Here is a 52741-nt window from a genome sequence, read left to right on the forward strand (position 1 = left end):
AGGATGTTGATTATTAACTTGATCAGCAACCAAAATTGGCTACGTAGCTCAGTTGGTTAGAGCACATCACTCATAATGATGGGGTCACAGGTTCGAATCCCGTCGTAGCCACCATTATCCTTTAAATAGGGTAATACAATGCGGAAGTGGCGAAATTGGTAGACGCACCAGATTTAGGTTCTGGCGCCGCAAGGTGTGAGAGTTCAAGTCTCTCCTTCCGCACCATTCTCTCAGTTGAGAGCAGCTTTGAAGAAAAGCAATCTGCAGGTCTATCGCCAAGCGGTAAGGCAGCGGCTTTTGATGCCGCCATTCCCTGGTTCGAATCCAGGTAGACCTGCCATTATTTAGGATGTTGATTATTAACTTGATCAGCAACCAAAATTGGCTACGTAGCTCAGTTGGTTAGAGCACATCACTCATAATGATGGGGTCACAGGTTCGAATCCCGTCGTAGCCACCATTATCCTTTAAATAGGGTAATACAATGCGGAAGTGGCGAAATTGGTAGACGCACCAGATTTAGGTTCTGGCGCCGCAAGGTGTGAGAGTTCAAGTCTCTCCTTCCGCACCATTCTCTCTYTAGAGAGATCTTCAAGTCAGGTTTACTTGATTTGAAACATAATCAGYAGCATCCGAATGCGGAAGTGGCGAAATTGGTAGACGCACCAGATTTAGGTTCTGGCGCCGCAAGGTGTGAGAGTTCAAGTCTCTCCTTCCGCACCATTCTGCTCTGATTAATTAAGTCTCGTAAGAGCATCTGCAGGTCTATCGCCAAGCGGTAAGGCAGCGGCTTTTGATGCCGCCATTCCCTGGTTCGAATCCAGGTAGACCTGCCATCATTACACTTTACGTTYTATCTTCAAYGATTAACGGAAAGTATGCGGAAGTGGCGAAATTGGTAGACGCACCAGATTTAGGTTCTGGCGCCGCAAGGTGTGAGAGTTCAAGTCTCTCCTTCCGCACCATTATTTAGAAACCCACCTTTTGGTGGGTTTTCTTTTATCTGTACTTTTTCATCTTGCCTCCCGACTTTGCCTTCTTCACAAAATGCTGGATCTTCTATTTTTTCCGTCAGCGACACCATCAGTACAAAAATAAACATCAAAAAACCGAAGGCGCAATCGCATTCGGTTTTCCAATCACAGTAAGTCAGTGGCTAGAGAATAGAGCATAAAGAGTCAAAGACTAATTTAGATTAGAATACGATCTGAATACTACAGCCCCATCGCATATTTGAGCACGTGCTTTTTCAGTGGCCCAGCTCGCTCAGCGAATGCTAATCCGGCGTTTCGTAGCAACTTGATCGGTAACAGAGAATTACTGAACGTGGTGTAGAAAAAATCCATCCCCGATTGCATCAACAAATTATCCGGCTTACGACGTCGTTCATAGCTGCGCAACACTGAAACTTGATCCCATTCTGTGCCGGCTTTTTCAATCTCATGGAGTAAGACATCCACATCTTTAAAACCCAAATTCACACCCTGACCAGCTAACGGGTTGATAGTGTGGGCAGCATCACCAAGTAAGACGACTCCCGCATTAAAATAGCGCTGGGCATGACGACGTGTCAGCGGGAAACTGCCATGACCGAGTACCTGAAATTCACCGAGTTCGTGAGGAAAATGAGCAATGATCTGCACTTTCAACTGGTCATCAGGCATAGCAGACAACTGCTTGATCCGCTGCGGGCTGTCATACCAGACCAGTGAAGCCTGATGACCAGGCAGAGGTAAAAATGAACGAGGGCCATGAGGAGTAAACATCTGCCAGGTAATATCCTGCTGGGGTAAAGCCGTCGCGACATTGATCAGCATACAATGCTGGCGATAATCCCATGCAGTGATCCCAATCCCCGCTTGCTGACGCACCTGAGAATTTGCGCCATCTGCACCAACCAGTAAACGTGCCGCAAGCTGACGGCCATCATCCAGCTTCACAATATGGCCCTCTTTTACCGCAACTGCCGACAACATTTTGCTTGGGCATAACAAAGTCAAATTCGGATACCATTCAAACTGTTGCCATAACGCTAACTGAATAACGCGGTTTTCGACAATATAGCCTAACCAGTCAATATTCATTTGCTCGGCACTAAAGCGAGTCCGGCATTCAGGATGATCCCAGGTCTCTAAACGCTTATAAGGACACAAGCGCATTGCGGTTATCCCCTCCCAGGCACCTAGGCGTTGCAGCAGCGCAACAGAGCTGGGAGATATAGCGGATACCCGTAAATCCATCGGCTGCGAAGCAGAATATGGCATCGGGGCAGCCCACTCTAATACCGCGACGTTCAACCCCTGCTGGGCCAGTCCTATCGCCGTTGCAGCCCCGACCATACCGCCACCCGCGACGACCACATCAAACTGCTCCATATCAGCTCCCATCTGTTATGCTCAAAATTTAAATGTTAATACCATTAAGACTGACAACCCGTTATCGCCGTCATCACTCTGATCTGTCATCATATCAAATTGTTGTGATTAATCATCGTCAGTTAACGATACCTAAGTGGTAAAGAAGAGCCCCATAGCCCATGTCGAGCCATCTGAAACGCATCATTACTATCTTATTGATTCTACTCTTGCTGATCCCGGTGCTACTGGTCGCTCTCGGTAAGATCATCGATCCGCCGATCTGGAGCTGGCAGATCTACCGCTGCTTATATCCCCCCGTTGATTACCCCTCTCGCACTGCTCATGATTGGGTGCCTCTGAATAAGATCTCAAAAAATATCCAACTTGCGGTGATAGCATCTGAAGATCAACATTTCGCCACTCATCACGGGATCGATATCAATACCGTGCTGACGCTATTAAAACAGACAGGCCGCCGCGGCCCCACCCGAGGCGGCAGCACTATCACCCAGCAAACAGCAAAAAACTTGTTTCTATTTCCATCTCATACCTTCATCCGCAAAGGGGCTGAATTGTATTTCGCCCTGTGGATGGAGTTGCTTTGGAGTAAAGCACGGATCCTTGAAGTCTATTTGAATATTATCGAATTCGGTCCCGGTATTTATGGTATAGAAGCCGCAAGCCAAACCTATTTTGGCATTCCGGCCAGTCGTCTTAATGCTCAGCAAGCCGCACAATTGGCTGCAGTGTTGCCCAATCCCTACCGCATGCAGCCTGCCCCTATGAGTACTTATGTCCGCCAACGCAGCCGATGGATCCGCCAGCAAATGCGCCAACTTGGGCAACAGTATCTCAACCAGCTATCCCATTAATGTGAAGCCACATAAAACCACATTTTATTCGGGGTGGTGAGGAACTAGTCAGGCACGGTTTAAAGCAGTACAATACGCGGCTTGCTACCACTGACGGCTAATAATCGGCCTGTTAGTTGAGTGAAGTAATGAAGAATGCAATGAATAAACACGACGAGTGAAGAGTTAGACATGGCGAAGAAACTGCTTATTAAAACCTGGGGCTGCCAGATGAACGAATACGATTCATCGAAAATGGCTGATCTTCTCAATGCAGCCAACGGCTTCGAGTTAACAGAAATCCCAGAAGAAGCAGACGTTCTGCTGCTGAACACCTGTTCGATCCGAGAAAAGGCACAAGAAAAAGTGTTCCACCAGCTCGGCCGCTGGAAAACACTGAAAGATAAAAAGCCGGATCTTGTGATTGGTGTCGGTGGCTGTGTGGCAACCCAAGAAGGTGATTCAATTCGTAAGCGTGCACCTTATGTGGATGTGATCTTTGGCCCACAAACGCTGCACCGCCTGCCACAGATGATCAAGCAATCTCAATCTAATGATGCGCCTGTCATGGATATCTCTTTCCCTGAAATCGAGAAATTCGATAACATGCCTGAACCGCGTGCGGAAGGAGCAACAGCGTTCGTTTCTATCATGGAAGGCTGCTCAAAATACTGTACTTACTGCGTGGTTCCTTACACCCGTGGTGAAGAAGTTAGCCGTCCTATTGATGATGTATTGTTTGAAATCGCTCAGCTGGCAGACCAAGGCGTCCGCGAAGTTAACCTGCTAGGGCAGAACGTTAACGCTTACCGTGGTCCAATGCACGATGGTGAAATTGCCACATTTGCTGAGCTACTGCGTTTAGTGGCTGCGATTGATGGTATTGACCGCATCCGTTATACCACCAGTCACCCAATTGAATTTACCGACGATATCATCGACGTTTATCAAGATACGCCTGAACTGGTTGATTACCTGCACCTACCTGTTCAAAGTGGCTCTGATCGTATTTTGACCATGATGAAGCGTCCACACACCGTGTTGGAATACAAATCAAAAATCCGTAAGCTACGTAAAGTACGCCCAAATATCACCATGAGCTCTGACTTTATTGTTGCGTTCCCAGGTGAAACGGATCAAGATTTCCAAGACACAATGAAACTGATCCGTGATATTGATTTCGATATCAGCTTCAGCTTCATCTTCTCTCCACGTCCAGGCACTCCTGCCGCTGATTATCCATGCGATATCCCTGAAAACGTGAAGAAAGAGCGCCTGTACGAACTGCAGCAGCAAGTCAACAGCCAAGCGATGCGTCATGCCCGTCAAATGCTAGGCACAGAACAACGCATTCTGGTTGAAGGCCCATCGAAGAAAAATATCATGGAATTGCGTGGCCGTACTGAGAACAACCGCATCGTCAACTTTGAAGGCTCTGCCGAGCTTATCGGTCAGTTTGTTGATGTGAAAATCACTGATGTTTTAACCAACTCACTGCGTGGTGAAATCGTGCGTACTGAAGCCGATATGAACCTTCGTGTAGCCTTGTCACCAAGTGAAGTAATGGAAAAAACACGCAAAGAAGATGAATTGGGTGTAGGCGTATATACTCCATAGTAAGACGCCCGTCTAAGCAACATTGGACGAGCCCTGAACCCAAGGCCACCCAATCATTTGGGTGGCTCTTATGAGAGGCAAATCTTGAGCAAAGTTATTACTATAGAATTCAATCTGGAACCCGTTGATAACCAGCGCCTTTCCAGCCTTTGTGGCCCTTTCGACGATAATATCAAACAACTAGAACGCCGTTTGGGTGTCGAAATTAACCACCGCAGCAGCAGTTTTAGCGTGGTGGGTCAACCTCATACGGCCAAAGCTGTCGCTAATATCATTACGACGTTATATGTTGACACTGCCCCGGTACGAAATAATATCCCAGATATCGAACCTGAGCATATTCACCTCGCAATTAAAGAATCCGGTGTACTGGAACAAACAATGGAGTCCAGTCTTCCTTACGGCAAAGAAGTGATCATCAAAACCAAAAAAGGGGTGATCAAACCACGTACGCCAAATCAGGCTCAGTACATAACCAATATGGTTCGTCATGACATCACCTTTGGTGTTGGCCCGGCAGGGACAGGGAAAACCTATTTAGCGGTTGCTGCTGCGGTTGATGCGCTTGAACGTCAAGAAATTCGCCGAATTCTACTGACTCGCCCGGCAGTTGAAGCCGGTGAAAAGCTGGGATTCTTACCGGGTGATCTTAGTCAGAAAGTCGACCCGTATCTTCGTCCGTTATATGACGCTTTATTTGAAATGCTGGGCTTTGAGCGCGTAGAAAAGCTGATCGAACGTAATGTTATTGAAGTCGCTCCCCTAGCCTACATGCGTGGCCGTACACTGAACGACGCATTTATTATTCTTGATGAAAGTCAGAATACCACGGTAGAACAGATGAAAATGTTCCTGACCCGTATTGGCTTTAACTCGCGCGCAGTGATCACGGGTGACGTTACCCAGATCGACTTACCTCGTGGAGCTCGCTCTGGCTTGCGTCACGCAATTGAAGTACTGTCAGACGTGGATGAGATCAGCTTTAACTTCTTCCAAGCCGACGATGTCGTGCGCCATCCCGTGGTCGCCCGTATTGTTCAGGCCTACGAAGTATGGGAAAACGAAGATCATAAACAACGAAAACTCATCGAGCAACGTCGACGCGATGAACAAGCAGCCAAAGTGGCTGCCATTGAACCGGAAAAAAGTAATTAATGGCAATGTATTTAGATCTCCAGATTGCAACAGACAATCAGGACGGTATGCCAAGTGAGGCAGAATTTCAGCAGTGGCTTGAGTCTGCCATTACCCTGTTTCAACCCAATGCTGAAGTCACCATTCGTTTGGTTGATGAGGCAGAAAGCCATGCACTCAACCTTGAATACCGCGGTAAGGATAAATCCACCAATGTACTGACCTTTCCCTTCGAAATGCCGGCAGGGATTGAGTTAGATTTGCTGGGTGATCTTGTTATCTGCCGACAGGTTGTCGAAAAAGAAGCAATAGAGCAGAATAAACCACTAAATGCCCATTGGGCACATATGGTTGTACATGGCAGTCTGCATCTGCTAGGTTATGACCACATTGAAGATGACGAAGCTGAAGAAATGGAAAGCTTGGAAACGGAAATCATGCAAAAGATGGGCTTTGCCGATCCGTATGCCGCCGAAAAGCAGTAACCTTTCGTCAATTTTGTTGTCGAAACGGTACGGTATCATCATTGAGTACCGTACCGATCCCGTGGCATAGCCACTTAACTGATAGAGATGAAATTCTTACAAGCAATGAACGAAGATAACTCACAAAATTCTGAAGGTCCGAGTAGAAAATCCTTCTTTGAACGTATTGGCCAGCTTTTCCAGGGCGAGCCACAGAACCGCGAAGAACTGGTCGAAGTGTTTCGTGATTCTGAAGAAAACGATTTGATCGACCACGACACCCGCGACATGCTCGAAGGGGTTCTGGAAATCGCCGAGATGCGGGTCAGAGACATCATGATCCCACGCTCACAGATGACAACCATCGAACGTTCTCAGAAGTTAGAAGATCTGATTGATTTAATTGTTGATGCCCAGCACTCTCGCTATCCTGTGATCAGTGACGACAAAGACCATGTCGAAGGGATCCTGCTTGCCAAGGATCTCCTGCGTTACCTCCAGCCAAATAGCGAACCATTCGATATGGACGAAGTACTGCGTCCTGCCGTGGTAGTTCCGGAAAGCAAGCGAGTTGACCGTCTGCTGAAAGAATTCCGCGAAGAGCGCTATCATATGGCTATTGTGGTCGATGAGTTCGGTGGGGTATCAGGTGTTATCACCATTGAAGATATTCTTGAGCAAATTGTCGGCGAAATCGAAGATGAATTCGATGACGAAGAAGAACAAGATATCCGTCAGTTAAGCAAACATACTTACGCGGTTAAAGCCCTTGCAACCATTGAAGATTTCAATGAGTTGTTCAAAACCCAATTCAGTGATGAAGAAGTCGATACCATCGGCGGACTCGTCATGACCGGGTTTGGCCATTTACCAGCACGTGGCGAAATCGTCGAATTGGACGGTTACGCGTTCAAAGTAACCTCTGCTGATAACCGTCGAGTGATCCAGTTGCAAGTGACCGTGCCTCACGAAGCACATCAACCGACCACTACACCATAACGAATGACAAAAAAATCACTAATGAAGTTGGGACAGCTATTGCTAGCTGTTCCAGCTGGTGCCTTAGCCACCCTCTCTTTCGCACCCTATAACTACTGGTATCTCGCACCAGTTTCCCTGTTCATCCTGTTTGCCCTGCTCCAACAACAATCGATTAAACGTTCTGGTTTAATTGGTTTCCTATGGGGACTGGGGTTATTTGGCTCAGGGATCAGCTGGGTGCATGTCAGTATCGCTAATTTTGGCGGCATGCCATGGCTAGCAGGCTGGTCTCTAGTTGCCCTGCTTATTGCTTATTTGGCGCTATACCCCGCGATATTTGGAGCCTTATTCAATAAATTTAATGTCGGCCGCCCTTTCCATCAGTTGATGCTTAGTGGCCCGGTATTGTGGCTGTTACTCGACTGGATCCGCGGTTGGCTGATGACAGGGTTCCCGTGGCTCTGGATGGGTTATAGCCAAATTGACAGTCCTTATTCAGGATTGGCCCCTATCTTTGGCGTAGAAGGGATCACTTTAGCGCTGGTACTCACCAGTGGTGCTTTGGTTGCGGCCTGTTATTACCGTAACTGGAGGCCCTTACTGGTTGTCGCACTAGTCTTCAGCCTCAGCCTGCTTGCCGATAATAAGCAGTGGGTGAAACCTAACCCTGACAAAGCGGTTGATGTGGCAATGATCCAAGGTAACGTGCCGCAAGAGATCAAGTGGCTGCCAAGCCAACGCTGGCCAACCCTGATGAAATATACCGATCTAACCCGGGAGAACTGGGGGGCGGATCTCATCATCTGGCCTGAAGCGGCAATACCAGCGTTGGAAACCCAGATCCCGGCCTTCCTCATGAATCTTGATGCCGCAGCCCGCAATAACCACAGTACGGTGATCACCGGGATCTTGGATCAAAATGAAAAAGGCGAGTTCTATAACAACATCCTGACCCTGGGTGTAAATGCGGTTGGTCCATACACGTATGACCATGCTGAGCGCTACAGTAAACACCATCTGCTGCCATTTGGTGAATTTGTACCATTTGGCGATCTACTGCGCCCTATTGCACCGCTGTTTAATTTGCCTATGTCATCCTTTAGCCGAGGTGGCTATGTACAGCCTAATCTGGAAGCCAATGGATACTCACTCGCACCAGCACTGTGCTACGAGGTTGCGTTTAGCGAGCAGGTCAGACGCAATGTGGATATCAATACCGACTTTCTCTTGACACTGTCAAACGACACTTGGTTTGGTAAGTCCATCGGGCCATTCCAGCACATGGAGATCGCCCAAATGCGCTCACTGGAGCTCGGGAAACCATTGTTGCGGGCAACTAACAGCGGCCTGACCGGCGTCGTCGATTACACAGGCAAAATCACTGCCCAGATCCCACAGTTCGAAACAGGTGTACTCCGGACTAAAGTCATCCCAACTGATGGCATGACCCCGTATGCTTCGCTTGGTAGCTGGCCGCTATACGTGTATGTCTTGTGGGCACTCACCCTGTCGTGGATTCTACATCGTCGTCAGGCAGGTCGCTTTCGCGATCAGCAACCAGAAATTGACTATCACAACTGACTCGTCATGCTGCACCACAAGCATATACAGCAAGTAAAATGATAACGAGGCGGGCATCATGCCCGCCTCGTTTACCTGATAGCGTTAAGCCGGAACGACTAAGGCGATAATGGCTTACGGGTAAATCGGGTATGTCCGCACTGTAAACAAGGGGAGATCGTCTTCACATGGGTGATCAGCTCCTCATGACCACATTTCTCACAGACAAGATTACCTAAGCCGATAATTTCACCCGCTTCATATACCCCGTGATGCTTAAGATCATCCATCACCTCTCGCCACTCGATCTGGGTTTTATCCGTAACCTCAGCTAAACCTTCCCAAATGGTCTCCTTCACTACCTGATAAAACGGACTTTCATTCAGGGGATCAGAACTTGCCTCCGCATTTTGACCAAATTCCTGCAGATCCCGTTTAACGTAGGCCGAAATCAACGCCAGCTCATCTTTGGTCATATCACTAGCAGCCTGACGGTACTGCTCGGTAATATCAGCCCAGTGTTTTAATTCATCAGGACTGTGCTTAAGGGTTTCTGTTACCTGTTCCAGTAACGATTCATACTGCTTCTTTTGCCTCGCCATAAGTCACCTCCTATCAGCCACTTCATCAGCATCGACGTGCTATAAGCGGTATTGAGGCCATGATCGACCAACTATTCCGCCCTGAAATGGTTTCAGCTATTGTTGACACCTTTACCTTTAGTTATTCTATGTCGATTATATTGACTGTGTTTGTACTTAACTCACAAAATCCCGGATGCCATCGATGCAAGAACAATATCGTCCACAGGACATTGAACAGAAAGTTCAGGAACATTGGGACAACAAAAAGACCTTTGTTGTAAGTGAAGACCCTAATAAAGAAAAATTCTACTGTCTCTCTATGTTCCCGTACCCAAGTGGTCGACTGCATATGGGCCACGTGCGTAACTACACCATCGGTGACGTGATTTCACGCTACCAGCGTCTACAAGGTAAAAACGTCATGCAACCAATCGGTTGGGATGCGTTTGGCCTACCTGCGGAAAATGCAGCAGTTAAAAACAATACTGCGCCTGCACCATGGACGTACGAAAACATCGAATACATGAAGAACCAGCTTAAACTGCTGGGCTTCGGCTACGATTGGAGCCGTGAATTTGCTACCTGTACCCCAGAATATTACCGTTGGGAACAAGAATTCTTCACTAAGCTGTACAGCAAAGGCCTCGTTTACAAGAAAACCTCTTCAGTAAACTGGTGTCCAAACGATCAGACCGTGCTGGCGAACGAGCAGGTTGAAGACGGTTGCTGCTGGCGTTGTGATACCCCAGTAGAGCAAAAAGAGATCCCGCAGTGGTTCATCAAAATCACCGAGTACGCACAAGAGCTACTTGATGATCTCGATCAGCTAGACGGTTGGCCTGAGATGGTGAAAACCATGCAGCGTAACTGGATTGGTCGCTCTGAAGGCGTTGAATTAACGTTTGCAGTTAAAGGTCAAAACGATCTAGAAGTGTACACCACCCGTCCAGATACCCTAATGGGTGTGACGTTTGTAAGCATTGCTGCTGGCCACCCATTGGCGGCTAAAGCTGCAGAAAACAATCCAGAGCTTGCAGCATTTATCGATGAATGCCGTAACACCAAAGTTGCCGAAGCTGAATTGGCAACAATGGAAAAGAAAGGCATGGATACAGGCCTGACGGCTATCCATCCACTTGATGGCCGCGAAGTTCCCGTATATATCGCTAACTTCGTACTGATGGACTACGGCACAGGTGCAGTAATGGCGGTACCGGCTCACGATCAACGTGATTACGAGTTCGCCACTAAGTACAACATCGACATCATGGCTGTTATCAAGCCTGAAGACGATAGCGAATTTGATATCTCTGAAGTGGCGTACACTGAAAAAGGTGTTCTATTCAATTCAGGTGAGTTTGACGGTCTAAACTTCCAACAAGCTTTCGACGCCATTGCTGCGAAGCTTGAAGCTGCAGGCAAAGGTAAGAAGACAGTTAATTTCCGTCTACGTGACTGGGGCGTTTCTCGTCAGCGTTACTGGGGTGCTCCAATCCCAATGGTAACCACTGAAGATGGTCAAGTTCACCCAGTAGCCGCCGATCAGCTACCTGTTATCCTCCCAGAAGACGTAGTGATGGATGGCGTAACCAGCCCTATCAAAGCGGATAAAGAGTGGGCTAAAACGACCTTTAACGGTGAACCAGCACTGCGTGAAACCGATACTTTTGACACCTTTATGGAATCGTCTTGGTACTACGCACGTTACTGTTCTCCACAGGCTGACGACATTCTAGACCCAGAAAAAGCGAACTACTGGCTACCAGTAGATCAGTATATCGGTGGTATCGAGCACGCTTGTATGCACCTGCTATACTCTCGCTTCTTCCACAAGCTACTACGTGACGCAGGCTACGTGACATCTGACGAACCGTTCAAGCAGCTACTGTGTCAAGGCATGGTATTGGCAGATGCGTTCTTCTACACCACCGATAAAGGCGGTAAAGAATGGGTTGCCCCAACTGATGTAACGGTTGAACGTGATGGCAAGGGCCGTATTGCAAAAGCAACGGATTCTGAAGGCCGAGATGTCACCCACTCAGGCATGATCAAAATGTCTAAGTCCAAGAACAACGGTATCGACCCGCAAGAAATGGTTGATAAATACGGTGCAGATACCGTTCGTTTGTTCATGATGTTTGCTTCACCTGCGGACATGACACTTGAGTGGCAAGAATCTGGCGTTGAAGGGGCTAATCGCTTCCTTAAACGTGTTTGGAAACTGGTTCGCGAGCATGCTGAAAAAGGTGCAGCCGAAGCGGTTGAAGCCGCAACACTAAGCAGCGAGCAGAAAGCCCTTCGTCGTGATATTCACAAGACCATTGCAAAAGTGAGCGATGATATTGGTCGTCGTCAGACATTCAATACCGCCATTGCCGCAATTATGGAACTGATGAATAAACTGGCTAAAGCGCCTCAGGAATCGGTACAAGATCGCGCCATTCTTGATGAAGCACTTACCGCTATTGTTTGCATGCTATACCCAATGACACCGCATATCTGTTTCGAAATGTGGCAAGCACTTGGCCATAGCGATATCGACCATGCAACTTGGCCTGTCGCGGATGAGAGCGCCATGGTTGAAGACGAGAAACTCATTGTCGTTCAGGTGAATGGTAAACTGCGTGCTAAACTGACAGTAGCCGCGGATGCAACCAAAGAGCAAGTAGAAGCTCTGGCGATGGCAGAAGATGGCGTCACTAAGTTCACGAACGATGTTACTATTCGTAAAGTGATCTATGTACCAGGTAAATTGCTGAACATTGTTGCTAACTAAAATAGTAACGAACTAAAGCCATTTCCTAGTGCCTAACCTGTGGCTCCTGATGGAGCCACAGTTTATCCGGCTCACACAACCCCCAAGCATACACCTGCGTCAGTCGGTCAGTTTTCACTTTTTTTTCATGGAGCAGACTCGGTGAAAGCTTTATTTTCCCTTAAAAGCACTATCCGAACCCTCTTCGTCGCAGTTTTGGCTCTCGCCACTGCTTCCTGCGGTTTCCACCTTCGCGGTAACTACATGCTACCCGATGATATAGCCAAACTTTCCCTGACCAGCTTTGACCCTTACGGTCCGCTGAAACGTCAGGTGGCATCCCAATTTAAGCTACACGGTATTGAAGAAGTTGCACCGTCAAGCACGGTACCTAACTTGAACCTGATCAGTGAGTCGACCAGTGAGCGAACCCTCTCGCTGTATCAAAATGCCCGTGCCGCCGAGTACGAGCTCACCTATACCGTCACTTACAGTATTGTGGTTCCGAACAAAGGTATCCAAACCTTTACAACCCGAGTTAACCGTACATTTCTTGATAACCCATTGACTGCACTTGCAAAATCAGTGGAACGCGACATGATTGAAAGTGAGATGCGCCAACAAGCTTCACGCCAAATCATGCGCCAACTTGCGCGCCTAACCGCCGTTTTCAACCAAATGGAAAAAGATAAACTGGAAGCAATGCTCAACGACAGTAGCAATGATAGCGAAACCAACCAGGTTAAATCAGCCCAATGAGGATTTACCCAGAACAACTGGCGCAGCAACTCACTAAAGGGCTGCGCTCAGTCTACTTATTATGTGGCAATGAACCATTACTCAAACTGGAATGTGGTGATCTGATCAAGCAAGCCGCGCAGAAAAATGGCTTTGATGAACATCACCGTTTTAGCATTGATGCACAGCTTGACTGGAATCTCATATTAGATTGCTGCCAGGCCATGAGCCTGTTCTCAGCTCGTCAAATCATTGAGTTAGAGTTACCTGAAAGTGCCCTCAATGCACAGCAGACAAAGTCGCTGCAGGAAGTGATTGATGTACTGCACCCTGATATTTTGCTGCTACTACAAGGCCCTCGCTTAAATAAAAAGCAAGAAAGTACAAAATGGTTCAAAGCACTGGATAGCCAAGGGCTATACATACCGTGCAATACACCGGAAGCAAAACAATTACCCCGATTTATACAAGGTCGTTGCCAGCAGCTTGGTCTGAGACCCGATCACGAATCAGTACAGATGCTAGCCCAATGGCATGAAGGTAACCTGTTAGCGCTGGCACAAAGCCTGCAAAAGCTGTTACTGCTCTACCCTGATGGCGATCTAACCATTGTCCGGCTTAATGAAGCTCTCAGTCGCCATAACCATTACACCCCATTTCAGCTACTTGATGCGGTGCTTGCGGGTCAAGCAAAACGAAGCCAGCGCGTACTGCGTGAACTTCATGGGGAGGGGATTGAAGCCGTGATCTTATTGCGGACCCTGCAGCGTGAGCTGACTCAGCTATATAAAATGCAAGAAATGGGGGCTAAGGGTACACCGCTTAACGTCATTTTCGAAAACTACCGGATTTGGCAAAGTCGGCGCGAAATATATATTGGCGCGATGCACCGACTACCGCAGGCAGTTCTCATCCGGTTGCTTCGGCAGTTGGCGCAATTAGAGATCCGGGTCAAAACGGATTTCGATTACCTGCCATGGAGTGATCTGTCAGCACTGTGTGCTCAAATGTGTGGCATTCATACGTATACTGGCGAAAAGCGATAAGCCAACGCCAATGCGCAGATTGATGCCATAAAGGGCAAGGTAAAGTTACAGTCAACTTGTCATAGACGAGGTTGAGCATGGTATACTGCGCCGCTATATTGTAGCCCGGCTAAGCAAGGCTACAAAAACACCACCAAATACAGAAATAAGGGGATCCTCTTGCAGGTTCAAGAACTACACGATTTTATTGTTGATAAAGTTGACGACATCAAAGCTCAGGACATCATCACACTGGACGTCCGCGGCAAGTCAAGCATCACTGACTTTATGGTTGTGTGTACTGGTACATCTAATCGCCACGTATCCTCGATTGCTGACCACGTTAACAAAGAATCGAAGCTCATTGATTTCCCACCATTTGGGATCAGTGGCGAAGAAGAAGGTGAATGGGTTATCGTTGATATGGGTAGTGTAATGCTGCATATCATGCAAGATAGTGCACGTAACCTGTACCAATTGGAGAAGCTCTGGGGCTAACCAACAATGAAGCTTCAACTGATTGCCGTTGGCACCAAGATGCCTAAATGGGTCGAAGAAGGCTATAAAGAATATAGTCGTCGCTTCCCGAAAGACATGCCGCTCGAGTTGGTAGAGATTACTGCGGGCAAACGTGGCAAGAATGCCGATATTGCTCGCATCTTGCAGAAAGAAGGTGAAGCAATGCTGGCCGCTGTCCCTAAGGGCAACCGGATTGTTACCCTCGATATCCCGGGAAAACGCTGGGATACCGAACAGTTGGCTGAACAGCTAGAAGCGTGGAAGCTAGATGCTCGCGACGTTTCCATTCTGATCGGCGGACCAGAAGGACTCTCTCCAGCCTGTAAGGCTGCCGCTGAACAAAGTTGGTCTCTGTCACCGCTTACCCTGCCGCACCCATTGGTGCGCGTCGTGATGGCTGAAAGTCTGTACCGGGCGTGGAGTATCACGGCCAACCATCCGTACCACAGGGAATAAACCACAATGAGACAAAAGCGAACGCAGATCCGCGATCACCGGGCTGAGTCGGCGCTATTTTTTCGCCGGGCTCTTGTCTCATTTATCGGTATCGTCATACTGGTCAGTATTCTGCTTACTAATCTGTATCATATCCAGATCCGTGAGCATGACGACTACCAAACTCGCTCAAACGATAACCGAATTAAAATCGTCCCTGTCGCACCAAACCGCGGTCTCATTTACGATCGTAATGGCGTATTACTAGCAGAAAATCAACCAGTCTACTCACTGGAAATCACCACTGAGAAAGTACCAGACCTCGACGAAACCTTTGCCCAATTAAAAAACCTGATGGGGATCACCGATGAGCAAATCGCCCGTTTTGAGCGTGAACGTCGTCGAACGCGCCGATTTAAATCAGTCCCATTGCTCAATCAGATGACAGAAGAACAAGTCGCCTTATTCTCCGTCAATCAACACCTCTATCCCGGCGTTGAGGTCAAAGCCTACCTCAAACGTTACTACCCTTATAGCGATGCACTGACTCATGTACTTGGTTATGTTGCCAAGATCAATGATCGCGACATTGATCGCCTCGAACGCGAAAATAAAATCAACAACTATAAAGCGACTCGAGATATCGGCAAATTGGGTGTCGAAAAATACTATGAAGATATCCTACACGGTACTTCAGGCTATCAAGAAGTTGAAGTCAACAGCCGAGGTCGGATCATCCGCACCTTAAAATATGTACCACCAATTCCAGGCCAAGATATCAAGCTGAATATCGATATCAATCTTCAGCTCTATATCCAATCCCTGCTCACCGAGCACAAAGTCGATCCCGTGACGGGCCAAGATGTTATCAAGCATAAACGTGGCTCAGTCGTTGTATTGGATCCCCGAGACTCATCCGTATTAGCGATGGTCTCCAGCCCAAGTTACGATCCGAACTTATTTGTTCACGGTATCTCCAGTAAGGAGTACCGCAAACTGCTTAATGATAAGAATCGCCCATTAGTCAACCGAGTAACACTGGGTATCTATCCGCCAGCGTCAACGGTTAAACCTATGATTACCGTGGCGGCGCTAACCGAAGGCGTGATCACCCCGCGGACAACCCGAAATGACCCGGGTTACTGGCGCATCCCTAATTCCAATAGCCGTCCTTTCCGTGACTGGCTACGTTGGGGCCATGGCAAGGTTGATATTCACAAGGCTATTGAGGAATCCGTCGATACTTTCTTCTACCAAATCGCTTATGACATGGGCATTGATCGTCTGTCAGCATGGATGAGCAAGTTTGGCTTTGGTGAATATACTGGCATTGATATCCATGAAGAAAGCAAAGCCAACATGCCAACCCGTGAATGGAAACAAGCTCGATTCCGTAAGCCATGGTATCAAGGAGATACCATTCCGGTTGGTATCGGTCAGGGGTACTGGACCGCGACACCGTTACAAATAGCCAAGGCCACTACGGTACTGGTTAATAATGGACGGGTACAGGCGCCACACCTACTCCGAGATACTATCGACAACAATATTGAAATACCGGCGAAATTTGACGATTTTCCACCGATTGATAATGTTGATCCTAAAAATTGGGCCATAGCCAAAGATGGCATGTACCGCGTACTCTTCGGTAAACGAGGAACTGCACGCAGAGCCTTCTACGGCGCTCAATATAAAGCAGGGGGCAAATCGGGCTCAGCTCAGGTATTCGGTCTGGCAGAAGATCAGGAATATAACGCTGATGAACTCGAAGAACACTTGCGTGACCATGCATTATTTACGGCGTTTGCGCCGTATGATAAACCCACGATCGTGGTATCCATGGTCTTAGAAAATGCCGGGGGAGGATCATCCAACGGAGGGCCGATTGCGCGTAAAATTTTTGACCATATGCTGCTAAAACCCGCTAATCCACATCCTGAGACTACAGTGAGCGATAAAAAAGTGACCGGGGCTTCCCGATGAGTGTGATCTCGACGACAGGGCATAAACGTACCCTCGGCGAGCGACTTCATCTCGACATCCCACTTTTACTCGGGCTCCTAACCCTGATGGGCTTTGCGCTGATGGTGATGTACAGTGCCAGCGGCCAAAACCTTCCTATGATGGAACGTCAAGCCGTTCGCATGTTGCTGTCTCTGGGGATAATGTTCTTTCTTGCTCAGATAGCCCCTCGTCACTACGAGGCTTGGGCCCCCTACTTATTTGGGGTCGGATTGCTACTGCTCCTTGGTGTACTGTTTTTTGGTGAGGTCTCTAAAGGTGCGCAGCGCTGGCTCAATCTGGGAGTTGTCCGTTTTCAGCCCTCTGAGCTCATCAAACTTGCTGTCCCCCTCATGGTTGCCCGGTTTATTGGTAACCGCCCGCTGCCACCAAGCCTGACAAGTGTCACCATCGCCCTCGTATTGATTGCTGTTCCCACGGTCTTAATTGCCAAACAACCGGATTTAGGCACCGCGATTCTGATCGCAGCCTCCGGGGTATTTGTCCTTTTCTTGTCCGGATTAAGCTGGCGAGTCATTACCGGAGCCATGGTTCTGGTAGGCGCATTTATTCCTGTCTTATGGCTATTTCTGATGCACGACTACCAACGGACTCGAGTACTAACGTTATTCAACCCTGAATCCGATCCGCTCGGTGCTGGCTATCATATTATTCAATCAAAAATTGCGATCGGATCCGGTGGTTTAACAGGGAAAGGCTGGATGTTTGGTACTCAATCTCAGCTTGAATTTCTCCCTGAACGCCATACCGACTTTATCTTCGCTGTTATTGCCGAGGAGTGGGGACTGATTGGTGTGATCGGCCTACTGGCCATTTACCTGTTTATTATCGCCAGGGGGCTCATACTTGCAAGCCGGGCCCAAACTGCGTTTGGCCGGATGATGGCTGGCAGCATCATGCTCAGCTTCTTTGTGTATATTTTTGTTAATATCGGCATGGTCAGCGGCCTATTGCCGGTTGTCGGGGTGCCTTTACCTCTGGTTAGTTACGGGGGCACCTCAATGGTCACCCTAATGGCCGGCTTTGGCATTCTGATGTCTATCCACACCCACAGAAAAATGTTGTCCAAGGCGACCTAAATGCGAATATTTCCTTTACTCCTCATTCTCATTCTTGCTGGATGTAGCTCCACCCCGAGCAACAAACGCTATGATCTCGCCGACGATGTCGCGCCTGAATCCTCACCGACACTGGATCATATCGAAGATGCCCAGCCTCGCTATGAGCCCTTAAGTCTAGCGGGCAATAAAGATTACACGCTACGGGGTATCGATTACAAAATAGTTAAAGGCGACCAGCCCTATACCGAAGAAGGCTATGCCTCTTGGTACGGCCAGAAATTCCACGGCCATAAGACCTCCAATGGCGAGATCTATGACATGTATTCGATGACAGCAGCGCACAAAACGTTGCCCCTGCCAAGCTATGTCAAAGTCACCAATACCAGTAATGGCAAAACAACTATCGTTCGAGTTAACGACCGTGGTCCATTCCATGACGGTCGGATCATTGATCTCAGTATGGCGGCAGCCGCAAAACTGGATGTCATTAAAGCCGGTACCGCACCTGTAAAGATCGAGCTGATCCAGGTCGCTAAACCTGAAAATCCCAATGAGTGGCAAAGTGCTAACCCTAACTTATACTTCGTTCAACTCGCGGCTGTGACCAGCGAGCAGAAAGCGATTCAAGTTGCAAACAAGCTAAAACAAGAATTTTCAACTCAAGTTGATATGGAAAAAGCCAAATCAGCAGAAGTTTATCGACTTCGCCTTGGGCCATATATTGACCGTGATGACGCTATCGCCCAGCGCGACAAAGCAAAAGCAGGCCTCTACCCGCAAGCCTTTATCATTACCTCGACACGTGAATTGGAACCAAAATCCTAAATTGAACTCTGATGTACCATCATTGAGTAAGTTTATTTTGCTCAATCAGACTTTTTTACGCACAGTAGTATCAAAAAACATCAAGTGTGATAAACATGCGGCTTATAACAACGGCCAACACTGGTCACTTAATGACAATCTGATATAGTGTGTAAAGTTTTTTTGCACTCGACAAATTAAGTTACAACCATCATGAAGAAATCTGCTGCACTTATTCGTTCTGTAGCTATCTCGGCATCCTTGCTAGCTTCAGTCACCGTTATGGCTGCTCCTGCGGTCGTACCTGATGCCCCTCAGATCGCGGCTAAGGGTTATGTACTTATGGACTATCATTCTGGCAAAATTCTTGCTGGAAAAAAGGAATATGATCAGATTCCGCCGGCGAGTTTGACCAAAATGATGACCAGTTATGTCATTGGTCAGGAAATCAAACGCGGCAACATCTCGATGAATGACACTGTTGTTGTCAGTAATAATGCCTGGGCCAAAAACTTCCCTGGATCATCCAAGATGTTCATTGAAGTGGGTAGCGAAGTTAAGGTATCAGATCTTAACCGCGGTATTATCATTCAGTCAGGTAACGATGCCTGTGTTGCAATGGCCGAACACGTTGCGGGATCGACCGACTCTTTTGTTGATCTGATGAATGCCTGGGCCAAAACCCTGGGAATGAACTCAACCCACTTTGCCAACGTTCACGGTTTAGATAATCCTGATCTGTATACCACCCCTTATGATATGGCACTGCTGGCGCAAGGTCTGATCCGCGATGTACCGGATGAATTCGCAATCTACAAAGAGAAATCATTCACCTACAATGGTATTACTCAGTACAACCGTAACAGTCTGCTATGGGACAAGAGCCTGCATGTCGATGGTCTGAAAACCGGTCACACTAACAATGCCGGCTATAGTTTGGTTAGTACCGCGACAGAAGGCAAAATGCGCCTGATTTCAGTGGTAATGGGAACCAAAAACCCAAGTGCCCGTATAGCAGAAAGCAAAAAGCTGCTGAACTACGGCTTCCGTTTCTTTGAAACCGTCTCTCCTCATAAGGCTAACGAAACATTTGTTACCGAAAAAGTCTGGATGGGTGATACCGATGAAGTGTCACTGGGTGTTAACGAAGATACATACGTCACCTTGCCTCGCGGTCAGGCAAAAGATCTGACGGCAAGCTTTATGCTTGAGAAAGAACTCAAAGCCCCGATTAAAAAAGGTGATAAGGTTGGAACACTTTACTACCGTGTCGGTGATCAAGAAGTGGCGCAATACCCACTGATTGCACTCAATAATGTCAATGAAGGTAGCCTCTTCAGCCGTATGATTGATTATGTTGTGCTGCTGTTTAAGAGCTGGGTAAACTAAACCAAGTTCACGAAAAATAAAGGAAAGAGGTAACCCACCGTTACCTCTTTTTTTTTACCCGCAAGATCATGCCAGTAAGACTGCTTGAGAAAAGCAGCCCAAGCCATTACTATGCTCAACTAATACCGTAAAGAAAATGCAATACCTCGGAGTTCAGCATGCAGCAGCAAGAACAGCCAACACTCAAAGATCTTTTGGAGTTCCCTTGTAAATTCAGTTACAAAGTAATGGGTTACAATAAACCTGAGCTTCCAGATCTGGTCGTCGAAGTTATCCAGCGCCACGCACCTGGCGATTATATCCCTGATGTTAAACCAAGTGGTAAAGGTACCTACAGTGCCGTTTCTATTACTATCACAGCCACCTCGATTGAACAGGTTGAAACCCTGTATAAAGAGCTTGGTGAAATCGACATTGTACGGGTCGTTCTGTAAGTCACGTCCCCAATAAACATGACGGCTGAATATTCAGCCGTCATGCTTTATACTAGCAAGCGGTATCGAACACCCTGAAGGGTGTCAGTATTTCAGGCTCTGCCAAGTAACAACTATGGGTGAAACAGTGCTAAACAACATCATTATTCGCAACCACGGTCGTCAGGATTATGAAACTGTCTGGCAGGCCATGCACCAGTTCACCAATGAACGCAGCCCAGAAACAACAGATGAAATTTGGCTGGTTGAACACAACCCAGTATTTACCCAAGGCCAAGCTGGAAAAGCGGAGCACCTGCTCAACACTGGAGATATACCAGTGGTGCAAAGCGATCGAGGAGGTCAGGTAACCTATCATGGTCCTGGTCAGCTTGTTGCCTATATCTTGATCGATCTGCGTCGACATAAACTGGGAGTACGAGATCTCGTCACCCACATAGAAAATACTGTCATCAATACCCTATCCCGCTTCGGGATAACATCAAATGCCCGCCCTGATGCACCCGGTGTGTATGTCAACGATCAGAAGATATGCTCATTAGGATTACGGATCAGACGCGGTTGTTCTTTTCACGGTCTGGCGCTTAATATCAATATGGATTTGGCTCCTTTTTTACGCATCAACCCATGTGGCTATGCGGGAATGGAAATGACGCAAACAGCGTTATTAAATGGGCCATCTAAACTTACGGAAGTTCAGCCTGTACTTGTAGAAGAGCTAATCAAACTGCTCGATTATCAGAGCGTTGAGTGGATAACGGAAAGCAATTCATGAGTAAACCAATTAAAATTGAAACTGGTGTTAAATACCGCGATGCCGACAAGATGGCGCTGATCCCAGTACGTAGCGTTACCGACGAAGAGGCACCGAAAGAAGTTCTGCGTAAACCTGAATGGATGAGGATCAAGCTGCCTGCCGACAGCCAGCGAATTCAAAACATCAAGTCAGCCATGCGTAAAAACAAACTACACTCTGTCTGTGAGGAAGCTTCTTGCCCTAACTTGGCAGAATGCTTTAACCATGGCACGGCAACCTTTATGATCCTCGGGGCTATCTGTACCCGTCGCTGCCCATTCTGTGATGTAGCTCATGGCCGACCTCTCCCTCCTAATGCAGAAGAACCACAGCATCTAGCTAAAACGATTGCCGATATGAACCTGCGTTATGTTGTCGTCACCTCGGTTGACCGTGATGATCTGCGCGATGGTGGAGCTCAACATTTTGCTGATTGTACCCGTGAAATCCGCGCATTAAACCCAGAGATAAAAATTGAGACACTGGTGCCTGATTTCCGTGGCCGTATGGATCGAGCGCTAGACATTCTGCGTGATAACCCACCCGATGTCTTCAACCATAACCTTGAAACAGCACCGCGTCTGTACCGTAAAGCTCGCCCGGGTGCCAACTACCAGTGGTCGTTAGATCTACTGAAAAAATTCAAAGAGATGCATCCTGAAGTACCAACAAAATCAGGCTTGATGATGGGACTTGGCGAAACCAAAGAAGAGATCATTGAAGTACTGAAAGATCTTCGTTCTCACGGTGTTACCATGCTCACTGTTGGTCAGTATCTCGCGCCAAGCCGCCACCACCTGCCGGTTGAACGTTATGTACCACCCGCAGAGTTTGATGAGATCAAAGAAGTCGCACTAGCGCTTGGCTTTACCCACGCCGCTTGCGGTCCATTTGTTCGCTCATCCTATCATGCTGATATGCAAGCCAGAGGTGAAGAAGTTAAGTAATGCACGACAGTGAGGGGGGACTCTCACTGCTTCAGGCTAACTTTGAGGACCCATGCTGTAAAACAGCTATAAAAAAACCGCTCCCGGCTCTGCCGTCAGCGGTTTTTTATTATACCCATGTACAAAAGATATTAGGCGACAAGTATTTACTTCGCGTTTTTATTATCACGCTCAATCACAGCTGTAAGTACAGGCGCCAAGCTAGTTAATACTTCTTCCGTTACTGGCTTACCATCCGCATTGGTCAGATTGATTGAGGTTCGGTTACCCAAATCCCCCAACTGAACCTTGTAGGTTCGGTTACCCAAGTCAACTGGCTGAGTGCCTAACGTTGTCCAGAAATCATCACCTGGTGAGCTATACTTCACTTCAACCACGCCTTGCGAACGATTGCGACCTTCGACACTAAAGCCGATCTCATCCAGAACATCCGGTAAACGCTCCCAAAGAACGTTATAAGGTGCGCGAGCGATAATGATTGGTAAACCACTGCGGTCCTGCCCCATTGATATTGGGATTTGCTTCACCAACTCTTGAGCCCGCACACGCGCACTGTCACGCTCAGCTTGATCGTAGCGCGCAGTGACCAAATTGGTCATCAGGATACTGTAGCGCTCCTTGTTTTCCGCCGTTACGGGTAGCTCCTTGCCACCTTCACGCCAGTCAACCAAACTGATGCGATAACTATATCGTCCAGCATCGACTGATTTTTCAATACGATAACGACTACCAATATCGGTGTCTTCATCGACATTGGCCCAGTCAACCCAATCAGTCTCTATTACATTATTGGTCTGACTGCGAAGATTGATATTCTGTTCAGCAATCATGGACTGCGTCAGAGCCCATATCTGATTGAGATCTTCAGGCTTAGTAAGAAGCAGCGTTACACCGTCATCATCCTTAACTGCTCGTGATCCAGGGATCAATGCCAATATTTGCTGTGGTGGACGAATATCAACGGAAGCCCCTATTGCACCGTGGAAATCTTGCGTTGGAATCGCGTAATCACCCGTTTGAAATGCCTGTGCCCCACTCGGCAATGTCCAGCTTTCCAATGGTTGGGTTTCGAGATAATTAAAATCTTGGTTGGCCTGACGGCGGCGTTCCGCACCATCAGCACAACCGGCCAGTGTTACGACAGCGACAGCCACCGCCACCAGCTTATACTTGTAATTCATTACGCTTCTGCGCTCCTACGCTCTAGCAAGTTACAGCAGTACGTTGGCATCCTTTAGAGCTTCAGATACTACTGGTTGAGCAGATTCACTCAGCTCAGTCAGCGGCAAACGCAGCTGTCCGTGCTTGATCAACCCAAGTTGATGCGCGGCCCATTTTACTGGGATAGGGTTAGATTCCACAAACAATTGCTTGTGTAGTGGCATCAAACGTTGATTAATTTCCTGAGCTGAATCGAATTGACCTGACAATGCTAATGTAAACATCTGAGCCATCTCGGTTGCAGCAATATTCGCCGTAACGGATATAACCCCATGGCCGCCCTCTGCCACAAATTCTAACCCAGTAGCATCATCACCACTGAGTTGGATAAAGTCTTCACCACAAAGTTCCCGAGTGATCTTTACGCGAGATAAATCACCAGTCGCATCTTTAATACCAATGATATTACTAATTTTAGCCAACCGGGCAACAGTTTCTGGCAAAAGGTCTACACCCGTCCGTCCTGGAACATTATATAGGATTTGCGGTAGTGCCGTTGCTTCTGCGATGGCTTTAAAATGCTGATACAAGCCTTCCTGAGTTGGCTTGTTATAGTAAGGAGTCACGGTCAAGCAGCCTGCCACGCCAGAACCTGAAAAAAGTTTGCTGAAGGTGATGGCTTCATGGGTGGCATTGGCACCTGTCCCTGCAAATACAGGGATTCGACCTTGGGCAAATTCCAAGGTTTTCAGTACCACTTTTACGTGCTCGTCGACCGTCAATGTGGCGGACTCGCCGGTAGTACCTACAGATACAATCGCATCTGTTCCTGCTGCAATATGGTATTCAACTAATGATGCCAAACTGACGTAATCAACTTCGCCAGATCCATCTAACGGTGTTATTAGTGCAACCATGCTTCCTGAAAACATGTCCATCTCCCCTGAATAAAAATATCCCGGCAGCCTTATCTCATTACGCTAAAGAACGCAATAATAAGGAGACCGAGTTAACCCATACTACTTTTCAGTTACAGTAAACTCAAGCCAGATGTATGTAAATTCGTGAACGTTAACCGTCTTCCAAACGAGTATTTAAGCCTCGGCCAATAACGTCGTGCTGCTGTGGGGTATATGCTCGCTCTCCGTCTGTGCTACCATGCTGAAGGTATTCATAAAGTGATGTATAAAATATGGAACATTATCTCGTCGTTACAGCTGTCGGAATGGATCGCCCAGGGATATCCGATGAAATCACTCGGCTGATCACCCACAGCGATTGCAATATTGTTGATAGTCGCCTCGCCATTTTTGGTCGCGAGTTTACCCTGATCATGCTGCTATCTGGGAGTACTAATGCCATTGCCCGGGTTGAATCGACCCTGCCACTCAAAGCGCAGGAGCACGATCTGCTCACGATGATGAAACGCACCAGTAAGCATGAGTACCGATACTACCCTTATACGGCAGATTTTCAGATTGAAGCCGATGATAGCCCGGGGCTTATTGAGCAATACACCCGCTTTTTTGCATCACGAAATATCGATATTGGCTCACTCAGTGCCCATACCCATGAAAGCAAGCAAGCAGGCACACCAAACCGATTTCAGCTCCAGATCAGCACCAACTTGCCTGAAGGGTGCAATTTAATGACCTTACAAGAAGAATTTGAAACACTTTGTCAGCAACTACTCGTGACAGGCAATGTGACTTTTGTCGGGCATAACCAATAAGGAAAAGATCATGGAAACGTTAACTATGGGTATGCCAGCGCCCGCCTTTACTCTACATAATCAAAACGATGAACCTGTTAGTTTGACAGATTTCAGAGGTAAAAAAGTACTGGTCTATTTCTATCCTAAAGCCATGACACCGGGATGTACGGTGCAAGCCTGTGGATTACGTGACAGCAAGGCAGAGCTGGATGGTTTCAATGTTGAGGTGCTGGGGATCAGTATCGATCCAGTCAAACGCCTGCCAAAGTTCATCGAACGCGATAACCTGAACTTTACCCTACTGTCTGACGAAGACCATGCTGTTGCCGAACAGTTCGGTGTCTGGGGCGAAAAGAAGTTTATGGGAAAAGTGTACGATGGCCTGCACCGTATCAGCTTTCTGATTGATGAAAACGGTGTGATAGCGCACGTGTTCAATAAGTTCAAAACCAAAGATCATCACGAGGTGGTACTGAGCTACCTTCAAGAAAACGATTGATCCGATTGCTGATAATCAAAGTTACCGAAAATAAAAAGGCCGCGAGTCAAAATCGCGGCCTTTTTAAATCAGATGATCTCTGTCGAAACTATCACTCGTCTGCTTTCACAGCAACAGGATCCGCCGCTTTCAACGCATTCCATACTGCTTTCACCAAGGTTGCCAAGGGTATAGCAAAAAAGACCCCCCAGAATCCCCACAGACCGCCAAATACCAATACCGATACGATAATGGCAACCGGGTGCAGATTAACCGCTTCAGAAAATAAAATCGGTACTAATACATTACCATCTAGCGCCTGGATAATACCGTAGGCAACCAGTAGCCACCAAAAATCAGGACTGATCCCCCATTGAAAGAGCCCTACCATGGCAACGGGTAATGTCACTGCCGCAGCACCGATATACGGGATCAACACCGAGAAACCTACCAAGACTCCAAGCAAAACAGCATAACGCAGATCCATCACCGCAAACGTCACATAGCTGACAATACCAACAATAAAGATTTCGGTAACCTTACCGCGGATATAGTTAGAGATCTGCTCATTCATCTCAACCCCGACTTTACTCGCCAAACGGCGATTTCGCGGCAGCAGACCACTCAATATATCCAACATTTCTTCTTTGTCTTTCAATAAAAAGAACACCAGAAGTGGTACCAGAATCAAGTATACCGCCAGCGTCGCAAGGCTGACCAGAGATGATAATGATCCTTTAACGGCACTTTCACCCATTCCCAGCACTTTCTCTCGTAAGGTATTCATCAGGGTACCAATCTGATGTGGCTGGACGAAATCAGGATAACGTTCAGGCAAGCTGGAAACGAACGCCTGCAAGCCATTAAACATATTAGGCACATCCGCAATTAGGTTACTCACCTGATGCCAAATCGTCGGTACTAAACCAAAAATGGCCATAACCATCAACCCGGCAAAAATGAGCAGCACACAGAGCACTGACAGTGATCTTGGCAAGCCCACCCGAGTTAACTTTATAACCGGCCACTCCAACAGGTAGGCCAATACAATGGCAACCAGCAATGGCGCAATTAAATTGCCAAAAAAGTAAATGGTTAGAAAACCGCCAAGCAAGATAGCGACGAGACTAACGGCATGGGGATCTGAGAATCGTCGCTGGTACCAGCGCGTCAGCATATCTAACATAAAATGTTTACAGCCTTTTGGTCACAATGATTTCCAGTACATGAGGGGAATCCTCCTGTACTTCTATAGAAAAACCATGAGTAGAAAGATAGCGGGGAATGTCCAGCCTCGCTCCGGTATCAGTGATCTGAATTGCCAACCGCTCGCAAGATTCGAGCTCATTTGCTGCTCGTTTAGCCAATAACAAAGCCATTGGGCAGCGTTCTGTGGTCAGATTGAGCATTGCGGTTTCCATTCCGTTATACTAACAAAGAAAATTTATCGAGGTATTGTAAATGACATCCTAACGACAAAAAAGAAACCTGTCGCAGGTTTCGTTGTCAGACCTTCTTGTAATATACCCAAGTTAGTTCAATATGCAGGATTCAACACCTGCTCAGCGCGATATCAGGAACAGGCAACAGAAGGCGGAACCCATTACTACTATGTTTCGATTAACCAAAGCACCGGCTTATCTCCTCATCAGCGCATTACTTGGCTCTGCGGTTACAGCTTCTGCGGCTGATTTTAACAAGCTTCCCGAAATAGGGATGGCGGCAGCATCTACCTTAAGTATTGAAAAAGAAATGGAATACGGTGATGCCTATATGCGGATGATCCGTGCCAGTATGCCCATCATCAACGATCCTCTGCTTTCTGAATATATACAGGATCTCGGCCACCGTTTAGTGGCCAATGCCAGTGATGTCCGCACGCCGTTTGAATTTTTCCTGATCCAAAATCGAAACATCAATGCCTTTGCCTTCTTTGGCGGACACGTCGCGGTACATTCTGGGCTATTTCTCTACGCCAAAAATGAAAGCGAACTGGCCTCAGTCATGGCCCATGAAATTGCCCATATTACCCAGCGCCACCTCGCTCGCAGCATGGAGGATCAGGCGAAGAAATCACCCGCCACAATGGCGGCGTTGATTGGCTCACTCATGCTGGCTATTGCGGCACCAGAAGCCGGGATCGCTGCGATGCACGCAACGACAGCCGCATCGGCTCAAGGCCAGATCAACTATACGCGAAGCAATGAAAAAGAAGCTGACCGAATTGGGATCGCAACCCTTGCCAAGTCCGGGTTTGATGTCCAAGCCATGCCCCGTTTCTTTGGCCGTTTAGCCGAACAGTACCGTTACGCCAGCAAACCGCCACCGATGCTACTGACCCACCCGTTGCCTGAATCACGGATCAGTGATAGCCGTAGCCGAGCTAACCAGTATCCAGCTAAAACTGTCGCCACCTCAGAACGCTACCAACTGGCTAAGGCTCGCATCATCGCCAGATACGCAGGTCTCGATAACAGTGCAGCTTTGAGTTGGTTTGACCATGAGTTGAAAGGCAGTGATCCCATTCACCGTAACGCCCTTAATTACGGCAAGGCGCTGGTTTATATTGACTCGGGGAAATATCAACAAGCCCATGCATTACTTGCCCCTCTATTGGCACAGGAGCCGAGTAACCGTTTTTATATCGATTCAGCCACTGATCTGGATCTCCATGAAAAACACTATAAACAAGCGATTAAACGGCTAGAAACGGCTCTCAATAGCTATCCCGACCAAAAAGTTTTACGCCTTAATCTCGCCAATGCCCTGCAAGAAGCCGGAAAAAATAGTAGTAGTATTCCTATTCTAACCCGCTATACCTATGATTATCCTGATGATCCTAATGGCTGGCACCTATTGGCCAAAGCACAAGCCGTCAATGGTCGTCGAGATGCAGAGCTGGCTGCTCGAGCGGAACTATTGGCGCTACGCGGTGCTTGGGAAAAAGCTATCCAGATGTATATTCAGGCCAGCCAACTGGTTGAAATCAACTCTCTGGATCAAGCCCGCTATGATGCCCGTATTGATCAGCTCCGCCTCTCTCGTCAGCGTGTTGCAGACCTTTGATCCAATCGTGTAATCACTGCCGTTTCTTCTTGATGACAGTTGCTCTACAATGGGGCAACATCATCAAAACACCTAGTTGCCGTATTTACGGTACGCCGAATTAGGGACAAAAAAGGAAGAGTATATGTCAGTCACTATCTATCATAATCCGCGTTGTTCAAAGAGCAGGGAAACACTGGCTTTACTTGAAGAGCGAGGCATCAGCCCGACCATTATCAAGTACCTTGACGATGCTCCGACGGTTGAGCAGCTACAAACCTTATTCGCTCAGCTTGGTTTCACGTCGGCACGCGACATGATGCGCACCAAAGAAGCACTATATAAAGAACTCTCTCTCGGTGACGACACCATCACTGAACAACAATTATTCAATGCCATGAGCACTCACCCGAAACTGATTGAGCGCCCGATTGTTGTTAATGGTGAAAAAGCAGCAATGGGACGTCCTCCAGAACAGGTTCTAACTATCCTGTAAGGTCGTTTAATAGCATGAATAGCATCCTTGTTCTCTACTATAGCCGCCACGGTAATACACGTCAGCTGGCGAGACAAATAGCGAGAGGGGTCGAACAGGTAGAACACTGCGAGGCGGTGTTGCGTACTGTCGCCGATATTGATGGTCAGGGCATGACATTCGCGGACTCCGATCGTGATCCGTTGGTCACACAGGCGGACCTCCAACACTGTATCGGGCTGGCGATGGGCAGCCCGGTGCGATTTGGTAATATGGCAGCGCCACTGAAACACTTTATTGACTCAACCAGCGTTGAGTGGCTGCAAGGCAGTCTGATCGGTAAGCCTGCTTGTGTGTTCACCTCATCATCCTCAATGCACGGCGGCCAAGAAACGACCTTACAGTCAATGATGCTGCCGCTACTACACCATGGCATGCTCGTAGTGGGAATTCCCTACTCTGAACCCTCTCTGCATACCACCCGTGCTGGTGGTACGCCCTATGGGCCCTCACATCTCAATAACGGGGACAACCACCCGTTGTCCCCAGAAGAGCGAGAGCTTGCTCAAGCCTGCGGTAAACGCTTGGCCGAAACAGCCCTTAAATTAAAATAATCGCCCCTCGGACGGGGCGATAAGGTCATAAGAAGGATTGATGTCATGACCGTCATGAGCAAATCAACGCGTTACCTGCATTATATGGCATTAGCCGCCAACCTCGGGCTGATCAGCTGGGTTGCGATCTGGCAATCCACCCTGTCCCCCCATCCTCATCTTAACAACTGGCTGATGGCTGGGATCTGGGTAGCTCCAATGCTGCCGCCACTGAAAGGCATTATAACGGGCAAACCCTATACCCACGCTTGGGCCAACTTCATTCTCATGTTCTATTTCCTTCATGCCCTGACCCTGCTGTGGGTCGATGAAGGGGAACGCTGGCTAGCCGCCGTGGAGCTAGGCCTGACAATGAGTGCTTTTGCTGCCAACATTCTGTTTGCCCGTCAGCGAGGCCGTGAGCTGGGCATCAAATTGAAAAAACTCTCTCAGGTAGAAAAAGAAGAGCGAGCCCACCATGAAAGACAGCCGTCAGAATAATATCTGTCACCATGGCTAAGCATAAAAAACGGTGGGCAAGCCCACCGTTTTTCCATTCATCGAAACCCACTCATCAATTAAAGCTGAGCTCCCTGAGATGACCACTGGTACACCGTGGCTTGCTTAACTGGCTGGACAGGTAGTGCTGTGACGACACCGCCTGTCGCGGGCATGTCCGCAGCAGGAGCGCTGGTCGCAGACACCTCTCCGGCCGACGATACCTGTGGTGCCGGCTCTTGCGTCTCTTGTGGAACAATCAGACTGGCATCAATACCACCAGCCGGTAAATCTTGTGCATCTCCAGCAGCCTCGCCAACAATAGGGGCAATCGCTCCCTCCACCACCGGATTAACGGGTGTGGTTGCAACTGACAATCGACGATCTTGGCTCAGCTCACGCTGAAATGCCGCTTCTGTACTAAGCAGCTGTACCGAGAACTCAACGCTATCTCCTTGAATACGATAAGCGTTCACTGCCGCAACGGATGTTAAGCGGGTGATCAAGCGCTCAAGCGTAAAAAAGTCTTTGGACGACTTAATATTACCCACTACAACAGATAACTGGCCTTGCGCATCACCACCAAGCGGTACGGCATATTTAGTCGCCAGTTGATCAGCCACGCTATCCATCATCTGGTTGATCGTTACCACCGCCGTACCAGATAGACGCCCTTCTGTCGGGGCAACTTGTGAACCATTTAACTGTGCCGGTTTATCCGCAAACAACTGCCAATTCAACGCGACGTCATTGTTATCCTGCTGACGCACCCGCACTACCAGCACCGCGTCTGGCTGATAACGTAAACTCGCGGCAGCGATTGGCTGAACAAAGCCGCCCCATAAATCAGGCGTGCTGATCGCTGTAACATCTTCAAAATCACCGATCGGCATCAGTACTGGCACCCCCCTACGCTCGGCGGCCGCTTTAATATCAGTCAATAATGTACTGCCTGACTGATCCCAAATGATATTACGCTCACGACTGGCATCTTCCACCAGCCAAACTAAGATAGACGGGCGCTGTTCACTCCAGAATGTTGAATGTGCTTGCGCCAGTAAATTACGAATTCGCGAGGGTTCAAAACTCAGATCCAGAGTCTGTTGCCCGTTAAGATTGCCATAAGCAAACTGACTGACATACTGGCTACTAGTTGTTAAAGCCTTAGCTATCACTTCATTTTGGACAATCGCACTCTGTCCTGAAACCTTAATCAGAACCTGCTCCAGCGCCTGCTTACGCGCTACCTGTTCTGACTGCCGGTCAGTATCGGGTAATACAACCTGCGCCTGATATAGGTTGGTCATGGTGGCAGCTTTAAGTGGTAAAGCTAATATCGCCATGAATAATAAAGTAACACGCAACATAAAAAACTCATTTATCACTTCAGTTAATGCCTGATCATAAATTGAACCTATCCAACTCGGCAACTGCTTCCCACACAAAATCGAATCTAATCCCGTTATTTTTCTTCTCGATGAAAAATAACACACTGTAAGGCGCCCCTGTTTAATGCTAATTCTCTGTCCTTTTTCACAAAAAGCAGATCCATCTCTGCATTACTAATTATTGTTAAATTTATAATCTATTGCGTTAGGCAATCGTTTCCCCTTGTGCTAATATTTCGCGATTTTTTTTACACTCAGGGTGGAATTACATAATGTTGCAAATATTACAGGGTGCCCAAATGCTTTTTGTCGCATTTGGTGCGTTAGTGTTAGTTCCGCTCCTTACGGGACTTGACCCCAACGTTGCTTTCTTTGGTGCCGGTATCGGTACTCTCCTTTTCCAAATCATCACCAAACGCTCCGTTCCTATTTTCCTCGCCTCCTCTTTTGCCTTTATTGCTCCTATTATGTACGGCGTCCAGACTTGGGGGATCCCTGCAACCATGGGCGGCTTAATGATGGCCGGTGTGGTGTATGTATGCATGGGTGCGTTAATCAAAGTGCGTGGTGTCGGCATTATCCATAAACTCCTTCCTCCCGTGGTTGTCGGTCCGGTCATTATGGTCATCGGGCTGGGTCTTGCACCATCAGCGGTGAACATGGCGCTGGGTAAGTCGGGCGACGGTGCCGTTCAATTGGTCAATGGTGACGCCGCATTATGGATTTCATCGGTTTCATTATTCGTGACAATTGGTATCAGTGTCTTTGCCAAGGGCTTTTTCAAACTGATCCCTATTATGGCCGGTATCATTGCAGGCTATGCACTTAGCCTTGGCTTTGGTGTGGTTGACTTCACGCCAATACATCAAGCCGCTTGGCTTGCGATGCCAAACTTTACCTTCCCTGAATTCAACATCAATGCCGTTTTGTTTATGATCCCCGTGGCAATTGCTCCTGCGGTTGAGCATGTTGGCGATATGCTCGCCATTTCAAATGTAACCGGCAAAGACTACCTGAAAAAACCAGGTCTGCACCGCACCATGGCGGGTGACGGAATTGCAACAATTGCTGCATCCATGTTTGGTGCACCACCAAATACCACATACTCGGAAGTTACGGGTGCGGTTATGCTGACGAAAGCATTCAACCCAGTCATCATGACATGGGCCGCCGTTACAGCCCTGGTCCTTGCCTTTGTCGGTAAACTGGGTGCGGTTCTGCAAACCATTCCAGTACCTGTCATGGGTGGCATCATGATCCTGCTGTTCGGTTCTATCGCCACCGTGGGTCTAAATACACTAATCAAAAACCAAGTCGACCTACACAAAGCGCGTAACTTGGTCATTGTGGCTGTTACCCTAGTATTCGGTATCGGCGGCATGGCCTTTGGTATTGGTAGCTTCAGCCTGCAAGGTATCAGCCTGTGTGGTATCGTCGCCATTTTGCTTAACCTGATCCTGCCTGATGATTTAGGCGAAAATCACGTTGTTGACAATGCGCAGATGGAAAATATTGCGGAGAAATAATCAATGTTGGATGCGTCACATGCGTGATCGCATCCATGTCATCGCACGGTTTCGCTCTTGTTTCATCCTCGTTTTAGCAAAGAACCAATATAAAAAAAGCCGGATTTGTTAATCCGGCTTTTTATTGCTTAATTTTTATCTTGCTAGATTACTTGGTACCGAAGATCTTGTCACCAGCATCGCCTAGGCCAGGAACGATGTAACCTTTATCATTTAGCTTGTCATCGATAGCTGCAGTGTACAGCTCAACATCTGGGTGAGCTTTTTCAAGCGCTGCAATCCCTTCCGGAGCCGCAACCAAAACCAATACTTTGAACTGCTTACAACCTCGCTCTTTTAACAGATCCAGTGTTGCGATCATCGAGCCACCAGTAGCGAGCATTGGGTCAACAACGAGTGCAATACGCTCATCGATGTTTGAAGCTAGCTTGTTAAAGTAAGGGACTGGCTCTAGCGTCTCTTCATCACGGTAAATACCGACAACGCTGATACGTGCACTTGGCATATGCTCAAGCACACCGTCCATCATACCCAGACCGGCACGCAGGATAGGCACAACCGTAACCTTTTTACCCTTGATCTGATCAATTTCAACTGGACCATTCCAGCCTTCAATGGTAACTTTTTCTGTTTCGAAGTCTGAAGTCGCTTCGTAAGTCAGCAAGCTGCCAACTTCGGTTGCTAGTTCACGAAAACGCTTAGTGCTGATGTCACCTTCGCGCATAAGACCAATCTTATGTTTTACCAGTGGGTGTTTTACTTCAACGACTTTCATCTGTGACTCCTAAGCAAACAAAAATTAAAAAAATCGCATTATTATACACTACCCCTATACCATCCGGGTAGGGGTATACGTTTCGTTTGCTCGGTAAATAGCCAGTGAGATTTATTGACGCAAACGTTTCCCTTTCCGCCCTGACTGCTGTTATCATAGCCTCGCTTTTTCACTTTAATACGTTGAGGGACCTCCTGTGAGCGGCAATAACTCTTCTCTTAGTTACAAAGATGCTGGTGTTGATATCGATGCAGGTAATGCATTAGTTGATCGTATTAAAGGGGTGGTAAAACGCACACATCGCCCTGAAGTGATGGGGGGGATCGGTGGTTTCGGTGCTCTTTGCGCCCTACCAACCAAGTATAAAGAGCCTGTCCTTGTTTCAGGTACCGACGGGGTCGGTACTAAACTCCGTTTAGCCATGGATCTGAATAAACACGATACTATTGGTATCGATCTGGTTGCCATGTGTGTCAATGATTTAATCGTACAAGGTGGCGAACCGCTGTTCTTCCTCGATTACTATGCAACAGGAAAACTGGATGTTGATACGGCTGCTAGCGTTGTTGCAGGGATTGGTGAAGGCTGTATTCAAGCAGGATGCGCACTGATCGGTGGTGAAACTGCTGAAATGCCGGGGATGTACCACGGTGAAGATTATGACGTTGCTGGTTTCTGTGTCGGTGTCGTCGAAAAAGCGGATATCATTGATGGTAGCAAAGTCAGTGAAGGCGATGCACTTATTGCTGTCGCATCAAGCGGCCCACACTCCAACGGATTCTCACTGATCCGCAAAATCCTCGAAGTCTCCAATGCCGATCTGAACCTAGAACTTGAAGGTAAGGCTCTGTCTGAGCACCTGCTTGAACCAACCAAAATTTACGTCAAATCCGTCCTTAAGATGATGGAAAGCTGTGATGTACATGCTATTTCCCACATCACTGGCGGCGGATTCTGGGAAAATATTCCTCGTGTTCTGCCTCAAGGCACCAAAGCAATGGTTGATGGCAATAGCTGGCAGTGGCCTGCAGTATTCAACTGGTTACAGGAGGCCGGTAACGTTGATACCTACGAAATGTACCGTACCTTCAACTGTGGCGTCGGTTTAGTCATTGCTCTGCCTAATGCTCAGGCAGAACAAGCTATCGCGCTTCTCAATGCCGAAGGCGAGAAGGCATGGCTACTAGGAAGCATTGCCGCTGCTACTGACGGTGAAGAGCAGGTGGAGATCCTGTAAACGATGAAAAATATCGTTGTACTGATCTCCGGTAATGGCTCAAATCTACAAGCAATTATTGATGCCTGCCAGTCAGGCATCATAGCAGATGCTAACATTGCAGCAGTCGTATCCAATCGTGACAGCGCGTACGGTTTAGAGCGCGCACGTCAAGCGGGAATTACAACGTTGCACATCGCTACCTGTGATTATGCCAATCGCCATGACTTTGACCGAGCCATGGCTGAAAAGATTGACCGCTACCAACCTGACTTGGTGATTCTGGCTGGATTCATGCGTATTTTGAGTGGTGACTTTGTCCGCCACTATCAAGGCAGGATGATCAACATTCATCCCTCCCTGCTACCAAAATACACCGGCCTGAATACTCACCAGCGAGCCATCGATGCGGGTGATCAGGTACATGGCACCAGTGTACACTTTGTCACAGAAGAACTTGATGGGGGCCCGGTGATCCTGCAAGCCAAAGTACCGATCTTTGACGATGATACCGCCGACGATGTCATGGCTAGAGTACAAGAACAAGAACATCGTATTTACCCACTGGTTGCGCATTGGTGCCTGCAACAGCGAGCGATAATGCAAGATAGTAATGCTTTCTTTGATGGTGAATGTTTACCGCCATCAGGCTATGCCGCTGACGACGAATAAATACGCCACCGATAAATAAAAAACGCGACCTAAGGTCGCGTTTTTTTATATCAATGGCCATGTCACTCAGTAATCACTATCACTTTGCTGGCATTCGGTTAAACACCAGTTCACCAAAATGAAAGACCCCAAATTCACCCGGCTGCATTTTATGCCAACGTTCATCATTAGTCAGGGGCTGGGTCGCCATCACTGTCACCACATCTTTGGGTGTCGTTTCTTGCTGAAAATCAATCGTAACATCTTCATCAATTAACGATGCCTTACCAAAAGGGGCTCGACGAGTGATCCAATGCAAATTGTTTGTGCAGTAAGTAAATACATACTCACCATCACTCAATAGCATGTTATATACCCCTAACTGACGTAGTGTGTCACAACAGTCAGCCATCAACTTGAACACCGCAGACCACTCTTGGGGTGGCTGAGGGAATGCTAACGATAACTGGTTCAGCAACCAACAACAGGCGACTTCGCTATCTGTACTGCCGACAGGGGTAAAATGGCCCGTATCTAAAGCGTCATAGTCTGTTAGCTGGCCATTGTGGGCAAAGGTCCAATACCGCCCCCATAATTCACGGGTAAACGGATGGGTATTTTCTAGGCTCACTCCACCACGGTTAGCTTGTCGGATATGACTGATCACAGCACAACTTTTGATCGGGTACTCCTGCACCAGCTCAGCAATTCGCGACTGACAGCTCGGGTTGGGATCCTTAAAGGTACGGCATCCCTTACCTTCATAAAATGTGATCCCCCAACCATCACGGTGCGGACCAGTATTGCCACCCCGCTGCATCAGGCCGGTAAAACTGAAACAGATATCTGTCGGCACATTGGCACTCATACCCAGTAGTTCACACATAGTCCTTTATGCCTCCTTGCCTTATTATCTGATTCATAATAGCCGCAACTATGCAGCCATTTCTTTTTCTACCAACATGATCAAGATATGAATAATCTTGATATGTACTTCCTGAATGCGATCAGCATAACCAAAATGCGGGACACGGATTTCGACATCCGCCAGACCTGCCATCTTGCCGCCATCTTTTCCCGTCAGTGCAATCACTTTCATTCCTTTGGCATGAGCTGCGTCAATCGCCTTCAGAATGTTGCCGGAGTTGCCAGACGTCGATAACCCAAACAACACATCGCCTTTTGACCCAACCGCTTCCAGATAACGTGAAAATACTGACTCATAACCAAAGTCATTACTTACACAGGAAAGGTGGCTAGGATCTGAAATAGCAATACCCGGATAGCCCGGACGGTCTTCACGATATCGCCCGGTCAGCTCTTCGGCAAAATGCATGGCATCACAATGTGATCCCCCATTCCCACAAGACAGCACCTTGCCACCTTGCTTAAATACATCAGCCAGCAGCTTGGCTGCGGCCTCGATATCAGCAATATTCTTCTCATCGCTTAAAAAACGGTTTAGTACTTCAGCCGCTTCGTTCAACTCTGCGCGGATCATATCTTGGTACATAGGCTCTGCTCTGGTTACTCAATATATTATGCGGGAGCAAGCTCCCGCAGATTTGTGCCTTAACAGGCAGTGTACAAAGAAATGCTCAGCAGTGTCGACTCTTAAGGTTGAACATTGTGAGCCTTTGAGCTCAAGTGTGCGCGTAATGCCTCTGCTGAATCAAACAGAGCAATATTCTCAAGCGCCAGCACACCCGCAGTATTCAGCTTATCAACAATATGCGGCGCAACCCCAACTAAATACACCGGATAATCACGTACACGATCCAACGCATTTTCAAATGCATGAATAGCCGTAATATCGATGGTTGTCACATCAGTGAAATCCATCACTACCGCACGAGCATCAAGGTTAATCCGATCAATAACCGACAAGGCTTTTTCACTCGCGGCAAAGAATAAAGGACCATTAATATCGTAAACAATAACATCATCACCAAAGTTCTGATGCGGATGGTTACCCGCCACTACATTTACCGTGGTCAGCGTGGCAATACGCTGGATAAACAATAAGCCGGCCAACAATAAGCCCACAACGACGGCAACAACCATATCGAACACGACAGTCAGAATGAAACAAGTGAGTAGTACAGCAACATCACGACGAGGTGCCACTTTCACGGTATGCACAAAGTGTGGTGCTTCTGACATGTTCCAGGCTACCATGATCAATAAGCCAGCGAGTGCACTCATCGGTACATAAGACAGCATTGGTGCAAGCGCAATCATTGCGGCCAATACAAACAGGGCATGTACCATCGCAGAAATTGGTGAAAAACCACCAGCACGAATATTGGTTGCAGTACGTGCAATTGCAGCGGTTGCAGGTATACCGCCAAAAAATGGTACAACCATATTCGCTATACCTTGCCCAACTAATTCGGCATTCGGGTTATGTTTCGTACTTGTCATACCATCAGCAACCACGGCACATAGTAGTGACTCAATACAGCCCAGCATCGCAATGGTAAATGCAGCAGGTAGCAATTCAATCACCAACGACCATGAAAATGCATCATCTTGCCATGGCAGGATAAACTGAGGCAGCACTTGTGGGATCCCCTGCCCCACAATATCGCCAATTTGGTAATGGAATTTTTCGCCCAATAAAGCAACGTGTGCGCCATCCATTTGGTTGATAACCAACGCAACTAAAGTACCACTAACTAAAGCAACCACATGTGCTGGCACTTTGGTTTTTAACTTAGCCCATAGAATAAACACGGCAATCGTGATCACCCCAACCAAGGTGTCAGACAAATTAATGGTTGGCATCGCGGTAGCATAAGCCATGACTTTTTCTGGAAAGTGGATTGGGTTTGTCGCAACGCTCAAACCCAGCAAATCTTTTAGCTGCAGAAAAGCAATGGTCAGGCCAATACCCGCGGTAAAACCTGTTGTGACAGGATAAGGGACGTACGCCACCAACTGGCCTAGGCGCAATACCCCCATCAGAAGTAGAATTGCCCCAGACATCATGGTGGCCAGCATCAGCCCAGTTAAGCCATATTGCTGAGTAATAGGCAATAGGATAACGACAAATGCAGCTGTCGGGCCGGTAATATTAAAACGAGAACCGCCAAGCAATGCAGCCAGAAAACCAGCCACAATAACCGTATACAAACCATGTTGCGGAGGCACGCCAACCGCAATTGCCAATGCCATACCCAGAGGGATAGCAACCACACCCACTGTAATACCAGCAACCACATCAGCACGTAGTGTCGAGAGCGTAAAGCCTTCCCGCCACGCTTGTCTCAATGCATTAAATAACAACACGCTAAACCCCTTGCTGACCCCAACGGAAATGCAAAAATTCCAAACATGGATCCCGTTCGGGTATAAAATTCAAAGAAATTAAATAGCTGTCATCCCGATATAGGGATCCGGCGGGCAGATGTCAGTCGGAGTTCGGGAAAGGCAACATCAATACAGATAGCCTTGCGCTACCTGTTGTACTCCAGAATTCACGCACGCAAAAGGCAGACATCTCAGCCTGCACAACCACAAATACGTGAACAAGATCACATGTTAATTGTATGAGTTTTTTTAGCAAGTTGTTTTTATTCTCTCGCTGATCTCGATCAATCCCTTTCGGTACATAGCCTGACACGCCATCTTTACGTAACTGCGTCCTTTCAGAATGGAAATTAATTTCACATTTAATTAAAAAATCACTTACAATTATCACAAGTGGTTAGACCTCTTACCAAGCATAAAATGTACCTAAATAATAAAAATATCGCGTCTGAATAAGGAGATTGAACATGGTTACACTTGTGTATCTACTCGGACTGGTTGGTATAACCGGGGCGCTCGCCTATCACCGTGCCAACTTACGCACTTTTACTATTACCCTTGTGGTTACATTAACCCTTGGCTCCCTGCTTAATATTACTGGTCAATACAGTTGGCTAGCTTTCTTACTGATAGCTATTCCACTTAACCTCACATCCTTGCGTCGAAAATTACTCAGTAAACCAGCTCTTAGTGCTTTTAAACGTGTGATGCCTGAAATGTCTCGCACCGAAAAAGAAGCCATTGATGCAGGCACCGTGTGGTGGGAAGCTGACCTTTTTCGTGGTGCACCTGACTGGAATAAACTGCATGATATTCCCACACCACGCCTGAGCGCTGAAGAAAAGGCATTTCTGGATGGCCCAGTTAATGAAGTATGCAAGATGACCAATGATTTCCAGGTCACCCACGAGCTGGCTGATCTCCCGCCTGAAATTTGGCAGTACTTAAAAGATCACAAGTTCTTTGCCATGATCATTAAAAAAGAATATGGCGGGCTTGAGTTTTCTGCCTATGCCCAATCACTGGTATTACAGAAACTCACTGGCGTATCTGGAGTATTGTCATCAACGGTTGGCGTACCTAACTCACTCGGCCCGGGTGAACTGTTACAGCACTACGGCACAACCGATCAAAAAGAACACTACCTGCCGCGTCTAGCCGAAGGGAAAGAGATACCCTGTTTTGCCCTTACCAGCCCAGAAGCCGGCTCTGATGCGGGCTCCATCCCTGATTTCGGCATCGTGAAAAAAGGCATGTGGCAAAATGAAGAAGTACTCGGCATGGAGCTGACATGGAATAAGCGTTACATCACCCTCGCACCGGTGGCAACCGTGCTTGGGCTAGCTTTCAAACTCTATGATCCGGATCACCTACTTGGAAATAATGAAGATCTGGGCATCACCTGTGCCCTGATCCCAACCGATCTTGACGGGGTTGACATTGGTCGTCGTCACTTCCCGCTAAACCTACCATTTCAGAATGGCCCAACCCAAGGTGATAAGGTCTTTGTTCCTATCGACTTCATTATTGGTGGCCAAGAAATGGCAGGGCAAGGCTGGCGTATGTTGGTAGAGTGCCTGTCTGTGGGTCGAGGGATCACGCTCCCGTCTAACTCAACAGGAGGCTTAAAAACTGTCGCCATGGCGACTGGTGCTTATGCCCGTATCCGCCGTCAGTTCAAACTCCCCATCGGTAAAATGGAAGGGATTGAAGAGCCACTGGCACGTATCACAGGTAATGCTTACGTATTGGATGCGGCCAGTACCTTAACGGTTGCCGGTATTGATCTGGGTGAAAAACCCTCGGTGATATCTGCTATTGTCAAATATCACTGCACCCACAGAGGACAACGCGGTGTGATTGATGCGATGGATGTAGCCGGAGGAAAGGCGATCTGCATGGGGCCGAGTAACTTTCTTGCCCGCAGCTACCAAGGCGCGCCAATTGCCATCACGGTTGAAGGCGCGAATATCCTCACTCGTTCAATGATCATCTTCGGTCAAGGGGCCATTCGTTGTCACCCCTACGTACTTGATGAGATGAATGCCGCCTATAACGACGATGCAGAGCAAGCGCTAACCACCTTCGACCAAGCCCTATTTGGCCATGTCGGCTTTGTGATCAGTAATATGGTCCGTGCTTTCTGGCTCGGCCTTATCGACGGACGAGGTTCATCAGCCCCACGCAAAGACGCGACCACTCGCTACTATCAACAACTCAACCGCTACAGTGCCAATCTTGCCCTACTGGCCGATATTTCAATGGCCGTCTTGGGGGGATCACTAAAACGCAAAGAGCGACTTTCAGCCAGACTGGGTGACGTGCTAAGTCAGCTGTATCTTGCCTCTGCGACACTAAAACGTTTTAATGATGAAGGGAGTAAAAAAGAAGATCTACCGCTCGTACACTGGGGCCTACAGGATGCACTGTACCAAACACAAGAAGCGCTGGATGAGTTCCTGCGTAACTTCCCGAATCGCCCCGTTGCAGCAGTACTGCGGGCCCTGATCTTCCCTCTGGGTCTCGGTCGGGTTCGTCCATCCGATAAACTGGATCACAAACTCGCTCGTATCATCCAGACGCCGAGTGATACCCGTAACCGGATTGGCCGTTATCAGTTCCTAGAAGCATGCGAAAATAATGCGGTTGGTATGATTGAAGAGGCTCTGAAAGATATTCTGGCCGCCGAGCCGATTTATGATCGTGTCTGTCAGGCGGCAGGTAAGAAGATACCCTTTATGCAACTTGATAAGGTGGCTGAAACAGGGCTTGCTCTCAACGTCATCAATACCGATGAAGCCGACTTATTACGCCGAGCAGAAGAGGGACGACTACGTACTATCAATGTCGATGACTTTGATCCACAAGATCTAGCGGCAAAACCTTACCAGGCAACACCAAAAGAAATTGCAGCCTGATTACCAGCCAGCAGATAAATGGCAATCATAAAACAGTAAAGGGAAGCGAATGCTTCCCTTTTTACTTCATCATATCGTTTATACTGAACCGAAACCGCCCTCTCTTAACCGGGTATATCGAGTTTTATCTCCGTCACTATTTTCTTCACTCGACGTTTACGCCACAGCACGACCAGAAGAACCACCAGCACAACCACAATCAGATTCACCGCAGCAATAATTTTCACCGCCGTTGATCTTGCCGCTTGACGATCGGCTTCCACCTGCGCGATCTCAGCAAGCCGAGCTTTCGCCTCTTGTTGTTCACGATAAATTTCTAAATTGCGATCCAGCTGTAACTCAGCCGCCACAGCAAAATGACTTTTCGGTAATTGGAAAATAAGTTCACGATTACTAAAATTATCAGTCGCATACAACCAACCCGACCACGTATAACGCCCAGGCTTTTGTCCATTAGGTAGCCAGACATCTAAGCTATCCTCATCACTTAAAGCCGCTTGCTCACTTATCGTTCGGGTTCCATCAAAGCTGTCCTGCTCGATATGCGCCGCGAGTGAACCTAACTTAATCGCGCCATCCTCGGCACTAACGACAACTTGATGGTATTCCTTAGTGCCTCGTCCCTGAATAAAGCTGGCGGTTAACGGTGGTGGATAGACTAAAACCTCCTGCTCAACCGTTCTCAGAAAGATACCATTTTCGGAGCTAACCCTTACCCGATACTTTCCAGGTAATAAATTAACCTGCATCGCAACGGTAAACGTGCCATCCCCTGCAACTTCATCGTAACCCGTACCGTCATCCGCAAATTCCCCTTGTGGAATAGGCGTCGGTAAGGTCTTTTCCGGCTGATCATCAGGATTCTCTATATATTCATAAAACATTACCGACAATTTTACCCGGTCGAGAAAATCGCGCAGGGTAAGCGGCTTCCCTGCTTGAGTTAGTTTGGCGGTAAACTTAAGAGTTTCAGACTGATAGAGCCGGGCAGGAAGATGATCAATAGCCAATTTCAAATCAGACAATACTATGACCTGATTCTTTGGTGTAACTTGACCCACCGCCTGCCAAGGACCAGGCATCGGATTTTCAACCGAAATGATGTCCATTCCGGAATCATCATACCAAGCAACATTGTCAGGATGTCGCCAGGAATAGTATTTATGACCATCCGGGCGAACCAGTACCACTGAATTACTGTTACTGTCACGTTTAACAACAAACGAAACCTGCGTTATCGTTGGATCAACTCGGAAACGATTATCTAACCACGACATTGCAGTACTGTCGTTAGCCCACGAAAACATCGGCAGTAACATTACCAGCAGGCATAATCGTTTCATCGTACTCCTACAGACGCCACATGACGTCACCCTTCTTTGCGATAATATCTAAACGCGCCTCATGCGCTTGTATTTCATCGGCAGAAGCACGAATGATCTTTAGCGATTTTCTCCCTGTCGCTAATCGTCGGATCGCATTTTCGGTACCAGTATCACTTTCCTCGCTTCCTGCGCTCAACGCCAGTGACGTCTGGCCGCCAGTCATCATCAGATAAACATCGGCGAGAATTTCGGCATCGAGCAAAGCGCCGTGCAAGGTACGGTGCGAGTTATCTATACCATAACGGGAACAAAGCACATCAAGGTTATTTCGCTTACCCGGAAATAGGCGCTTGGCCATTGCCAGGGTATCGGTAACCTTGCAGATATCCTCTGTTTTACTGATCGAGGCATTTATTTTGCTAAATTCATAGTCCATAAAGCCGATATCGAAGGGCGCGTTATGTGCGACCAACTCGGCTCCGTGGATAAATGCCATAAATTCGTCATGAATCTCACGATAAGTCGGTTTATCGCGTAAAAATTCATCGGTAATACCATGTACATCAATCGCTTCAGGATCAATCTCACGATCTGGCCTGATATAGACGTGGAAGCTATTACCCGTCAGCTTGCGGTTGATGATTTCCACCGCACCGATTTCAACGATGCGGTGCCCCTCATAGTGAGGACCGGTCATATTCATACCAGTTGTTTCAGTATCAAATACGATTATGCGTTCATTAGTGGCTTTCATAGTTACGCTTGTGTCAGACTAAAGGTTTCAACTAAGGCGAATACTACCAAATATGAGTAAGCAGGTAGAAATTTTCACAGACGGATCATGCCTAGGTAATCCAGGCCCCGGTGGCTATGGTACCGTTTTACGTTACAAACAGCATGAAAAAGAGTTAAGCGGCGGATTTTTCATGACCACCAACAATCGAATGGAGCTACTGGCTGCAATTGTCGGTCTGGCCAGTCTTAAAGAATCCTGTCAGGTCGATCTCACCACTGACAGTCAATATGTCCGTCAGGGGATCACCCAGTGGATCCATAACTGGAAAAAACGAGGCTGGAAAACAGCTGATAAAAAACCGGTAAAAAATGCCGATCTCTGGCAACGCCTTGATACCGAGACCCAACGCCATCAAGTCTCCTGGCATTGGGTAAAAGGGCATGCAGGTCACCCTGAAAATGAACGCTGTGACGAACTGGCGAGAAGCGCTGCAGAATCACCGACTGAAGACGATATCGGTTACCAAGCAAGCTAAGGCTAGTCACTGAGCATTCCGCCACTATTGCTCGTCATTCACCTTAGTCCGGTAATTCATCCCCAGCGGTGTCAATTGGCGCCGCAGTTTCCAGGTTGGTTTAACCAGCTTTAGAGGAACCGTTCGTTTACGAGCAACAATAAGATACATGCTGCCAACGGGTGAACAACTATCCGAGAGCATCCCCTCAACCCAGGTAGAGCAAGCTTGGTGACGAGTGGCGGGGAGAATGGCAAAATTTTCATGAAATACCACCTCATAATTGAGCACCCCCAACCAGTCTTTTACCCGCATTGGCAAAAACATCCGCCCCTTCCAAGGATAACGTTTACGATTCCAAGGTAATACCCCTCGAAGTCCAAGCAGACTGATAGGGTTATATCCACTGATCAACATGTAACCATCATCAACGGTCACCCGATCGATTTCTCGCAATAACCGATGAGGATCGGAGCAATAATCAAGCTGATGGGCAATAACACAGGCATCAAACGACTTTTCTACAAACGGCAACGCAAAAGGGTCGGCCACGACATTATGCAGTGGATTGAACTTATCAATGCAAATTTGGTGCTGGATGTTACAATGGCCGCTGACTAACTCACAACTTAATCCACCCAGCTTTAACATGTGGTAGCCAAATAATTTGGGCCACCACTCATCAAGCTGAGCCTGCAGTAGCTCTGCTGACCATTCACCATTGGCCACTTGGGACCAAGTATAGGGTGGATCAATATGTTTTAATATGCGGGCTGGCTTCATAGTAATTCCAAACTCAATACGTGCTCACACAAAAAAGCCGGAGAACAATTTATGCTGACCATTAAAAGCATACCTGCATTCAACGATAATTACATCTGGCTGATTCACAGTCCAGATAACCACTGCGTGGTTGTCGATCCCGGTGATGCGACAGCTGTAATCAACGTATTAGAACAAGAACACCTTCAGCTTGATGCCATTCTGATCACCCACCACCACCATGACCACATCGGTGGGATCAGCGAACTAAAGCGACGCTACCCAACGATCAATATTGTCGCGCCTGTCGCAGAACCTATACCTGGCGTATCGCAATCGGTTGAAGATGGTGATCAAGTTGAAATTTTTGGTGAACGTTTCATGGTGATCAGTGTTCCTGGCCACACTGCAGGCCATGTAGCCTATGTCGGGGACGAAAAACTCTTCTGTGGTGACACCCTATTTTCAGCAGGTTGCGGCCGCCTATTTGAAGGAACCGCTGCTCAGATGTTTCATTCACTACAAAAATTAGCCGCCTTGCCAGATGAAACTCTCGTCTACTGTGCCCACGAGTATACCAGTAGCAACTTGGCTTTTGCGCTTGTCGCTGAACAAGATAATCCGCACCTGCAACGCTATCGAGAAGACGTCAGTCGTCTACGGGCACAAGGAATCAGCACCATCCCCAGCACCTTAAAACAAGAAAAGTTAATCAATCCATTTCTTCGTTGCGATCAGCCCAGTATAAAGAAATCTGTTGCAAATAAAGCTGTTAATGACAGTGATGTCGAGACCTTCGCCGCTCTTCGCCGTTGGAAAGACGAATTTTGAACTACATCACTTGTAACTAAGGTAGTTGGACAAGTATTATCTCCAACTATTTTGGCTACAGGCTGGACACATGAAATCCCGATTTTTTTTAGCGAGTGCGCTATTACTGGCTGGTTGCCAAATTACAAATACAACAAAAACAGTTGAAGAGCAGACAAATACCCCTCCAACGAATGAACTTGCGGTGCAAGTTGCGACTCCAGCACCGCAGGTTGTTGCCCCAGTCAAAGTCCCGACACCACAAGAACAAAAGAACACTTGGTCACGCATTAGCATGCAAATGCACGCTAATATTCCTAATAATAAAGAAGTGAGCTATTACCGAAACTGGTATCTACGCCATCCTAGCCACCTAAAAACCGTGTCCCAGCGTGCTGAACCATTCTTGTACCTGATCACAACCGAAGTTGAAAAGCGCAATATGCCACTCGAACTAGCCCTGCTACCTATTGTAGAGAGCTCTTTCGACCAATTTGCTTATTCTCAGGGTAGTGCTGCGGGTTTATGGCAAATCACGCCACCAACAGGACGTAGTTTTGGTCTAAAGCAAAACTGGTGGTATGACGGTCGTCGTGATGTGGTTGAATCAACCCGTGCTGCACTGGATTTATTAGAGTACCTTAACCGTAAATTTGACGGTAACTGGCTGCATGCTCTTGCCGCCTACAACACAGGTGAAGGCCGTGTTTTCCGAGCTATTCGTAAAAACAAAGCGGCAGGGAAACCGACCGATTTCTGGTCTTTAGATCTGCCTAAAGAAACCAGTGGCTATGTACCCAAACTACTTGCTGTTGCCGACGTCATCAAAAACCAAAAAAAATACGGTATCGAAATCCCAAGCATTGCCAACAAACCCGCCGTAAAGTTAGTCAAACCGAAAACCCAGATGGATCTGGCTATGGCGGCTAAATTTGCCGGGATCTCTCTGGATAAAATGCAGAGCCTCAATCCGGGTTATAACCATTGGGCCACTGCGCCAGATGGTCCAAGCCACCTATTACTACCAATCAACCGTATTGATAATTTCAATACTGCCTTTGCTAAAAATGACCACCGCGGGATGAAAGTGATCCGCTATAAAGTCCAATCTGGTGATACCCTCAGTGTCCTTGCGCATAAATATCAGACAACGACCAAGCAGATCCAGCGCTCAAATAACATGACAGGCGCTAATATTCGGGTTGGTCGACACATTCTGATCCCAGTCGCGATGAAAGATAGCGATACGATCGCAACCCGCTTAGCCAGCAAGACGCAGCATAGTCATGGTAACGGCTACCGCACCAACTACACCGTAAAATCTGGCGATAGCTTATGGACCATTGCCCGCAACCAAAAAATATCGGTCAATGAACTCACCAAGTGGAATGGCATCAGCAAAAATACGCCACTTCGCATTGGTCAAAAGCTAACACTATGGACAGAAAGTGCTAGCGGCGGGGTAATCCGTACGGTTTATTATCAAGTGCGTTCAGGGGATAACCTCAGCACTATCGCTCAACGTTACAAGGTAAAAGTATCAGATGTGGTCAAGTGGAACCAAATCAGCGGTAATAAATACCTAAAACCTGGGCAAAAACTCAAACTCTACGTTGATGTAACTAAGGTAAGTGTATGACGCCTTCTAAAAATCCATTTGTTGCGGTCCTCGATACATTCCGCTCACCAATTGACTGTTTTGCCGCTATCCATGAACGCCCTAAATGGGCGTTTCTCCCTTACCTAATGATCATCATTGGGCCATTCTTTTTCTGGGGAAGTTATTTCAACCATGTTGATATGGAATGGTTACAGCAAGCCCTAATGGCTCAACTGCCAGCTGTTGGCCAGCAAGTACAAGAAGTCTGGCTAACAAAAGAAGTATTACTCGCTGGTGAGGTATTCAGTGATGTTACAGGCAGGACGGCTTGCATCTTTATCCTTGCACTCTGGCTGCACTTATCGACCAAAAGTAACAGCTATCAACATAGCTACGCTAAATGGCTCGCCGCATCATGCTTTATCATGCTGCCTGCGATTATCGGGGACGCAGCCAGCTACTTGAATGTGATATTTAACACCAATAATTTTCTGCCTAACGCCGCTGATTTAAACAGCGTTAATGGCCTACTGAAGCTACCGATCAACAATCCATGGTCAGCATTTGCGACAACCATTCCATTGCTGGCACCTTGGTATATTTCACTGAGCTATGCCGCTGTCGGCGCCTGGACAGACTATGATCGTGCAAAATGCATCATTGTTGCAGGCCTTCCTTGGGTCATGACGCTCATTGTCTGGCCAATTCTGATTATTGCAGCTTAAAACGTGCAATGATCGGATTATGATCAGAGGCATCGGTTTGCGGTGCCTCTGCCATAACCAATTTCAGATCTCGGTAGTACAGGTGATCGAGAGGCTTACCGAATACTTTAATCCGCTTATCATTCCCCATCTTCACATCAACCAACCCCAGACTTTTAGCAAACTGATCGACCACATCTAACCTCGCCTGCCGCCAAGTATTAAAATCGCCCGCCAAAATAATCGGCCCGATATGCTGCTCCAATACAGCCTTGAGCATATTTAACTGCTCTTTATAGTCCTCCAACCCCATCGCAAAATTTACCCCATGCAAATTCACCACGGCCAATGTTTGGCCATTGGACAGAGCAAATTCAGAGAGTAATGCGGACTTAGGTAAGCGTAACCAGGGCTCCATCGCCAAATAAGCACAAGTGGTTTTCGCATTCACCGAGGATAGATTCATAACCCCTGCAGGCGTATTAAGAAATTTAAACGCATTTGCCATTCGTACTTTCCACTCAGAATCATCCAGATAATTCTTAAGGTCAGTATTGAGACTCGCTTCTTGTAGCAGAACCAAGTTGTTACTACTCGAAAACTTGTCCAACTCACTACGCCAATTGGCTTTTTGTTGTTTATAAATATTCCAGACTAAGACGGAAATCTCACCATCTTGATCCAGAGGTAAAGCAATATCACTATGAATACAGCTATATGAAAACTGAGGAGCGAGCACATTTGCACTCACTTCAGGTGTTTCTGCCACATCAAATGACCAGTTCAACGCACTGATCCCCAGAGCGCCAGCAACAGCACCTAATCCTGCAATAACTTTGGTATAACGCGCCATCAACCCTACCTACAGCACAACGAAACGGGGGAAATATTAATAATGCTTAGCGTTGTCATAATACGCTGAAGGGGTTAACGGGATAAAAATAACAGCAACGTCCAATTCTGGGTCTTTCAATTGATCGCGTACCGCCACCGTGATCACTTGCGCCACTTGATCCTGAATCTCCTGCTCGCGATCAAACCACAACACCTCAACAAACGGATAAACCTCAGCGACATCACCATCAAAAATGAACGTGGTAGAGAGATGTTCTAAGGTGAAATCCTCCCGCGGACAGAACATTAGTGGCTGTAAATCATCCACTAACTTGCTAGAAAGTGCTTTAACTTGATCAAATTCAACTGCTCGAAATCGAAGGTGTGGCATCTGAAGTCCCCTTTTTCTGAACCGGAAAAGCCCACACGATATCACCTAAGCGATAAGTTTTGCAGCCATTTTTGTTAGTTTATAGCCAGTAAAGCCACACAATCCTCCTATTTATCTGTAAATAAACACCTCTTTCTAAAACACAAAATTCGCCCCAATCAACTAAGATGATCCGAGTTTTCGGTATAGATTTGAGATGTGCTATTTACTTGTCAGGAAACATTATGGTGATGGGTATTAATGCTTAAGCCAGCGAAAACTGTACAGCAGGGCAACCTGTATGACTAATAAGGCCATCAGCCCAAGACAAAACCAAGCAAAAGCCTGAGGATCATGTACACCAGGAATCCCGCCTATATTGACGCCAAGCAAACCAGTTAAAAAACTTAACGGGAAGAAAATACCGGTGATCAGAGATAAAAAATATAAGCGCTTATTTAACTGCTCGGTTAGCTGGTTAGAAAGCTCTTCCTGAGTCACTACCGCCTGATCTCGGATCCCATCCAAATCTTCAATTACTCGAATCAAGGTATTGTAGTTATCTCGCATATTAATTTTATCTTCCTGCGTCAGTAAGCTGGGAGTGTTTATCACTTCGAAAAAAGCTTCTTTTTGAGGAATGAGATAGCGGCGGAGGGTAATAATTTTACGTCTAAGATCGGCTAATTCTGTGCGTATTTCCGCTGAAGACTGCTGCAGCACCTGATCCTCCAAGTCTGCTAACTTATCTTCCAGATTATAGATAAGTGTGACTTTTTTAAGAGTTAACGAGCGACAAAATGCCAAGATAAAACTTCCCGGGCGTGTCGGCCCTCCGCCTTTAAGTAGCTGTTCAGCTAACTCTGCCAGTGATCTCACCTTGCGATCACTGGAAGTAATTATACGACATTCATCTGCATACAAGCGCACAGCAACCATATCTTCAGGATCACTGTCAGGATTAACATTCACTCCTCGAAGTGTCATCAACATCCGTTCTTTTGTCACTAAAACTCGGGGACGGGAATCAGCAGAGAGTAAGGTCTCCGTATCCACTTTTGACACACCAACTCCCATTAAGAGTTGACGGGCATCTGGATTACGGTAGTTCAAATGTAACCATAGAATCCCTTGCGCTGGCTGCCAATTTAAGATTTGCTCCTGAGTCAGCTCTCTCACGTCACCAGACCCAGTCCCAGACGGGAATAATAAACTAATCAAAAAGCTTTTTGACATGTGTTACCAACTATATAACTGACAAGTTTGTATGAAAAATAAAGACAATAAACGTCTCCATAGCAATATTAGCTACTCTTTTCTTTGACTAATACTTATTTACAAGATTAACGCTACGCCTCTTGCTAACTTACAGCAAGTAATTCAGCCATCAACGAAAAAGGCCCCAGCATTTCTACTAGAGCCTTAAATATGGCAGGGGGGGAGAGAGCCGAACTCATAACACGCGCTGATGTTCGGTATGGCGGAATCCGCGGCTCTATCAACAGACACCACAAACGAAAAAGGCTCCAGCATTTCTGCTAGAGCCTTAAATATGGCAGGGGTGGAGAGAGCCCAACTCCCAACATGCGCTGATGTTTGGTATGGCGGAATCCGCGGCTTTGCCAATACACACCACAAACGAAAAAGGCTCCAGCATTTCTGCTAGAGCCTTGAATATGGCAGGGGTGGAGAGAGCCGAACTCCCAACATGCGCTGATGTTCGGTATGGCGGAATCCGCGGCTTTGCCAATACACACCACAAACGAAAAAGGCTCCAGCATTTCTGCTAGAGCCTTAAATATGGCAGGGGTGGAGAGAGCCCAACTCACAACACGCGCTGATGTTCGGTATGGCGGAATCCGCGGCTTTGCCAATACACACCACAAACGAAAAAGGCTCCAGCATTTCTGCTAGAGCCTTAAATATGGCAGGGGTGGAGAGAGCCGAACTCCCAACATGCGCTGATGTTCGGTATGGCGGAATCCGCGGCTTTGCCAATACACACCACAAACGAAAAAGGCTCCAGCATTTCTGCTAGAGCCTTAAATGTGGCAGGGGTGGAGAGATTCGAACTCCCAACACGCGGATTTGGAATCCGCTGCTCTGCCAATTGGAGCTACACCCCTGTAGTTGTTTTAGAGACTTAACTTTGTCTTAAAAAGTGGCGGAGCGGACGGGACTCGAACCCGCGACCCCCGGCGTGACAGGCCGGTATTCTAACCAACTGAACTACCGCTCCGCAGCGTGTCTATTCAGCACTTAAGCAATTGGGAGCCTGGCGATGTCCTACTCTCACATGGGGAGACCCCACACTACCATCGGCGCTATTACGTTTCACTGCTGAGTTCGGCATGGGATCAGGTGGGTCCATAATGCTATGGTCGCCAAGCAAATTCTGTTTGAAAACATTCCGCTGGTTATAAAGCCCGCTAGCTGTGTTTATTTGCTCTCTCGCTCAGTCATTTAGCAGGCTAAACTCCTTCGCTCGACTCACAAATTGCCTTGCTATCGAACTTTATTCCGGCGCTACCTTTTAGTAGGCGGAATATCTTCACAATATGGAAAGTAACTAGTTATTCTCAAACACTKCATTCAAGTGCTTACAGAGTCCGATTCTCTTTCGAGATAAAACCCCTTGGGTGTTGTATGGTTAAGCCTCACGGGCAATTAGTACAGGTTAGCTCAATGCCTCGCAGCACTTACACACCCTGCCTATCAACGTCGTAGTCTTCAACAACCCTTTAGAGACCTTTAAGGTCTAGGGATGACTCATCTTGAGGCTCGCTTCCCGCTTAGATGCTTTCAGCGGTTATCGATCCCGAACTTAGCTACCGGGCAATGCGTCTGGCGACACAACCCGAAC

The 52741-nt window shown here is 47.5% G+C and carries 50 protein-coding genes, 10 tRNA genes and 2 rRNA genes; 40 read left to right on the forward strand and 22 right to left on the reverse strand.

Annotated features, from left to right (window positions below):
• Positions 1–37: 37 nt before the first annotated feature.
• The 8 genes from L4D12_RS21415 to L4D12_RS21450 all read left to right on the forward strand — a co-directional run bounded on the left by L4D12_RS21415 (position 38) and on the right by L4D12_RS21450 (position 965).
• Positions 38–114, forward strand: a tRNA-Met gene (locus tag L4D12_RS21415).
• Between the two features lie 26 nt (positions 115–140).
• Positions 141–225, forward strand: a tRNA-Leu gene (locus L4D12_RS21420).
• A gap of 40 nt (positions 226–265) precedes the next feature.
• Positions 266–340, forward strand: a tRNA-Gln gene (locus L4D12_RS21425).
• 43 nt (positions 341–383) lie between these two features.
• Positions 384–460 (forward strand) — tRNA-Met (locus L4D12_RS21430).
• A 26-nt stretch (positions 461–486) separates the two neighbouring features.
• Positions 487–571, forward strand: a tRNA-Leu gene (locus L4D12_RS21435).
• A 67-nt stretch (positions 572–638) separates the two neighbouring features.
• Positions 639–723, forward strand: a tRNA-Leu gene (locus L4D12_RS21440).
• A gap of 38 nt (positions 724–761) precedes the next feature.
• Positions 762–836 (forward strand) — tRNA-Gln (locus L4D12_RS21445).
• A gap of 44 nt (positions 837–880) precedes the next feature.
• Positions 881–965, forward strand: a tRNA-Leu gene (locus L4D12_RS21450).
• Here the strand turns inward: L4D12_RS21450 and L4D12_RS21455 are convergent.
• Positions 944–1102 (reverse strand): hypothetical protein, encoded by a 159-nt coding sequence (locus tag L4D12_RS21455; RefSeq protein WP_428449873.1) that lies wholly within the window; start codon positions 1100–1102, stop codon positions 944–946. The two genes, L4D12_RS21450 and L4D12_RS21455, sit on opposite strands and share 22 nt — an antisense overlap.
• A gap of 112 nt (positions 1103–1214) precedes the next feature.
• Complete coding sequence (locus tag L4D12_RS21460; RefSeq protein ID WP_428449874.1) at positions 1215–2375, reverse strand: 2-octaprenyl-3-methyl-6-methoxy-1,4-benzoquinol hydroxylase; 1161 nt, start codon at positions 2373–2375, stop codon at positions 1215–1217.
• Positions 2376–2536: 161 nt separating this feature from the next.
• Between L4D12_RS21460 and mtgA the strand changes: the two genes are divergently transcribed.
• From mtgA to lnt, 6 genes are all read left to right on the forward strand, one after another.
• The gene (mtgA, locus tag L4D12_RS21465) at positions 2537–3229 is read left to right on the forward strand and encodes a monofunctional biosynthetic peptidoglycan transglycosylase (RefSeq protein ID WP_428449875.1); all 693 of its coding nucleotides are present in this window, start codon (positions 2537–2539) and stop codon (positions 3227–3229) included.
• 171 nt (positions 3230–3400) lie between these two features.
• Positions 3401–4825, forward strand: coding sequence for a tRNA (N6-isopentenyl adenosine(37)-C2)-methylthiotransferase MiaB (gene miaB / locus L4D12_RS21470; protein ID WP_428449876.1), 1425 nt, complete (start codon positions 3401–3403; stop codon positions 4823–4825).
• Positions 4826–4909: 84 nt separating this feature from the next.
• Positions 4910–5980, forward strand: coding sequence for a PhoH family protein (locus L4D12_RS21475; RefSeq protein WP_428449877.1), 1071 nt, complete (start codon positions 4910–4912; stop codon positions 5978–5980).
• The gene (gene ybeY, locus L4D12_RS21480; RefSeq protein WP_428449878.1) at positions 5980–6444 is read left to right on the forward strand and encodes an rRNA maturation RNase YbeY; all 465 of its coding nucleotides are present in this window, start codon (positions 5980–5982) and stop codon (positions 6442–6444) included. The genes L4D12_RS21475 and ybeY overlap by 1 nt, the downstream gene beginning before the upstream one ends.
• 105 nt (positions 6445–6549) lie before the next feature.
• Complete coding sequence (gene corC / locus L4D12_RS21485) at positions 6550–7422, forward strand: CNNM family magnesium/cobalt transport protein CorC (protein ID WP_428449922.1); 873 nt, start codon at positions 6550–6552, stop codon at positions 7420–7422.
• A 3-nt stretch (positions 7423–7425) separates the two neighbouring features.
• The gene (gene lnt / locus L4D12_RS21490) at positions 7426–8985 is read left to right on the forward strand and encodes an apolipoprotein N-acyltransferase (protein WP_428449879.1); all 1560 of its coding nucleotides are present in this window, start codon (positions 7426–7428) and stop codon (positions 8983–8985) included.
• 98 nt (positions 8986–9083) lie between these two features.
• Here the strand turns inward: lnt and L4D12_RS21495 are convergent, their stop codons facing one another.
• Complete coding sequence (locus tag L4D12_RS21495) at positions 9084–9566, reverse strand: zinc ribbon-containing protein (RefSeq protein ID WP_428449880.1); 483 nt, start codon at positions 9564–9566, stop codon at positions 9084–9086.
• 184 nt (positions 9567–9750) lie between these two features.
• On the opposite strand from L4D12_RS21495, the gene leuS reads away from it, so the two are divergent.
• The 12 genes from leuS (at position 9751) to lipA (ending at position 22473) form a co-directional block, all read left to right on the forward strand.
• Positions 9751–12324: a leucine--tRNA ligase gene (gene leuS / locus L4D12_RS21500; RefSeq protein WP_428449881.1), complete on the forward strand. Its 2574-nt coding sequence runs from the start codon at positions 9751–9753 to the stop codon at positions 12322–12324.
• A 141-nt stretch (positions 12325–12465) separates the two neighbouring features.
• Entirely contained in the window at positions 12466–13062 is a 597-nt protein-coding gene (locus L4D12_RS21505) for an LPS-assembly lipoprotein LptE (RefSeq protein ID WP_428449882.1), read from the forward strand.
• Positions 13059–14087, forward strand: coding sequence for a DNA polymerase III subunit delta (gene holA, locus L4D12_RS21510; RefSeq protein WP_428449883.1), 1029 nt, complete (start codon positions 13059–13061; stop codon positions 14085–14087). Before L4D12_RS21505 ends, holA begins: the two co-directional genes overlap by 4 nt.
• Before the next feature lie 159 nt (positions 14088–14246).
• A complete protein-coding gene (gene rsfS / locus L4D12_RS21515; protein ID WP_428449884.1) occupies positions 14247–14564 on the forward strand; it encodes a ribosome silencing factor in 318 nt (105 codons plus the stop codon).
• Positions 14565–14570: 6 nt separating this feature from the next.
• Complete coding sequence (gene rlmH / locus L4D12_RS21520) at positions 14571–15041, forward strand: 23S rRNA (pseudouridine(1915)-N(3))-methyltransferase RlmH (protein WP_428449885.1); 471 nt, start codon at positions 14571–14573, stop codon at positions 15039–15041.
• A 6-nt stretch (positions 15042–15047) separates the two neighbouring features.
• Complete coding sequence (mrdA, locus tag L4D12_RS21525; protein WP_428449886.1) at positions 15048–17003, forward strand: penicillin-binding protein 2; 1956 nt, start codon at positions 15048–15050, stop codon at positions 17001–17003.
• Complete coding sequence (gene rodA, locus L4D12_RS21530; protein WP_428449887.1) at positions 17000–18121, forward strand: rod shape-determining protein RodA; 1122 nt, start codon at positions 17000–17002, stop codon at positions 18119–18121. Before mrdA ends, rodA begins: the two co-directional genes overlap by 4 nt.
• Positions 18122–18928 carry a septal ring lytic transglycosylase RlpA family protein gene (locus L4D12_RS21535; protein WP_428449888.1) on the forward strand — a complete coding sequence of 269 codons (807 nt, stop codon included), beginning with the start codon at positions 18122–18124 and terminating at the stop codon, positions 18926–18928.
• Between the two features lie 192 nt (positions 18929–19120).
• A complete protein-coding gene (locus L4D12_RS21540; protein WP_428449889.1) occupies positions 19121–20296 on the forward strand; it encodes a serine hydrolase in 1176 nt (391 codons plus the stop codon).
• Between the two features lie 158 nt (positions 20297–20454).
• Positions 20455–20730 carry a DUF493 family protein YbeD gene (ybeD, locus tag L4D12_RS21545; protein ID WP_428449890.1) on the forward strand — a complete coding sequence of 92 codons (276 nt, stop codon included), beginning with the start codon at positions 20455–20457 and terminating at the stop codon, positions 20728–20730.
• A gap of 115 nt (positions 20731–20845) precedes the next feature.
• Positions 20846–21505 (forward strand): lipoyl(octanoyl) transferase LipB, encoded by a 660-nt coding sequence (gene lipB / locus L4D12_RS21550; RefSeq protein ID WP_428449891.1) that lies wholly within the window; start codon positions 20846–20848, stop codon positions 21503–21505.
• Positions 21502–22473, forward strand: coding sequence for a lipoyl synthase (lipA, locus tag L4D12_RS21555; RefSeq protein ID WP_428449892.1), 972 nt, complete (start codon positions 21502–21504; stop codon positions 22471–22473). Before lipB ends, lipA begins: the two co-directional genes overlap by 4 nt.
• A gap of 146 nt (positions 22474–22619) precedes the next feature.
• Here the strand turns inward: lipA and bamC are convergent, their stop codons facing one another.
• Together bamC and dapA are read right to left on the reverse strand one after the other, a co-directional pair.
• Complete coding sequence (bamC, locus tag L4D12_RS21560; RefSeq protein WP_428449893.1) at positions 22620–23654, reverse strand: outer membrane protein assembly factor BamC; 1035 nt, start codon at positions 23652–23654, stop codon at positions 22620–22622.
• A 30-nt stretch (positions 23655–23684) separates the two neighbouring features.
• Positions 23685–24566 (reverse strand): 4-hydroxy-tetrahydrodipicolinate synthase, encoded by an 882-nt coding sequence (dapA, locus tag L4D12_RS21565; RefSeq protein ID WP_428449894.1) that lies wholly within the window; start codon positions 24564–24566, stop codon positions 23685–23687.
• 260 nt (positions 24567–24826) lie between these two features.
• Between dapA and L4D12_RS21570 the strand changes: the two genes are divergently transcribed.
• Positions 24827–25366 (forward strand): glycine cleavage system transcriptional repressor, encoded by a 540-nt coding sequence (locus tag L4D12_RS21570; RefSeq protein WP_428449895.1) that lies wholly within the window; start codon positions 24827–24829, stop codon positions 25364–25366.
• Positions 25367–25376: 10 nt separating this feature from the next.
• Positions 25377–25847 carry a thioredoxin-dependent thiol peroxidase gene (gene bcp, locus L4D12_RS21575; protein WP_428449896.1) on the forward strand — a complete coding sequence of 157 codons (471 nt, stop codon included), beginning with the start codon at positions 25377–25379 and terminating at the stop codon, positions 25845–25847.
• 91 nt (positions 25848–25938) lie between these two features.
• Here bcp and L4D12_RS21580 read toward each other — a convergent pair whose 3' ends face one another.
• Positions 25939–27012, reverse strand: a complete 1074-nt coding sequence (locus tag L4D12_RS21580) for an AI-2E family transporter (protein WP_428449897.1) — start codon at positions 27010–27012, stop codon at positions 25939–25941.
• A 7-nt stretch (positions 27013–27019) separates the two neighbouring features.
• Entirely contained in the window at positions 27020–27247 is a 228-nt protein-coding gene (locus L4D12_RS21585) for a sulfurtransferase TusA family protein (RefSeq protein WP_428449898.1), read from the reverse strand.
• Positions 27248–27437: 190 nt separating this feature from the next.
• On the opposite strand from L4D12_RS21585, the gene bepA reads away from it, so the two are divergent.
• The 4 genes from bepA (at position 27438) to L4D12_RS21605 (ending at position 30440) form a co-directional block, all read left to right on the forward strand.
• Entirely contained in the window at positions 27438–28892 is a 1455-nt protein-coding gene (gene bepA / locus L4D12_RS21590) for a beta-barrel assembly-enhancing protease (RefSeq protein ID WP_428449899.1), read from the forward strand.
• Between the two features lie 124 nt (positions 28893–29016).
• A complete protein-coding gene (gene arsC, locus L4D12_RS21595; protein WP_428449900.1) occupies positions 29017–29367 on the forward strand; it encodes an arsenate reductase (glutaredoxin) in 351 nt (116 codons plus the stop codon).
• 14 nt (positions 29368–29381) lie between these two features.
• The gene (gene wrbA / locus L4D12_RS21600; protein WP_428449901.1) at positions 29382–29960 is read left to right on the forward strand and encodes an NAD(P)H:quinone oxidoreductase; all 579 of its coding nucleotides are present in this window, start codon (positions 29382–29384) and stop codon (positions 29958–29960) included.
• Between the two features lie 45 nt (positions 29961–30005).
• Positions 30006–30440: a DUF2069 domain-containing protein gene (locus tag L4D12_RS21605; protein WP_428449902.1), complete on the forward strand. Its 435-nt coding sequence runs from the start codon at positions 30006–30008 to the stop codon at positions 30438–30440.
• Positions 30441–30517: 77 nt separating this feature from the next.
• Here L4D12_RS21605 and L4D12_RS21610 read toward each other — a convergent pair whose 3' ends face one another.
• The gene (locus L4D12_RS21610; RefSeq protein WP_428449903.1) at positions 30518–31804 is read right to left on the reverse strand and encodes a DUF2066 domain-containing protein; all 1287 of its coding nucleotides are present in this window, start codon (positions 31802–31804) and stop codon (positions 30518–30520) included.
• A 293-nt stretch (positions 31805–32097) separates the two neighbouring features.
• Here L4D12_RS21610 and L4D12_RS21615 point away from each other — a divergent pair, with 293 nt between their 5' ends.
• Complete coding sequence (locus L4D12_RS21615) at positions 32098–33351, forward strand: uracil-xanthine permease family protein (protein WP_428449904.1); 1254 nt, start codon at positions 32098–32100, stop codon at positions 33349–33351.
• Positions 33352–33499: 148 nt separating this feature from the next.
• Here L4D12_RS21615 and upp read toward each other — a convergent pair whose 3' ends face one another.
• The gene (gene upp, locus L4D12_RS21620; protein ID WP_428449905.1) at positions 33500–34126 is read right to left on the reverse strand and encodes a uracil phosphoribosyltransferase; all 627 of its coding nucleotides are present in this window, start codon (positions 34124–34126) and stop codon (positions 33500–33502) included.
• A gap of 196 nt (positions 34127–34322) precedes the next feature.
• Here upp and purM point away from each other — a divergent pair, with 196 nt between their 5' ends.
• Both purM and purN read left to right on the forward strand, forming a co-directional pair.
• The gene (purM, locus tag L4D12_RS21625; RefSeq protein WP_428449906.1) at positions 34323–35363 is read left to right on the forward strand and encodes a phosphoribosylformylglycinamidine cyclo-ligase; all 1041 of its coding nucleotides are present in this window, start codon (positions 34323–34325) and stop codon (positions 35361–35363) included.
• Positions 35364–35366: 3 nt separating this feature from the next.
• Entirely contained in the window at positions 35367–36014 is a 648-nt protein-coding gene (gene purN, locus L4D12_RS21630; RefSeq protein ID WP_428449907.1) for a phosphoribosylglycinamide formyltransferase, read from the forward strand.
• 79 nt (positions 36015–36093) lie between these two features.
• On the opposite strand, the gene L4D12_RS21635 is transcribed toward purN, so the two are convergent.
• From L4D12_RS21635 to dauA, 3 genes are all read right to left on the reverse strand, one after another.
• Positions 36094–36879: a class II glutamine amidotransferase gene (locus L4D12_RS21635; protein ID WP_428449908.1), complete on the reverse strand. Its 786-nt coding sequence runs from the start codon at positions 36877–36879 to the stop codon at positions 36094–36096.
• A gap of 48 nt (positions 36880–36927) precedes the next feature.
• Entirely contained in the window at positions 36928–37506 is a 579-nt protein-coding gene (lpcA, locus tag L4D12_RS21640) for a D-sedoheptulose 7-phosphate isomerase (RefSeq protein WP_428449909.1), read from the reverse strand.
• 101 nt (positions 37507–37607) lie between these two features.
• Entirely contained in the window at positions 37608–39284 is a 1677-nt protein-coding gene (gene dauA, locus L4D12_RS21645; protein WP_428449910.1) for a C4-dicarboxylic acid transporter DauA, read from the reverse strand.
• A gap of 488 nt (positions 39285–39772) precedes the next feature.
• Here dauA and fadE point away from each other — a divergent pair, with 488 nt between their 5' ends.
• Positions 39773–42223 (forward strand): acyl-CoA dehydrogenase FadE, encoded by a 2451-nt coding sequence (gene fadE, locus L4D12_RS21650; RefSeq protein WP_428449911.1) that lies wholly within the window; start codon positions 39773–39775, stop codon positions 42221–42223.
• Positions 42224–42327: 104 nt separating this feature from the next.
• Here the strand turns inward: fadE and L4D12_RS21655 are convergent, their stop codons facing one another.
• Together L4D12_RS21655 and dnaQ are read right to left on the reverse strand one after the other, a co-directional pair.
• Positions 42328–43566: a TIGR03503 family protein gene (locus tag L4D12_RS21655; protein ID WP_428449912.1), complete on the reverse strand. Its 1239-nt coding sequence runs from the start codon at positions 43564–43566 to the stop codon at positions 42328–42330.
• A gap of 7 nt (positions 43567–43573) precedes the next feature.
• Positions 43574–44302, reverse strand: coding sequence for a DNA polymerase III subunit epsilon (gene dnaQ, locus L4D12_RS21660; protein ID WP_428449913.1), 729 nt, complete (start codon positions 44300–44302; stop codon positions 43574–43576).
• Positions 44303–44354: 52 nt separating this feature from the next.
• Between dnaQ and rnhA the strand changes: the two genes are divergently transcribed.
• Positions 44355–44819, forward strand: a complete 465-nt coding sequence (rnhA, locus tag L4D12_RS21665; protein WP_428449914.1) for a ribonuclease HI — start codon at positions 44355–44357, stop codon at positions 44817–44819.
• A 24-nt stretch (positions 44820–44843) separates the two neighbouring features.
• On the opposite strand, the gene L4D12_RS21670 is transcribed toward rnhA, so the two are convergent.
• Positions 44844–45581: a methyltransferase domain-containing protein gene (locus tag L4D12_RS21670; protein ID WP_428449915.1), complete on the reverse strand. Its 738-nt coding sequence runs from the start codon at positions 45579–45581 to the stop codon at positions 44844–44846.
• 51 nt (positions 45582–45632) lie between these two features.
• On the opposite strand from L4D12_RS21670, the gene gloB reads away from it, so the two are divergent.
• From gloB to L4D12_RS21685, 3 genes are all read left to right on the forward strand, one after another.
• Positions 45633–46391, forward strand: a complete 759-nt coding sequence (gloB, locus tag L4D12_RS21675) for a hydroxyacylglutathione hydrolase (RefSeq protein WP_428449916.1) — start codon at positions 45633–45635, stop codon at positions 46389–46391.
• Between the two features lie 70 nt (positions 46392–46461).
• Positions 46462–48009 (forward strand): lytic transglycosylase, encoded by a 1548-nt coding sequence (locus tag L4D12_RS21680; protein WP_428449917.1) that lies wholly within the window; start codon positions 46462–46464, stop codon positions 48007–48009.
• Positions 48006–48695 carry a YIP1 family protein gene (locus tag L4D12_RS21685; RefSeq protein ID WP_428449918.1) on the forward strand — a complete coding sequence of 230 codons (690 nt, stop codon included), beginning with the start codon at positions 48006–48008 and terminating at the stop codon, positions 48693–48695. Before L4D12_RS21680 ends, L4D12_RS21685 begins: the two co-directional genes overlap by 4 nt.
• Here the strand turns inward: L4D12_RS21685 and L4D12_RS21690 are convergent.
• The 7 genes from L4D12_RS21690 to L4D12_RS21720 all read right to left on the reverse strand — a co-directional run.
• Positions 48682–49527, reverse strand: coding sequence for an endonuclease/exonuclease/phosphatase family protein (locus tag L4D12_RS21690; RefSeq protein WP_428449919.1), 846 nt, complete (start codon positions 49525–49527; stop codon positions 48682–48684). The genes L4D12_RS21685 and L4D12_RS21690 overlap by 14 nt on opposite strands.
• A gap of 36 nt (positions 49528–49563) precedes the next feature.
• Positions 49564–49899, reverse strand: a complete 336-nt coding sequence (locus tag L4D12_RS21695) for a DUF1904 domain-containing protein (RefSeq protein WP_428449920.1) — start codon at positions 49897–49899, stop codon at positions 49564–49566.
• A 237-nt stretch (positions 49900–50136) separates the two neighbouring features.
• Positions 50137–51114, reverse strand: coding sequence for a zinc transporter ZntB (locus L4D12_RS21700; protein ID WP_428449921.1), 978 nt, complete (start codon positions 51112–51114; stop codon positions 50137–50139).
• Between the two features lie 813 nt (positions 51115–51927).
• Positions 51928–52004 (reverse strand) — tRNA-Trp (locus L4D12_RS21705).
• 36 nt (positions 52005–52040) lie between these two features.
• Positions 52041–52117 (reverse strand) — tRNA-Asp (locus L4D12_RS21710).
• Positions 52118–52151: 34 nt separating this feature from the next.
• A 5S ribosomal RNA gene (gene rrf, locus L4D12_RS21715) occupies positions 52152–52267 on the reverse strand.
• Between the two features lie 257 nt (positions 52268–52524).
• Positions 52525–52741, reverse strand: a 23S ribosomal RNA gene (locus L4D12_RS21720); the annotation flags it as partial.

Source organism: Photobacterium nomapromontoriensis, assembly GCF_050336815.1.
Classification (GTDB): domain Bacteria; phylum Pseudomonadota; class Gammaproteobacteria; order Enterobacterales; family Vibrionaceae; genus Photobacterium; species Photobacterium nomapromontoriensis.

Bases quoted from the DNA above. Each gene is read 5' to 3' on its own strand.
- ybeD (WP_428449890.1), top strand. From the start codon at position 20,455: ATGCAGCAGCAAGAACAGCCAACACTCAAAGATCTTTTGGAGTTCCCT.
- L4D12_RS21585 (WP_428449898.1), bottom strand. From the start codon at position 27,247: ATGGAAACCGCAATGCTCAATCTGACCACAGAACGCTGCCCAATGGCT.
- L4D12_RS21540 (WP_428449889.1), top strand. From the start codon at position 19,121: ATGAAGAAATCTGCTGCACTTATTCGTTCTGTAGCTATCTCGGCATCC.
- dapA (WP_428449894.1), bottom strand. From the start codon at position 24,566: ATGTTTTCAGGAAGCATGGTTGCACTAATAACACCGTTAGATGGATCT.
- corC (WP_428449922.1), top strand. From the start codon at position 6,550: ATGAACGAAGATAACTCACAAAATTCTGAAGGTCCGAGTAGAAAATCC.
- ybeY (WP_428449878.1), top strand. From the start codon at position 5,980: ATGGCAATGTATTTAGATCTCCAGATTGCAACAGACAATCAGGACGGT.
- dnaQ (WP_428449913.1), bottom strand. From the start codon at position 44,302: ATGAAAGCCACTAATGAACGCATAATCGTATTTGATACTGAAACAACT.
- L4D12_RS21580 (WP_428449897.1), bottom strand. From the start codon at position 27,012: ATGTTAGATATGCTGACGCGCTGGTACCAGCGACGATTCTCAGATCCC.
- L4D12_RS21635 (WP_428449908.1), bottom strand. From the start codon at position 36,879: ATGTGTGAACTACTGGGTATGAGTGCCAATGTGCCGACAGATATCTGT.
- bcp (WP_428449896.1), top strand. From the start codon at position 25,377: ATGGAAACGTTAACTATGGGTATGCCAGCGCCCGCCTTTACTCTACAT.
- L4D12_RS21535 (WP_428449888.1), top strand. From the start codon at position 18,122: ATGCGAATATTTCCTTTACTCCTCATTCTCATTCTTGCTGGATGTAGC.
- rodA (WP_428449887.1), top strand. From the start codon at position 17,000: ATGAGTGTGATCTCGACGACAGGGCATAAACGTACCCTCGGCGAGCGA.
- rnhA (WP_428449914.1), top strand. From the start codon at position 44,355: ATGAGTAAGCAGGTAGAAATTTTCACAGACGGATCATGCCTAGGTAAT.
- gloB (WP_428449916.1), top strand. From the start codon at position 45,633: ATGCTGACCATTAAAAGCATACCTGCATTCAACGATAATTACATCTGG.
- L4D12_RS21605 (WP_428449902.1), top strand. From the start codon at position 30,006: ATGACCGTCATGAGCAAATCAACGCGTTACCTGCATTATATGGCATTA.
- L4D12_RS21700 (WP_428449921.1), bottom strand. From the start codon at position 51,114: ATGTCAAAAAGCTTTTTGATTAGTTTATTATTCCCGTCTGGGACTGGG.
- lpcA (WP_428449909.1), bottom strand. From the start codon at position 37,506: ATGTACCAAGATATGATCCGCGCAGAGTTGAACGAAGCGGCTGAAGTA.
- L4D12_RS21460 (WP_428449874.1), bottom strand. From the start codon at position 2,375: ATGGAGCAGTTTGATGTGGTCGTCGCGGGTGGCGGTATGGTCGGGGCT.
- arsC (WP_428449900.1), top strand. From the start codon at position 29,017: ATGTCAGTCACTATCTATCATAATCCGCGTTGTTCAAAGAGCAGGGAA.
- upp (WP_428449905.1), bottom strand. From the start codon at position 34,126: ATGAAAGTCGTTGAAGTAAAACACCCACTGGTAAAACATAAGATTGGT.
- lipA (WP_428449892.1), top strand. From the start codon at position 21,502: ATGAGTAAACCAATTAAAATTGAAACTGGTGTTAAATACCGCGATGCC.
- L4D12_RS21610 (WP_428449903.1), bottom strand. From the start codon at position 31,804: ATGTTGCGTGTTACTTTATTATTCATGGCGATATTAGCTTTACCACTT.
- purN (WP_428449907.1), top strand. From the start codon at position 35,367: ATGAAAAATATCGTTGTACTGATCTCCGGTAATGGCTCAAATCTACAA.
- L4D12_RS21670 (WP_428449915.1), bottom strand. From the start codon at position 45,581: ATGAAGCCAGCCCGCATATTAAAACATATTGATCCACCCTATACTTGG.
- L4D12_RS21685 (WP_428449918.1), top strand. From the start codon at position 48,006: ATGACGCCTTCTAAAAATCCATTTGTTGCGGTCCTCGATACATTCCGC.
- L4D12_RS21680 (WP_428449917.1), top strand. From the start codon at position 46,462: ATGAAATCCCGATTTTTTTTAGCGAGTGCGCTATTACTGGCTGGTTGC.
- L4D12_RS21615 (WP_428449904.1), top strand. From the start codon at position 32,098: ATGTTGCAAATATTACAGGGTGCCCAAATGCTTTTTGTCGCATTTGGT.
- bamC (WP_428449893.1), bottom strand. From the start codon at position 23,654: ATGAATTACAAGTATAAGCTGGTGGCGGTGGCTGTCGCTGTCGTAACA.
- holA (WP_428449883.1), top strand. From the start codon at position 13,059: ATGAGGATTTACCCAGAACAACTGGCGCAGCAACTCACTAAAGGGCTG.
- fadE (WP_428449911.1), top strand. From the start codon at position 39,773: ATGGTTACACTTGTGTATCTACTCGGACTGGTTGGTATAACCGGGGCG.
- miaB (WP_428449876.1), top strand. From the start codon at position 3,401: ATGGCGAAGAAACTGCTTATTAAAACCTGGGGCTGCCAGATGAACGAA.
- L4D12_RS21570 (WP_428449895.1), top strand. From the start codon at position 24,827: ATGGAACATTATCTCGTCGTTACAGCTGTCGGAATGGATCGCCCAGGG.
- lnt (WP_428449879.1), top strand. From the start codon at position 7,426: ATGACAAAAAAATCACTAATGAAGTTGGGACAGCTATTGCTAGCTGTT.
- leuS (WP_428449881.1), top strand. From the start codon at position 9,751: ATGCAAGAACAATATCGTCCACAGGACATTGAACAGAAAGTTCAGGAA.
- L4D12_RS21655 (WP_428449912.1), bottom strand. From the start codon at position 43,566: ATGAAACGATTATGCCTGCTGGTAATGTTACTGCCGATGTTTTCGTGG.
- L4D12_RS21455 (WP_428449873.1), bottom strand. From the start codon at position 1,102: ATGTTTATTTTTGTACTGATGGTGTCGCTGACGGAAAAAATAGAAGAT.
- mrdA (WP_428449886.1), top strand. From the start codon at position 15,048: ATGAGACAAAAGCGAACGCAGATCCGCGATCACCGGGCTGAGTCGGCG.
- lipB (WP_428449891.1), top strand. From the start codon at position 20,846: ATGGGTGAAACAGTGCTAAACAACATCATTATTCGCAACCACGGTCGT.
- L4D12_RS21495 (WP_428449880.1), bottom strand. From the start codon at position 9,566: ATGGCGAGGCAAAAGAAGCAGTATGAATCGTTACTGGAACAGGTAACA.
- L4D12_RS21695 (WP_428449920.1), bottom strand. From the start codon at position 49,899: ATGCCACACCTTCGATTTCGAGCAGTTGAATTTGATCAAGTTAAAGCA.
- wrbA (WP_428449901.1), top strand. From the start codon at position 29,382: ATGAATAGCATCCTTGTTCTCTACTATAGCCGCCACGGTAATACACGT.
- bepA (WP_428449899.1), top strand. From the start codon at position 27,438: ATGTTTCGATTAACCAAAGCACCGGCTTATCTCCTCATCAGCGCATTA.
- L4D12_RS21690 (WP_428449919.1), bottom strand. From the start codon at position 49,527: ATGGCGCGTTATACCAAAGTTATTGCAGGATTAGGTGCTGTTGCTGGC.
- rlmH (WP_428449885.1), top strand. From the start codon at position 14,571: ATGAAGCTTCAACTGATTGCCGTTGGCACCAAGATGCCTAAATGGGTC.
- mtgA (WP_428449875.1), top strand. From the start codon at position 2,537: ATGTCGAGCCATCTGAAACGCATCATTACTATCTTATTGATTCTACTC.